Origin of the sequence: Mycobacterium sp. IS-1590 (assembly GCF_001500025.1) — a bacterium.
Lineage (GTDB): Bacteria > Actinomycetota > Actinomycetes > Mycobacteriales > Mycobacteriaceae > Mycobacterium.
Genome location: NZ_LQIW01000008.1, coordinates 57,672 through 100,030, shown reverse-complemented (window position 1 = coordinate 100,030; position 42,359 = coordinate 57,672). Strand labels below are relative to the sequence as shown.

The 42,359-nt window shown below is 67.8% G+C and carries 47 protein-coding genes and 2 pseudogenes (1 of these 49 only partly in view); 18 read left to right on the top strand and 31 right to left on the bottom strand.

What is annotated here, in order from left to right; all coding sequences use genetic code 11:
• Positions 1-243 precede the first annotated feature (243 nt).
• Genes AU197_RS08085 through AU197_RS08065 form a run of 5 tightly spaced genes read right to left on the bottom strand, consistent with a single transcriptional unit; the run spans position 244 to position 4,328 of the window.
• Complete coding sequence (locus AU197_RS08085; protein ID WP_082696557.1) at positions 244-630, bottom strand: hypothetical protein; 387 nt, start codon at positions 628-630, stop codon at positions 244-246.
• Positions 631-662: 32 nt separating this feature from the next.
• A complete protein-coding gene (locus tag AU197_RS08080) occupies positions 663-1,913 on the bottom strand; it encodes a DUF58 domain-containing protein (protein ID WP_064402004.1) in 1,251 nt (416 codons plus the stop codon).
• A complete protein-coding gene (locus tag AU197_RS08075; protein ID WP_064402003.1) occupies positions 1,910-2,875 on the bottom strand; it encodes an AAA family ATPase in 966 nt (321 codons plus the stop codon). The genes AU197_RS08080 and AU197_RS08075 overlap by 4 nt, the downstream gene beginning before the upstream one ends.
• Positions 2,872-3,357, bottom strand: coding sequence for a hypothetical protein (locus AU197_RS08070; RefSeq protein WP_064402002.1), 486 nt, complete (start codon positions 3,355-3,357; stop codon positions 2,872-2,874). The genes AU197_RS08075 and AU197_RS08070 overlap by 4 nt, the downstream gene beginning before the upstream one ends.
• The gene (locus AU197_RS08065) at positions 3,354-4,328 is read right to left on the bottom strand and encodes a DUF4129 domain-containing protein (RefSeq protein WP_064402001.1); all 975 of its coding nucleotides are present in this window, start codon (positions 4,326-4,328) and stop codon (positions 3,354-3,356) included. Before AU197_RS08065 ends, AU197_RS08070 begins: the two co-directional genes overlap by 4 nt.
• 54 nt (positions 4,329-4,382) lie before the next feature.
• Here AU197_RS08065 and AU197_RS08060 point away from each other — a divergent pair, with 54 nt between their 5' ends.
• Complete coding sequence (locus AU197_RS08060) at positions 4,383-5,042, top strand: O-methyltransferase (RefSeq protein ID WP_064402000.1); 660 nt, start codon at positions 4,383-4,385, stop codon at positions 5,040-5,042.
• Here the strand turns inward: AU197_RS08060 and AU197_RS08055 are convergent.
• Positions 5,035-5,865: a hypothetical protein gene (locus tag AU197_RS08055; protein WP_064401999.1), complete on the bottom strand. Its 831-nt coding sequence runs from the start codon at positions 5,863-5,865 to the stop codon at positions 5,035-5,037. The two genes, AU197_RS08060 and AU197_RS08055, sit on opposite strands and share 8 nt — an antisense overlap.
• A 79-nt stretch (positions 5,866-5,944) precedes the next feature.
• Here AU197_RS08055 and AU197_RS08050 point away from each other — a divergent pair, with 79 nt between their 5' ends.
• Entirely contained in the window at positions 5,945-7,855 is a 1,911-nt protein-coding gene (locus AU197_RS08050; RefSeq protein ID WP_064401998.1) for a potassium transporter Kup, read from the top strand.
• 5 nt (positions 7,856-7,860) lie between these two features.
• Here the strand turns inward: AU197_RS08050 and AU197_RS08045 are convergent, their stop codons facing one another.
• Positions 7,861-8,709 (bottom strand): rhomboid family intramembrane serine protease, encoded by an 849-nt coding sequence (locus AU197_RS08045; protein WP_064401997.1) that lies wholly within the window; start codon positions 8,707-8,709, stop codon positions 7,861-7,863.
• Positions 8,710-8,723: 14 nt separating this feature from the next.
• On the bottom strand, positions 8,724-9,131 hold the full coding sequence (locus AU197_RS08040) for a VOC family protein (protein WP_197415484.1): 408 nt from the start codon (positions 9,129-9,131) through the stop codon (positions 8,724-8,726).
• A gap of 305 nt (positions 9,132-9,436) precedes the next feature.
• On the opposite strand from AU197_RS08040, the gene AU197_RS08035 reads away from it, so the two are divergent.
• The 4 genes from AU197_RS08035 (at position 9,437) to lipE (ending at position 12,147) form a co-directional block, all read left to right on the top strand.
• Positions 9,437-9,835, top strand: coding sequence for a heme-binding protein (locus AU197_RS08035; protein ID WP_064401995.1), 399 nt, complete (start codon positions 9,437-9,439; stop codon positions 9,833-9,835).
• A gap of 96 nt (positions 9,836-9,931) precedes the next feature.
• Positions 9,932-10,420, top strand: coding sequence for an Rv1352/Rv1906c domain-containing protein (locus tag AU197_RS08030; protein WP_064401994.1), 489 nt, complete (start codon positions 9,932-9,934; stop codon positions 10,418-10,420).
• 9 nt (positions 10,421-10,429) lie between these two features.
• A complete protein-coding gene (locus tag AU197_RS08025) occupies positions 10,430-10,912 on the top strand; it encodes a peroxynitrite isomerase (RefSeq protein ID WP_064401993.1) in 483 nt (160 codons plus the stop codon).
• Positions 10,909-12,147, top strand: a complete 1,239-nt coding sequence (lipE, locus tag AU197_RS08020; RefSeq protein WP_064401992.1) for a lipase LipE — start codon at positions 10,909-10,911, stop codon at positions 12,145-12,147. Before AU197_RS08025 ends, lipE begins: the two co-directional genes overlap by 4 nt.
• A 39-nt stretch (positions 12,148-12,186) precedes the next feature.
• Here the strand turns inward: lipE and AU197_RS08015 are convergent, their stop codons facing one another.
• The 5 genes from AU197_RS08015 to AU197_RS07995 are packed head-to-tail and all read right to left on the bottom strand — an operon-like array spanning position 12,187 to position 20,061.
• Positions 12,187-13,311, bottom strand: coding sequence for an FAD-dependent oxidoreductase (locus AU197_RS08015; protein ID WP_082696554.1), 1,125 nt, complete (start codon positions 13,309-13,311; stop codon positions 12,187-12,189).
• A 38-nt stretch (positions 13,312-13,349) separates the two neighbouring features.
• Entirely contained in the window at positions 13,350-14,351 is a 1,002-nt protein-coding gene (locus AU197_RS08010; RefSeq protein ID WP_064401990.1) for a tocopherol cyclase family protein, read from the bottom strand.
• A 37-nt stretch (positions 14,352-14,388) separates the two neighbouring features.
• Positions 14,389-15,195 (bottom strand): glutaminyl-peptide cyclotransferase, encoded by an 807-nt coding sequence (locus AU197_RS08005; protein WP_064401989.1) that lies wholly within the window; start codon positions 15,193-15,195, stop codon positions 14,389-14,391.
• Between the two features lie 47 nt (positions 15,196-15,242).
• Entirely contained in the window at positions 15,243-19,157 is a 3,915-nt protein-coding gene (hrpA, locus tag AU197_RS08000; protein WP_064401988.1) for an ATP-dependent RNA helicase HrpA, read from the bottom strand.
• 22 nt (positions 19,158-19,179) lie between these two features.
• A complete protein-coding gene (locus AU197_RS07995) occupies positions 19,180-20,061 on the bottom strand; it encodes a helix-turn-helix transcriptional regulator (protein ID WP_064401987.1) in 882 nt (293 codons plus the stop codon).
• A gap of 177 nt (positions 20,062-20,238) precedes the next feature.
• On the opposite strand from AU197_RS07995, the gene AU197_RS07990 reads away from it, so the two are divergent.
• Positions 20,239-21,030 carry an SDR family oxidoreductase gene (locus AU197_RS07990; protein WP_064401986.1) on the top strand — a complete coding sequence of 264 codons (792 nt, stop codon included), beginning with the start codon at positions 20,239-20,241 and terminating at the stop codon, positions 21,028-21,030.
• A gap of 58 nt (positions 21,031-21,088) precedes the next feature.
• Here AU197_RS07990 and AU197_RS07985 read toward each other — a convergent pair whose 3' ends face one another.
• Positions 21,089-21,982, bottom strand: a complete 894-nt coding sequence (locus tag AU197_RS07985; RefSeq protein ID WP_064402024.1) for a mycobacterial-type methylenetetrahydrofolate reductase — start codon at positions 21,980-21,982, stop codon at positions 21,089-21,091.
• A gap of 199 nt (positions 21,983-22,181) precedes the next feature.
• Between AU197_RS07985 and AU197_RS07980 the strand changes: the two genes are divergently transcribed.
• The 3 genes from AU197_RS07980 to AU197_RS07970 are packed head-to-tail and all read left to right on the top strand — an operon-like array spanning position 22,182 to position 24,220.
• On the top strand, positions 22,182-22,433 hold the full coding sequence (locus AU197_RS07980; protein WP_064402023.1) for an ANTAR domain-containing protein: 252 nt from the start codon (positions 22,182-22,184) through the stop codon (positions 22,431-22,433).
• 49 nt (positions 22,434-22,482) lie between these two features.
• The gene (locus AU197_RS07975) at positions 22,483-23,970 is read left to right on the top strand and encodes a protein adenylyltransferase SelO (protein WP_197415483.1); all 1,488 of its coding nucleotides are present in this window, start codon (positions 22,483-22,485) and stop codon (positions 23,968-23,970) included.
• Between the two features lie 22 nt (positions 23,971-23,992).
• Positions 23,993-24,220, top strand: a complete 228-nt coding sequence (locus AU197_RS07970; protein WP_064401985.1) for a hypothetical protein — start codon at positions 23,993-23,995, stop codon at positions 24,218-24,220.
• 6 nt (positions 24,221-24,226) lie between these two features.
• Here AU197_RS07970 and AU197_RS07965 read toward each other — a convergent pair.
• Positions 24,227-24,340 (bottom strand): annotated as a pseudogene (locus AU197_RS07965) (XRE family transcriptional regulator); the annotation flags it as partial.
• A 129-nt stretch (positions 24,341-24,469) separates the two neighbouring features.
• Between AU197_RS07965 and AU197_RS07960 the strand changes: the two are divergent.
• A complete protein-coding gene (locus AU197_RS07960) occupies positions 24,470-25,540 on the top strand; it encodes a M42 family metallopeptidase (protein WP_064401984.1) in 1,071 nt (356 codons plus the stop codon).
• A 7-nt stretch (positions 25,541-25,547) separates the two neighbouring features.
• On the opposite strand, the gene AU197_RS07955 is transcribed toward AU197_RS07960, so the two are convergent.
• The 4 genes from AU197_RS07955 to AU197_RS07945 all read right to left on the bottom strand — a co-directional run bounded on the left by AU197_RS07955 (position 25,548) and on the right by AU197_RS07945 (position 28,308).
• Positions 25,548-26,204 (bottom strand): hypothetical protein, encoded by a 657-nt coding sequence (locus tag AU197_RS07955; RefSeq protein ID WP_064401983.1) that lies wholly within the window; start codon positions 26,202-26,204, stop codon positions 25,548-25,550.
• A 161-nt stretch (positions 26,205-26,365) separates the two neighbouring features.
• Entirely contained in the window at positions 26,366-27,076 is a 711-nt protein-coding gene (locus AU197_RS07950) for a DUF899 domain-containing protein (RefSeq protein ID WP_064401982.1), read from the bottom strand.
• A 67-nt stretch (positions 27,077-27,143) separates the two neighbouring features.
• Positions 27,144-27,317 (bottom strand): DUF7218 family protein, encoded by a 174-nt coding sequence (locus AU197_RS26445; RefSeq protein ID WP_197415482.1) that lies wholly within the window; start codon positions 27,315-27,317, stop codon positions 27,144-27,146.
• Positions 27,318-27,441: 124 nt separating this feature from the next.
• A complete protein-coding gene (locus tag AU197_RS07945; RefSeq protein ID WP_064401981.1) occupies positions 27,442-28,308 on the bottom strand; it encodes an SDR family NAD(P)-dependent oxidoreductase in 867 nt (288 codons plus the stop codon).
• Between the two features lie 92 nt (positions 28,309-28,400).
• Here AU197_RS07945 and AU197_RS25945 point away from each other — a divergent pair.
• A pseudogene (locus AU197_RS25945) lies at positions 28,401-28,511 on the top strand (lycopene cyclase family protein); the annotation flags it as partial.
• Between the two features lie 62 nt (positions 28,512-28,573).
• Here the strand turns inward: AU197_RS25945 and AU197_RS07940 are convergent.
• A complete protein-coding gene (locus tag AU197_RS07940; protein WP_064401980.1) occupies positions 28,574-29,767 on the bottom strand; it encodes a cytochrome P450 in 1,194 nt (397 codons plus the stop codon).
• 79 nt (positions 29,768-29,846) lie between these two features.
• On the opposite strand from AU197_RS07940, the gene AU197_RS07935 reads away from it, so the two are divergent.
• The 4 genes from AU197_RS07935 (at position 29,847) to AU197_RS07920 (ending at position 33,007) form a co-directional block, all read left to right on the top strand.
• Positions 29,847-30,158, top strand: a complete 312-nt coding sequence (locus AU197_RS07935; RefSeq protein ID WP_064401979.1) for a hypothetical protein — start codon at positions 29,847-29,849, stop codon at positions 30,156-30,158.
• 54 nt (positions 30,159-30,212) lie between these two features.
• The gene (locus tag AU197_RS07930) at positions 30,213-30,845 is read left to right on the top strand and encodes a TetR/AcrR family transcriptional regulator (RefSeq protein ID WP_064402021.1); all 633 of its coding nucleotides are present in this window, start codon (positions 30,213-30,215) and stop codon (positions 30,843-30,845) included.
• A 69-nt stretch (positions 30,846-30,914) separates the two neighbouring features.
• On the top strand, positions 30,915-31,658 hold the full coding sequence (locus AU197_RS07925; RefSeq protein WP_064402020.1) for an SDR family NAD(P)-dependent oxidoreductase: 744 nt from the start codon (positions 30,915-30,917) through the stop codon (positions 31,656-31,658).
• Entirely contained in the window at positions 31,655-33,007 is a 1,353-nt protein-coding gene (locus AU197_RS07920) for a cytochrome P450 (RefSeq protein WP_064401978.1), read from the top strand. The genes AU197_RS07925 and AU197_RS07920 overlap by 4 nt, the downstream gene beginning before the upstream one ends.
• 5 nt (positions 33,008-33,012) lie before the next feature.
• On the opposite strand, the gene AU197_RS07915 is transcribed toward AU197_RS07920, so the two are convergent.
• From AU197_RS07915 to AU197_RS07905, 3 genes are read right to left on the bottom strand one after another with little or no spacing between them, the layout of a single operon-like run.
• Positions 33,013-33,444, bottom strand: a complete 432-nt coding sequence (locus AU197_RS07915) for a VOC family protein (RefSeq protein ID WP_064401977.1) — start codon at positions 33,442-33,444, stop codon at positions 33,013-33,015.
• A gap of 1 nt (position 33,445) precedes the next feature.
• Complete coding sequence (locus AU197_RS07910; RefSeq protein WP_064401976.1) at positions 33,446-34,216, bottom strand: SDR family NAD(P)-dependent oxidoreductase; 771 nt, start codon at positions 34,214-34,216, stop codon at positions 33,446-33,448.
• A 43-nt stretch (positions 34,217-34,259) separates the two neighbouring features.
• Positions 34,260-35,111, bottom strand: coding sequence for a TIGR03619 family F420-dependent LLM class oxidoreductase (locus tag AU197_RS07905; protein ID WP_064402019.1), 852 nt, complete (start codon positions 35,109-35,111; stop codon positions 34,260-34,262).
• 97 nt (positions 35,112-35,208) lie between these two features.
• On the opposite strand from AU197_RS07905, the gene AU197_RS07900 reads away from it, so the two are divergent.
• Entirely contained in the window at positions 35,209-36,408 is a 1,200-nt protein-coding gene (locus tag AU197_RS07900; RefSeq protein ID WP_231744857.1) for a cytochrome P450, read from the top strand.
• Positions 36,409-36,427: 19 nt separating this feature from the next.
• On the opposite strand, the gene AU197_RS07895 is transcribed toward AU197_RS07900, so the two are convergent.
• Positions 36,428-37,216: an SDR family oxidoreductase gene (locus AU197_RS07895; protein ID WP_064401975.1), complete on the bottom strand. Its 789-nt coding sequence runs from the start codon at positions 37,214-37,216 to the stop codon at positions 36,428-36,430.
• Between the two features lie 7 nt (positions 37,217-37,223).
• A complete protein-coding gene (locus tag AU197_RS07890) occupies positions 37,224-37,781 on the bottom strand; it encodes a nuclear transport factor 2 family protein (RefSeq protein ID WP_064401974.1) in 558 nt (185 codons plus the stop codon).
• Positions 37,782-37,909: 128 nt separating this feature from the next.
• On the opposite strand from AU197_RS07890, the gene AU197_RS07885 reads away from it, so the two are divergent.
• Positions 37,910-38,575 carry a nitroreductase family protein gene (locus tag AU197_RS07885; RefSeq protein ID WP_064401973.1) on the top strand — a complete coding sequence of 222 codons (666 nt, stop codon included), beginning with the start codon at positions 37,910-37,912 and terminating at the stop codon, positions 38,573-38,575.
• Between the two features lie 87 nt (positions 38,576-38,662).
• On the opposite strand, the gene AU197_RS07880 is transcribed toward AU197_RS07885, so the two are convergent.
• The 6 genes from AU197_RS07880 to AU197_RS07855 all read right to left on the bottom strand — a co-directional run.
• Positions 38,663-39,529, bottom strand: a complete 867-nt coding sequence (locus tag AU197_RS07880) for a hypothetical protein (protein WP_064401972.1) — start codon at positions 39,527-39,529, stop codon at positions 38,663-38,665.
• A 6-nt stretch (positions 39,530-39,535) separates the two neighbouring features.
• On the bottom strand, positions 39,536-39,961 hold the full coding sequence (locus tag AU197_RS07875; protein ID WP_064401971.1) for a cupin domain-containing protein: 426 nt from the start codon (positions 39,959-39,961) through the stop codon (positions 39,536-39,538).
• A gap of 30 nt (positions 39,962-39,991) precedes the next feature.
• A complete protein-coding gene (locus AU197_RS07870) occupies positions 39,992-40,714 on the bottom strand; it encodes an SDR family NAD(P)-dependent oxidoreductase (protein ID WP_064401970.1) in 723 nt (240 codons plus the stop codon).
• A 13-nt stretch (positions 40,715-40,727) separates the two neighbouring features.
• Positions 40,728-41,336 (bottom strand): sigma-70 family RNA polymerase sigma factor, encoded by a 609-nt coding sequence (locus AU197_RS07865; RefSeq protein WP_064401969.1) that lies wholly within the window; start codon positions 41,334-41,336, stop codon positions 40,728-40,730.
• Positions 41,337-41,441: 105 nt separating this feature from the next.
• Positions 41,442-42,107, bottom strand: coding sequence for a nitroreductase (locus tag AU197_RS07860; RefSeq protein WP_064401968.1), 666 nt, complete (start codon positions 42,105-42,107; stop codon positions 41,442-41,444).
• Between the two features lie 242 nt (positions 42,108-42,349).
• Positions 42,350-42,359: the final stretch of a helix-turn-helix transcriptional regulator gene (locus tag AU197_RS07855; protein WP_064401967.1), read on the bottom strand. 2,789 nt of this gene lie beyond the right edge of the window; only the last 10 of its 2,799 coding nucleotides appear in the window; the start codon falls outside the window, past its right edge — the gene reads right to left on this strand; it ends in the stop codon at positions 42,350-42,352.

Here is a 42,359-nt window from a genome sequence, read left to right as displayed (position 1 = left end):
TCGGGTTCGGTGTAGCGCGCGGTCAACTCCGCCACCGCGGCCAACCGCCGCGCCGCCCACACCGCCTCGGTGCGCGCACACTGCTCGATCGCATCCACCACCGACCGATCGTCAGCACCCGCGAACTCCGAATCGAACATGTGTTCGAGTATGCCACCACGGTCTGACAAGTGGTGTCACCGATGTCTCGATATAGGCGACAGCCCCGCACGCCAGCCCCACACGCCAGCTCCGCAGCTTGCTTCAGCGCCGCGATCCGCCCAACCAGAACGGCTGCGTCGCGAGCACGACAACCGCCAACACCGCGAGCGGCGCCGCCAACGGTACCCACGGCCACTCCGGTGACAGCAGCACCGCCGTTGAGGCGATACCTGTAAACCCCAGTGCCCCCACGACAGTCGGCACGGTGACATCGCTGGTGTGCCGCAACACCAGATACGCCGCACCCGACAAACCGCACAGCGCCGCCAACACCGGACTCGCCGATGCCAACACGATCGCCGCAGCGGTCAACAGCACCGCCAGCGTGGCAGCTACCCGAAACGCATTGCCCAGCAGCACCATAACCAAGGCAACGCCACACACCCCCAGCGCAATATCGTCAGCAGACAACGCGGCGGTCGCCACCATGACGAAGCCGAACGCCGTCGACAGCGCGCGATTCACCGTCGCCGCCGCCCGGGCCGACGGTGCCGGGGCACCAGCTGCATGGCCTGGTCGAGCGTGTCGTCCTCGGGCCAGGCCACGATGTCGACGCCGACGGTGCCCATGTCCCGATACATGAACGATCGCTGCAACGACCACATCCGTGCCAACAACGCGTCGCATCCCTCCTCGAAGGGTGCACCCTGCAGGACGTCCACCGCCACGACTGTGTGGCCGCGCTTGCACAGGTCGATCAACGCCAGCGCGAACTCGGTGTCGAGCATCGTCGAGAACGCGACGACGACGGCGCCCGGCGGGACCGCGGCACGCGGCGCCAGCGTTCCCGAAGTGGTGTCGTAACCACCGCTGACACCGAGCATCGCGTCGAGCACCCGATAGAACTGCCTTCGGCCGATGTCCGCGCTCAGCCATCGCGGATGCCGGTCGCCGAGCGCGACGATGCCCGCCCGGTCACCGCTGCGCAACGCGCTCTGCACCACCTGCACCGCGCCGCGCGCCGTGCGCTCGGTGGCCTCGGTCGCCGGTCCCGCCGGCTGGGCGTAATTGTCGATCAGCACGACGACATCGACGGCGCGGTCCGTCAACCGTTCGGTGACATGCAGGCTGCCTCGTCGCGCACTGACCGCCCAATTCACCGTGCGCAGTTGATCTCCCGGCACATACCGACGAACGTCCGCATACTCGACACCAGGCCCGATGTGGCGGGTCAGGTGGGTGCCGAGACGATCGAGCAGTTCTGTGCGCGGTACGGCCGTCGACTGCGGCGGCGCCATCGGGAACACGAAGACGTCCGCGGCGTCGACCACCCCGACGCCCTCGACCAGACCGCCTCGCGCAGCGACCGTCAGGTGTGCCCGCAGCGGATAGCGACCCCAGCGTTGGGCGGTCGCCACCAGGGTCTGACTGCTGCCGGTCTCCCGCGAATCGACCTGCAGCGTCATCCCTTCGACCGAACCGCTGTGCAGCCGCACCGTCTCGGGCCCGGCGTCGGCCCACATCGATATGCGCGCCGGCTCCCCTTCGAAGCAGCGGTGAATGCCGGGATCGGCGTAAACGCGCACCACGGGAACAGGCCGCTGCCACCCGACCGAACACAGCACCCCGATCAGCGGCGCGGCGAACGCGATGAGCTCCCAGCGCGACCCGAGCACCGCAACCGCCATGGCCAACGCCGCACAGGTCAGCGCCGCCCGCGCCAAAGGTGATGCACGCCAGCGTAACTCGGCCTCGGTGCGGGATTCGGTCACGGGTCGGTCCGCGGCACCGGCAGTCGCCGCAGCAGCTCGTCGACCACATCGCTGCCCCGAACTCGGCGCACCCACATCTCCGGCCGCAGAGTGATCCTGTGCGCAACGGCGGGAACCGCAAGAGATTTCACATCCTCGGGCACGACATAGTCCCGGCCCTGCAACAACGCGCGGGCGCGGGCCAGCTGGACGAGATCGAGTTCGGCACGGGGGCTGGCGCCCACCGCGATCTGCGGGTGGTTCCGGGTCGCGGCGGCCAGCGACACCACGTAGCGCAGCACGTCGTCGTGCACGGTCACCTGCTCCACCGACTCCCGCATCGCGACGAGATCGTGGGCGTCGACGACCTGGGCGACCGTCGGCTCGGCCGAACCGCGATCGAGGCGGCGACGCAACATCGACGCCTCTTCCTGTTCGGAGAGATACCGCAGTTCGAGCCGGATCGTGAAGCGGTCGAGCTGGGCCTCGGGTAGTGGATAGGTGCCCTCGTACTCGATCGGGTTGTCGGTCGCCAGCACGATGAACGGGGCGGGCAACGGGTGCGTCGCGCCGTCGATGCTCACCTGGCTCTCGGCCATCGCTTCCAGAAGCGCCGCCTGCGTTTTCGGTGGTGTGCGGTTGATCTCGTCGGCGAGCAGCAAGTTGGTGAAGATCGGGCCGCGACGGAATTCGAAACGGCCGGACTGCATGTCGTAGACCGTCGACCCGAGAAGATCGGCGGGCAGCAGATCGGGGGTGAATTGAACGCGCTTGAACTCCAGTCCGAGCGCCGCGGCGAAGGATCTCGCAATGAGCGTCTTACCCAGCCCCGGTAGGTCCTCGATCAGCACGTGTCCGCCCGCCAGCACGGTCGTCAAGATCAACGCCAGCGCACCACGTTTGCCGACCACCACCCGCCCGATCTCGTCGAGCACCGCATCGCAGTTCGCCGTGGTGGCCGCCGCAGGCAGTCCTGTGGTCATACCCGCTCCAACCGTTGCAGGATCTCGTCGAGCGTCGCCCGGCCGGGTCCCGGTTCGTTCGTCCCGCGTTTGGCGACGTTCTCGGGGTTCACCCAACCCCATAGTTCCGGGCCGAACAGCATCTCACCGGTGGCGTGGTAGGCGGAGCGGTTGCGGTTGCGGCGTTGGCCGGTCGCCAACTCGAACTGCCGCGCGAGCATGGGCCGTAGGTGCCGGTCCCAGTCCGTGCGGGTGGCCTCCGCGCGGCTGATCAGGGTCTCAGTGCGGGACCGCCAGCGGCGCAACGACTCGGCGGCATCGTCGGAAGGTGTTTGTTCAACACCGGTTTCGGCTTCGCGGGCCAGCTGCCACCGCAAGCCCAGCAACGCCAGTGCCAGCGCGGCCCCGGCGACGATGAGGATGCTCTCACGGTCACGACTGGCGATCGCGATCAGTTCCGCGCCCACCACCAACAGAAATGCCGCTGCCGCAAGCCTTCTCACGATGGCACCCCCGATGTGCGCTGCGGCAGTTCGGTCAGCACCCGGCTGAGCACCTGCACCGCGGCGTCACGGTGCTGTTCGCTCATCACGTGCGGCGAGAAACGCGCCTCCTCGAACAAGTCGACGAGTTCGGTGGCGCTGTCCGAACGCAGCGCCCCGGTGGCGACCGCGCGCGCGAGCACCTCGGTCGGGGTGTCACACGCCTGGGGCACAGCGCCGGGGACCCGCGTCAGTTCGCGTTCCATGGCGGCGTAGCAGGCGATGATCGCCTCCCGGGGTTCGCGGCTCAGATCGCCGATCTCGGCGAGTCCGACCTCGGCCGCCCTGGCGAGCGATGTCGCGGTCGCGGGCGCCGTCGCCGGCTCGTCTGCCACCTCGACGGCGGCGGCCGAAGTCGGGCGGTGCCCCTGTCGCCGCGATGCGATCGCGGTTCCCACGACGATCAGCGCCATCAACAGAAGCATCGGCGGGATCAGGTAGTTCACCACGTTGCCGTCGGCGGGGTCGTCCTCGATGGGACGGGGCTCGCCCGGGTCGTCGGCAACCCCCGCGCCGCTAGCGGGAGCGTCGGGTGCGGCGTCCGGCGGCACGTCTTCGATCGGCACCGGAAGCGACAGCCGCGAGAGCAACGCGACCAGGAGCACCAGCCCGATCAACACTGCCAGCGCTACCACCGTGAACCGCCATGACGGCCGCTCCCCGGGACGTGCGCTCGCAGGCAGGCTGCCGGCCTGCGCCGGGAGCGGCCGCTTGTCCCGCATCCGCACGATGATCGCGAAGCCGATGATCGCCACCGCCGCGCACAGCAACACGATGACCGCGGCCAGCGCCAACGGATTGCTCCGGCGCTGCACCACCTCTTCGGCGGTCCGCTCCACACCGGGGAGGTAGCCGCGTAGTGCCCAGGCGGCAAGCACCATGAGCGTGATCACCGCGATCACGCGTCGCGTCGACGTGCCGGTAGCGCCCATGGCCCTGGGGCCATCCTGACACGGATCGCCGTCGGCCCGATACGTTCGACAGCTATGAGCATCACACTGCACGAGCCCCGCGTTGCCGAGGCCCTCGACCGGATGTATGCCGAGGCGCGCTATCAGATGGAGGCACTGCGGCGCGCCGACTTCGCCCGCCTGAACGAGGCGAGCCCCCAGGAACGCGCCGACGCGCTGCGCGACTTCTATCTGCCGGTGACCCCGGAAGCGGGCCGACTGCTGTATGCGCTCGTGCGGGCGGGTAAGCCCACCACCGTCGTCGAGTTCGGCATGTCCCTCGGCATTTCCGCGATCCATCTGGCCGCCGCGGTGCGCGACAACGGCAGAGGGGGTGTCGTCACCACTGAGCTGAGCGCGGCCAAGGTCGCCGCCGCGACGAAGACGTTCGTCGACATCGGTCTCGACGATGTGATCACCGTGTTGGCCGGAGATGCGCTTCATACCTTGCAAACGCTTTCCGGCACAGTAGATTTCATTCTACTGGACGGGTGGAAGGAGCTGTACCTGCCGGTGCTCGAACTTCTCGAGCCGCGCCTGTCACCCGGCGCCCTGGTGGTCGCCGACAACACGTCGATGGACGAACTCGCGCCGTATCTGGACTACGTCCGTGACCCGGCGAACGGCTACGTCAGCGTCCCGTTCCCGGCACGGGAGAGCGACAGCATGGAGATCAGCTGTCGCGCAGTCACTTAGCCCGGCGCACCCGCGTCTTGGCCTCCTTCACCGCTGCCGCGGCATCGCGGGCGGCCTGCTTGGCCTTGTCGTAGGCGTCCTCGGCTGCGGCAAGGCCGCGTTCGGCTTCCTGTAACCGGCGTCGGGCGTCCTGGTGTCGCAGCCGCGCGGCGGCCAGGTCGGACTGCAGTTCGGACAGTACGTCGTCGGCTTCGGCCTTCGTACGCTCGGCGGCGGCCAGGTCGGCGCGCGCCTGCCGTAGTCGGCTGCGTGCCTCCGCGTCCTCGGTGTCACGTCCTTCGGCGCGTGTCTCGGCGGGTTCGGGCTCCGGCTCGGGCTTGGGTTTCCGTTTGGTGGTCGGGCTGAACACTATTGCGGTGTCACCGAATTCGCCGAATCCGGACCACTCCTCGGCCTTGGTCAACCGGCCGAGCCGATCCGCGACATCGGGGTCGGCGACAGCGGCCTGCAGCGTGCCGGTGACGTCGTCGCGCAACGCTCCTGTCGGGTTGTGCAACCCCGCCTCCTCGAACGCGGTTCGGGTGAGATCGTTGACCAGCCGGCGTTGTTCGGTGGACAGCTCCCGGATCCGCTCACCGTCCATCGCCGCGTGCGCGTCACGCAGCCGTTCACCGAGGCCCTTGAGGCGTTGCTTGACGTCCTCGTCGCCGAGCGCGAGCCGGTTGACCACCCAGGCAGCGGTCGTCGGCTTTCGTGCGGCCGAAATCCGCTTGGCCGCCTCCGCGTCGCCACGCTTTTTGGCCTCGCCGGCGAGCCTGGTGCGCAGCGCGGTGAAGTCCTCGAGCCTGGCGGCATACAGTTCGTCGAGCGCGTCGTCGGCCACGTCCTCATCCTCCCAAAAACGCACCCTCCATCCGTTGCGATGAGCCGCGAACGCGCGCCCGCTCGGCGATGATCATCGGGTGCACACAGCGCCGGGGACCGCCTCGCTGCGCCCGGCCGTGGTGATCGCCGCGCTCGGCGTGGTGTTCGGCGATATCGGCACCAGCCCGATCTACACGATCCAGACGGTGTTCAACCCGCACGATCCGCATCCGGTGCCCGTCGCGCGCAGCCACGTCTACGGAGTCGTCTCGCTGATCTTCTGGTCGGTGATGATCATCGTGACGCTCACCTACGTGACGCTGGTGATGCGGGCCGACAACCACGGCGAGGGCGGGATCATGGCGCTGATCACCCTGTTGCGCCGGTGGACCGGCCGCCGCGGCCGACGGGTGACGGCGACGCTGGCAGCGCTGGGTCTGTTCGGCGCCGCGTTGTTCTTCGGCGACAGCATGATCACGCCCGCGATCTCCGTGCTCTCCGCGGTCGAAGGCCTCAAGGTGATTGACCCGGGTCTGGCGGACTTCGTTGTTCCGATCACCGCGGTGATCATCGTCGCGCTGTTCTCGGTGCAGCGCCGCGGCACCGCGACCATCGGGCGGTTCTTCGGCCCGGTGATGATCGTATGGTTCGCCTCGATCGGGTTGTGCGGGGTGCGCGGCATCGTCGGGCATCCGGAGATTCTCAGGGCGTTGTCGCCGACGTACGCGCTGACATTCGTCACCGAACATTTTCACATCGGGTTCTTCGCGCTGGCCGCGATCGTGCTGGCGGTGACGGGCGCCGAGGCGCTCTACGCCGATATGGGCCACTTCGGCAGGCGGGCAATCACTTTCGGATGGCTCGGGCTGGTCCTGCCCGCGTGCACGTTGAGCTATTTCGGTCAGGGCGCGCTGGTGCTGGGCGACGAGTCGACGGTGGCCGCCCCGTTCTTCCTGCTGGCGCCCGAGTGGGCGCGCATCCCCATGGTGCTGTTGGCCACCGCCGCGACGGTGATCGCCTCGCAAGCCGTCATCACGGGCGCGTTCTCGGTGACCTCGCAGGCCGCCCGCCTCGGTTACCTGCCGCGGCTGCGCATCGAGCACACCTCGGCGTCCACCATCGGGCAGATCTACGTCCCGTGGATCAACGGTGCGCTGCTGCTGGGCGTGCTGATCCTGGTGTTCGCCTTCCGCAGTTCGGCGGCACTGGCCTACGCGTTCGGAATGGCGGTGACGGGCACCATCACGATCACCACGACGCTGTTCTTCTACTACGCGCGCACGCGGTGGCGCTGGCCGTTGTGGGCGGTGCTGCCCGGCGCGGGAGTGCTGCTGGTGGTCGATCTGATGTTCTTCGGCGCAAACCTCACCAAGCTGGTGCACGGCGCGTGGTTGCCGCTGACCATCGCGGTCGCGGCGTTCACGGTGATGACCACCTGGCAGCGCGGTCGCCGGATCGTCACCGCCGCACGAGAACGCGCCGAGGGTCCGCTGCGCGGTGTTGTCGACGGACTGGCGCGGCGCGATCCGCCGCTGATCCGCATACCGGGCACGGCCGTGTTCTTGAACCGCAGCCAGCACACCGCGCCGCTGGCGATGCGGACCAATGTGGACCACAACCACGTCCTCGCCGAGCACGTGCTGATCGTCTCCGTCGAGACCGAGACGGTGCCGCGCGTTCCCGACGACGAGCGGATGACCCACGACGACCTCGGCTACACCGAGGACGGGATCGTCCACGTGATCGCCCGGTTCGGTTACATGGAACGGCCGAACGTGCCGCGCGCCCTGGCCCTGCTCGATCCGGCGGACACCGAGGGCCCGATCGATCTCGACGGCGCGTCCTACTTCCTGTCCAAGCTCGAGCTGTGTCCCGGCGACGCCCCGACCATGGCGCCATGGCGCAAACGGCTGTTCATCGCGACGTCGCACATCACCGCCGACGCAGCGGCACACTTCGGCCTACCCCTGGACCGCACCGTGATCGTCGGCTCGCGCATCCAGCTCTGACAAGGTCAGGCCAAGCCGAGCGACGCCAGCAGGTCGGCCGTGCGCCACCAGATCAGCGCCGCGAAGACCACGAGCGCTGCCGCACTTGCCCCGGCCTGCACCAGGTTGCGTGAACCGCGCGGCGCGTACACGTAGGCCGTGGCGATCGCCGCGCCGGTGACCAGACCCCCGATGTGGCCCTGCCAACTGATGTTCTGCGAGCTCACCAGCGGGATGATGAACGTGAACGCCAGGTTGATCGCGATGATCGCGACCACCCAGCGCACGTCCATACGCAGCCGCCTGCCCACGACGAAGATGGCGCCGAACAACCCGAACACCGCACCCGAAGCCCCGGCGGTCTGTGCGACGGGCGACGACAGCAGATAGACCAGGACGGATCCGCCCAGGGCGCTCAGCAGGTACAGGCCCGAGAACCGCAGCCGGCCCAGGGCCGCTTCCAGCGGCGGTCCGACCACATAGAGCGCCCACATGTTGAACAGGATGTGCGCGGGCCCGTAGTGCAGGAACGCCGACGTCAGTAAGCGGTAGAGCTCGCCGTCGGCGACGGCGTAGGACTGCAGCACCAGTGCGCGCTGCAAACCCGGCACCGCCATCTGTAGCGCGAACATCACCACGTTCGCGGCGATCAACACATAGGTGACCATCGGTTTGGCCGACGGCACCCCGCCGAACTGGGTGCGCACCTGCCGGACCTGCTGCGCACCGGCGTTCACGCATTCCACGCACTGGTGGCCGACCGCGGCGTCGCGCATGCACTCCCCGCAGATGTAGCGGTTGCACCGCGCGCAGCGGACATAGGTCACCCGGTCGGGGTGCCGGTAGCACGTCGGCGTCACCGGAGGGGTCGACATGGGTTGGGAGCCGGTCACAGCGTTCCGAAGAGTTCGATCCAGTTGCCGTCCGGGTCGGCGACGAACATCCAGCCCATACCCGGCACCGGCGCGAACTCGGTCAGCGGTTCGACGACGTCGTACCCGGAGGCGGCGAACGCCTCGGCGACGCCGCGCAGGTCCTTGACTCCCACCGTGAAGTACCTGATCCCGGCCTGGGTCCTGCCGCCTCCGGACGCAACCGGTTGTGGCGGCGGCGTCTCGTAGGTGACGAGTTTGACCACGCTTGCGCCCAGCGAGTACCGCCGCTGCGAACCACCGGGGAACTCGATCTCGCCCTGGGGTTCGAGTTCGAGGAATCCTTCGTAGAAGGCGACCATCTCGTCTCGGTTCGTGGTGACGAGGCCGACTTCGACACCGGGGCTCAGCAGGTCCAGCTTCACACGGACCACCTTATGTTCAGCCGTCTGTTCGGCGCCGGTGCGTCCGCGGTGGATAACAATTCGGTCACCGTGCAGATCACGATCAATTAAAGATCGGTAGCTAATTCTCAGAGTTCTCGGAATTTCTGGTTGCGCGCTTATCGAATTCGGATGAAATTGCGGTACAGATCACGCCGCTGCGGTGTAACGCCTGCGTGTGGTCCGGTTCGGGGTCTCGCGGCGACGTTTGTCGGTGTTTGCCTTGGGTACCTTGGTTTTCGGGGACGGGGAAATCAGCGACAAACGCAATGAAGGAAAGAAGCAATATGAAAATCCGTGGTATCGCCGCGCGCCGACAGATCGCCGGCGCCTGTGCCGCCAGCCTGCTCGGCGGCCTGGCCGCAGCAACCATCGCCGCGCCGTCGGCGATGGCCGCACCGGACTGCAGCGCCAGCGCGGTGTCCGGCACCGTCAGCAATGTGACGGGTGCGGCCCGTTCGTACCTGGACGCCCATCCGGGCGCCAACCAGGCCGTGACCACCGCGTTCGGCCAGCCTCGCAACGAAGCGTCGGCCACCCTGCGCGGGTACTTCAACGCCAACCCGCAGGAGTACTACGACCTGCGCGGCATCCTCGCGCCGATCGGTGACGTGCAGCGCACCTGCAACATCACGGCGCTGCCGCCGGAACTGGCGTCGGCCTACGACGAGTTCATGGCCGGCTGAGTCCGGTCGATGAACAGAGGCCCGTCGTCGCAGCTCCGCTCTGCGACGACGGGCTTTTTTCTTTCCCAGGCCCGCTGTCCGTTTAGACTGGCTCGCATGACTTTGCCGCGACTGGCCGCCGTTGCCGCGACGGCGCTCCTCGCCCTCGGCGGGCTGGGTGTCGCGCAGGCCCAACCGGATCAACCGCACCATCCCGATCCCGGGGGTCCGGGGCCGTCCGCCGCGCCGGGCGCGTCAACCACGCCGGGACCGCCCCCCGCCGGGCCCCTGACCTCAATCGACAAAGACGGCACCTATCAGGTCGGCACACAGATTCTGCCGGGCACGTACTCGTCGGCGGGGCCCGTCGACGGCGGCGCCTGCTACTGGAAGCGGGACAACAACGACCAGGTCCCCGACAACGCGCTCACCAAAAAGCCCCAGGTGGTGCGCATCGAGGCGACCGACACCGCGTTCACCACGCGCGATTGCCAGCCGTGGCAGCAGACGAATGCCGCACCGCCGCCCCAGGCCTCCCCCACCGACCTGCTGGGCCAGCTCGGGTCGTTCATCGGCAAGGGAATCCTGAGCGGCGGCCCCCGCTAGCCTGGCGGTGTGGTCGACCTTCACCCCGACATTGCGGTGCTGCGCCCGCTGCTGGGCGTCTGGTCCGGCCGCGGGGCGGGCGAATATCCGACGATCGAACCGTTCGCGTACACCGAGCAGATCGCGTTCGACCACGTCGGCAAACCGTTCCTGACATACCGTCAGAAGACCACCGCCGACGACGGCCGGCCTCTGCACGCCGAGACGGGTTTTCTGCGGATGCCGTCGCCCGGACGCGCCGAATGGGTGCTCGCCCACCCGAACGGGATCACCGAGATCGAAGAGGGCACCTTCGCGGCCAGCGGCGCCGTCATCGAGCTCGAACTGACCTCGACGTCGATCGGGCTCACCTCCACCGCGAAAGACGTTGCGGCGCTCGGTCGTTCGATCCGGGTCGACGGCGACGAGCTGGTCTACTCGTTGCGGATGGCGGCGATGGGCCAGCCGCTGCAACATCATCTCGGCGCGACCCTGCACAGGGCGGCCGAATGACGGCACCCGAGGGCAGGATACGAGTGCCCGACGATCTCGACGCCGTGACCGCGGTCGGTGAGGAGGACCACTCCGACGTCGACCCCATGGCGATCGAGCGCGTCTGGCAGGCTGCCCGCCACTGGTATGAGGCCGGGATGCATCCCGCCATCCAGGTGTGCCTGCGCCACAACGGCACGGTCGTGTTGAACCGCGCGATCGGACACGGATGGGGCAACGGTCCCTCCGATCCCCCCGAGGCGGAGAAGATCCCCGTCACGACCGAAACACCGTTCTGCGCGTACTCGGCGGCCAAGGCGATCACGTCGACGGTCGTGCACATGCTCGTCGAGCGGGGCGTCTTCTCGCTCGACGACCGCGTCTGCGAATACCTGCCCAGCTACACCAGCCACGGCAAACACCGCACCACGATCCGGCACGTGATGACGCACAGCGCGGGCATTCCGATCCACACCGGCCCGCGACCGGACCTGCGCCGCATGGACGACAGCGAGTACACCCGGGAGAAACTCGGCGAACTCAAACCGTTGTATCGGCCGGGCCTCGTGCACATCTACCACGGACTGACCTGGGGCCCGCTGATCCGCGAGATCGTCGGTGCGGCGGCCGGGCGTAACATCCGCGATGTCCTGGCGACCGAGATCCTCGAGCCGCTGGGTTTCCGATGGACGAATTACGGCGTTGCGGCACAGGATGTTCCGTTGGTCGCACCGAGCCATGCCACCGGCAAGGAGCTGCCCCAGCCCGCCGCCACGGTGTTCCGGTTGGCGGTCGGGGGTTCGCTGTACAAGATCATCCCGTTCTCGAACAGCCCGCAGTACCTCACCAGTGTGCTGCCGTCGTCGAACACGGTGTCCACGGCTTTCGAGCTGTCGCGGTTCGCCGAATTGCTGCGCCGTGGCGGCGAACTCGACGGTGTACGCATCATGGCGCCGGAGACCCTGCGCAAGGCGACAGCGCAATCCCGGAGGCTGCGCCCCGACGTCGCGGTCGGCCTGGCGCCGCTGCGATGGGGTACCGGCTTCATGCTCGGGTCGAAACGGTTCGGTCCGTTCGGGCGCAATGCCCCCGCCGCGTTCGGGCATACGGGTCTGACCAACATCGCCGTGTGGGCGGATCCGCAGCGTCGGCTCGCCGCGGGGGTGATCAGCAGCGGTAAGCCCGGCCCCCACCGCGAGGCCAACCGCTACACGGCGTTGTTGGACACGATCGCGGCGGAACTGCCGCCAGACTGAGCTTGTGCTCGCCGGCCCGCCGGAAAATGATGCATATCTTCAGTTTCGCGGCGCAGACTCCGGCCGCACGCCGCGGTAGAAGCCGCGCCACACGATCCACGGCATCAGCACGCGATCGATCGACCAGCCGGGAAACCGGAACGACTGCCCCTTCGGCGTGAACACCTCGAGCCCGTCGGTCTGCGGTCCGAGCACCGAACCCCACCGCCGGTCCGCGGGACGATAGGCGCGCAGCGGTTTGCCCGCGAAGTGCGCGCGGATGTTGTGGGCGAGCAACCCGTCGGCGCGGTTGCGGGCGGAGCTTCGCAGCGGGTCGGTCGCCGCGACGTCGCCCACCGCGAACACGCCGGGTGCGCCGGGAACGCGGAGTTCGGGGGTGACGCGCACGAAGCCGTGCTCGTCGAGCAACTCACCCGGAAGCCATCCGGTGTTGGGCGTGACTCGGCCGACGGCCCACAGCACCGCGTCGGCCGTCGCCGCCGGTTGCCCGGTGCTCCACTGCACCGGAGCGTCGGTGATCTCGTCGCACGAGAAACCCTCCGGGAGCATCGCGCGATGGCCCGAATACAGGCCGACGCCCAGATCGGTCAGTCGGCGGCTGATCTGCTGCCATACCCGCGCGTGATGGTGCGCGAGGGCACGATCGCCCGGAAAGTAGAGGTCGACGCGTTTGCCGGGCCACGTCCTGGCAAGGTTGGCGGCGCTGCTGACGGCGGCGGCGCCTCCGCCGATGACGATCACCGACCGCGCGGCCGCCAGCCGCTGATGCGCCGCACCGAGTTCGGTGGTGATCTCGTCGGCCGACTGCAGATCCGGCTTACGCCAGAATCCGTTGCTGACGCCGGTCGAGATCACCAGGGCGTCATAGGGTTCCGTGACACAGCCACCGTCGGCGGTCTGAACGTGAACTTTCCGGGACGCCGTGTCGAGCCCGGTCAGTGTGCCGTGCAGGGTACGGACCCGGTCGAGGCCGCGGAACCGGTGGAAAGGAATCCAGTTGTAGCGCGCCCAGTCCTGCGGCCTGCTGATGCGCATGCCGAGTTCCTGACCGCTGAGCAGCCCCGGTTTGGCCGAGACACCGACGACGTCGGCGTGCCGCGCGAGCTTGATCGCGGTCAGCACACCGCTGTCGCCGAGGCCCGCGACGACCACCCGAGGGCGCATCACCGCCCGCCGATCCTGCCGTGTCGCATTCGGTCACCCTAGTCACCGGGCAGGCTGCCGACCTCCAGACCCGCGATCTCGGATTCGCCGTCGAAGATGACCCGGCCGAAGTCCTTGACCACGCAGTGCAACCTGCCGGCAAGGTGTTCGAAATCGGTGCCGACGTTGCGCCGCTCGGCGGGCAGCGGAACCGGAAGCACATGCGGGTCGAGATGCGTTCCGTCGCCGTGCAATTCGATCTGATACCGCAGCGACGTCGCCCGCAAGCTCCAGGTGCCGTCGCCGATGTCCGAGCGCACCCACGCCGTCGGTGGAGTCAAGCGCAGCACCTTGCTTCCGAGCCGGACCACGACCCCGGCGACGTCCTGTTTGAGCGGTCCGAGCGCGAGCAGCCCTCCCGAGAACGCCACCGAGGCGTCGGCGTCACCGAAATCGTGTGCCTGTCCCCACCACCACCGTTGCGGAAACCCAGCGCCCCAGTTGCGTTCGGTGTAGAGCTTGGCGCCGTCGAACTCCCAACGATCACCGTCGAATTCCACGGTGCCGCTGGCGGATCCGCCGAGCCGGTACGGGTGCCAGTACTGGTTCAGGAAGGGGACGACCGAGGCGAGCCCGCCGCCGGCCAGCGCCCTCGGCCACCGGACCGGGTCGTCGAACTTCATGTCTACGCGCACGCCGGGAAGGTCGACCAGCAAGCGGTCGTACGTCGCGTGGAACCGTCCCTCGTCCGCGTCGAGTCGAAAGGGGCCCACCCCGGCGCTGGCCCCATTCAGGGCGGCGCTGTACACCCGCTCGCCCGGATGCAAAGCGACCGCGGTGGTCGCCCAGTCGCCGTCGGGATGTTTGTTGACGCTGAACAACGCCACCACGACGCGCCCCGACGCGGCATCGGTCAGCCGCCAGAACCAGCCCTCCATCTCGGTGCCGTGCGAAGTCAGCGGGTCGCTGAAGGGCAGGTCGGCGCCGGTGCGCCGATAGGCGCCTGCGATGGGCCCCGCGACGAGCCTCGTCGCGTCCCTGATGGTGTCCACAGCGGTCATGACCGCTACGTTGACGGTTCGGGCCAGACGCAAACCCTCAGTTCGGCGGGTCGAGCCGGACCCGGTACATGGTCGGCCAGAACTTGCCGGTCAGCAGGTATTCGTCGCCGCTGACGTGAGCGATGCCGTTGAGCACCTTCTCCCGCTCATCGCCCTGCCCTGGCCACAGACCGGCGGCGTCGACGACGGTGTCGACCCTGCCCGTGGCCGGGTCGATGCGCACGATCTCGTCGGAATGCCAGACGTTGGCCCACACCCGACCGTCGACGCACTCCAGCTCGTTGAGGTCGCGCAGCGGCTGGTCGTCGCGGGTGACGGGCACCGAGCCGGTCTCGGCGAATGTCGCGGGGTCGTGGAATCTCAGCCGGTCGGAGCCATCGCTGCGGACCAGCCGGTCACCGTCGTGGCACAAGCCCCAACCCTCCCCGTCGACCGGCACCTCCCGCACCGGGGTCAGGGTGGCCTTGTCCCATTCGACCGCCACGCCGTCGCGCCACGTCAGCTCCCAGATGCGGTCGCCGATCACCGTGATGCCCTCGCCGTAGTAGTCGTGCGGGGCGGGTGCCACGCGCCGCACCGCGCCGGTCGCCGGGTCGAGCTCGCGTACCTGCGACCTGCCCTTGATACCCGTGCCCTCGTACAGGATGCCCTCGTTGAGCTCGAGTCCTTGCGTCCACGCCGTAGCATCGTGCGGAATCTCCTCGAGCACAACGGGTTTGATGACAGGAGCCGCCCCCGCCGGTGTGGGCGTGTCGCTCTGAGCGGTCGGTGACGGGCCGCCACACGACACCGTTGCGACCGCGAGCAGGACGGCGGCCACGCGCCGCGCCAGCGAAGCATGCATAGGCCCATGCCTACCGGATGGGCGGGCGTCGTGTGCGGCTATAGGGCTCAGCGGGTCAGCGCCGCGTCGATCGCGCGGTAGATCCGCTGTTCGCTGACCGGACGCGGGGTGCCCAGTTGTTGCGCCCACAGGCTGACGCGCAGCTCCTCGATCTGCCGACCGATGTCGCGGATGTCGGCACCGGCGGCGCGCGCGGGCGACAATACGCGAACCAGCTCGTCGTAGGCGTCCTCCACGGCATGTACGCGGTCCATTCGCTCGCGGTCGGCGGCAGGCGCATGCGGCAGCCGCTCCAGACGCCTCCCGATGGCGAGCAGATAGCGGCTCAGATCGGCCAGGTGCGCGGCCTCGGTGGCGGCGACGAAGCCGCGCGGCAGCAACCGGTCCATCTGTGCACGGATATCGGCGATCGCGTCGGATTGCGCGGCGGACGGCGCCGACGGCAGCGCCACCTCGACGTCGTGCGCCGCCGCGAGCACCTTCTCGACGCGGGTGACGATCCCGGCCGTCGTGGTCACCAGGTCGGCGGCGACACGGTTGCGCAGCGCGGTGAACTCCTCGCGGGTCCACGCCGGGGTGGGCGCGAGCACATCGGTCGCGGCGTCGGCGCAGTCCTCGAGCAGCGCCTGCAGCGACCCGTCTGGATTGGCGCCGAGGACCAGCTTGGTGCGCGGTTGCAGTCCCCGCTCGACGGCTTTCACGGGTGAGGGCACCGCGATACGCAACAGCCTGCGGGTGCCGGGCCGCATCGACGCCTGCTGTTCGGCCGCGGTCGGGAACACATGTAGGTCGACGGCGTCTCCCACGTCGACCAGCGCCGGATATCCGCGCACGGTGTGGCCGCCGACGGTGCGTTCGACCGTCCGCGGCACCTCCTCGAGATCGTCCGGCCACGTCCGCAACCCGCTGCGATCTAAACCCTCGGCCACCGCGTCGGCGACCGCGCGCCGGACCGGTGTGGCGAGTTCATGCTGCAGCGCGTCGAGGTCCTTACCGCGCGCCAACTCGGTGCCGTCGGCGCCTTCGACGGCGAAGGTGACGCGTAGATGCGACGGCAGCTTGTCGAGGTCGAACGCGTCGATCGGCACCAGTACGCCGCTGCGGCGGTGCAGTTCGCGTTGTACGGCCTCGAGCAGCGGTTCGACACCGGGTGTGATCGCCGCAAGCACCGCTTGTGCCGTGTCCGGTGCGGGAACGAAGTTGCGCCGCAACGCTTTCGGCAGCGAGCGGATCAGCGCGGTGATCAGCTCCTCACGCAGCGCCGGTACCTGCCATGCGAACTCGTCGCCGCCGAGCCGGGCCAGCACCTCGACCGGTACGTGCACCGTCACACCGTCGTCCTCGGCGCCCGGTTCGAAGCGGTAGCTCAGTGGGAGCGCCAGGTCATCTGCCCGCCACACGTCCGGCTGGCCGTCGGCGGCGTCCTCGGTGCGAAGCAGATCGTCGCGGGTGAACGTGAGCAGCTCCGGGGTGATGTGGCGCTGCTTCTTCCACCACGCGTCGAAGTGACGCGCAGACACCACCTCCGCCGGGATGCGGGCGTCGTAGAACGCGAAGATCTCCTCGTCGCCGACCAGCAGATCACGTCGGCGGGCCTTCTCCTCCAGTTCCTCGAGTTCCTCACGCAGGCGGGCGTTGTCGCGAAAGAAGTGGTGCCGCGTCTGCCAGTCGCCCTCGACCAACGCGTGGCGGATGAACAACTCGCGCGCCAGGTCCGGCTCGATCTGTGAGTAGCCGACCCGACGACGGGCAGCAAGCGGCAGCCCATAGAGCGTCACCCGCTCGAAGGCCATCACCGCCCCGCGCTGCGCGTCCCAGTGCGGTTCGCTGTAGGTCCGCTGCACGAGGTCGCCCGCGATGCGCTCGACCGCTTCGGGTTGGATGCGGGCAGCGACCCGGCCGAAGAGCCTGCTGGTTTCGACCAGGTCGGCGACGACGATCCATCGCGGCGGACGCTTCGTCAGGGCCGAACCGGGTGCCAGGACGAACTTGGAGTTGCGCGCGCCCTGATATTCGCGTCCGTCGCCGTCGCGCAGCCCGACGTGCGAGAGCAGGCCGGCCAGAAGCGCGGCATGCACAGCTGCCGGGTCGGCCGGTTCGTCGGACTCCGTTATCCCGAGGTCGCGCGCGATGCTGCGCAACTGTCCGGTGAGGTCCTGCCACTCCCGGATCCGCAGATAGTGCAGGAACTCGTCACGACATATGCGGCGAAACGCATTACCCGACAGGCCTTTACGCTGCTCAGCCAGGTACCGCCACAGGTTGAGGTACGAGATGAAATCCGAATGCTCGTCGGCGAACCTGGCGTGCTTCTGCCGCGCGGCGTCCTCGCGGTCGGCGGGCCGCTCCCGAGGGTCGGGGATCGACAGCGCCGCGGCCAGCACCAGGATCTCCCGCACGCAACCCTCGGAGTCGGCCTGCAGGATCATGCGCCCGAGGCGCGGGTCGACGGGAAGCTGCGCAAGCCTGCGGCCGACATCGGTGATCGCACCGTCGGCATCGAACGCGCCGAGTTCCTGCAACAGCTGCACACCGTCGCGGATGCTGCGCCGGTCCGGCGGGTCCAGGAAAGGGAAGGTCTCGATCTCACCCAACCCGAGCGCGGCCATCTGCAGAATCACCGCGGCCAGATTGGTGCGCAGGATCTCCGGCTCGGTGTAGCGCGGCCGCGCTTCGAAATCCTGCTCGGAGTACAGGCGGATGCACACCCCTGGCGCGGTTCGCCCGGACCGCCCGGCCCGCTGCGCCGCCGATGCTTGGGAGATCGGCTCGATCGGCAGCCGCTGCACCTTGGTTCGGCGGCTGTAGCGGGAGATGCGGGCGGTGCCCGGGTCGACGACGTAGCGGATGCCGGGCACCGTGAGCGACGTCTCGGCGACGTTGGTCGCGAGCACGATGCGGCGCCCGGTGTGGCGAGGCGAGAACACCCGCTGCTGGTCGGCCGTCGGCAACCGCGCGTAGAGCGGTAGCACCTCGGTACCCTTATCGAGAGTGCCGCTCAATACCTCACGGAGATCACGGATTTCGCGCTCACCCGACAGAAACACCAACACGTCGCCGGGCGGCTCGGCCGCCAACTCGGCGATGGCGTCGACGATCGCCTCGGTCTGGTCGCGCGTCTGGGTGCGAACCACCTCGTGGTCGGGATCGTCGGGATCGTCGCTCTCGTCGGCGGGGACAGCGACTTCCAATGGGCGGTAACGAATTTCCACCGGATAGGTGCGCCCGGAGACCTCGACGATGGGTGCTGGGCCGCCGGCAGTGCCGAAATGCTCAGCGAACCGCTCCGGTTCGATCGTCGCCGACGTGACGATCACCTTGAGATCCGGTCGGCGGGGCAGTAACTCGCGCAGGTATCCGAGGAGGAAGTCGATGTTGAGGCTGCGCTCGTGCGCCTCGTCGAGGATCAAGGTGTCGTAGCGCAACAGGCGGCGATCGCGCTGGATCTCGGCAAGCAGGATTCCGTCGGTCATCAGCTTGACCAGGGTGCGGTCGCTGGCCTGGTCGGTGAAGCGCACCGTGTAGCCGATCGTGTCGCCGAGTGGGCTGCCCACCTCGTCGGCGATGCGCTGGGCGACGGTGCGGGCGGCCAGGCGTCGCGGTTGGGTGTGCCCGATCGTGCCGCGCACACCACGGCCGATGTCGAGGCAGATCTTGGGCAGCTGGGTCGTCTTCCCCGAACCGGTTTCACCGGCGACGATCACCACCTGGTGCTCGTTGATCGCCTTGGCGATCTCGTCACGGCGCTCACTGACCGGCAGATCGGGATAAGTGATCGTCGGCACCGCGGCGGCGCGAGCCGCGACGACCGCTTCCGCCGCGCCGAGCTGCTCGGCGAGTTTGGCGAGCTTCTCTAGCGGGGCGCCACGCATGTGGCGAAGTCGCCTGCCGAACCTCGCCGCGTCGCGAATCGTCAGCCCGTCGAGGCGATTGCGCAGCTCAGCGACAGAGGGGCCGGACACTCCGGCCAGGATAGGCGTCCGGTCAGGAGGCCGGGAGGTCGGCGTCGCGGTCTGCCGTCGACGGGGCGCCCGTCCAGTTGGCCAACAGGCGAAGCGCGTTTTCCGACGGCGACCCGGGCTCGGCGGTGTAGATGCACAGCGTCTGGTCCGGGTCGCCGAGCACGGCAACACTCTCGTAGTTGATCGTCAGGTCGCCGACCAACGGGTGGTGGTAGCGCTTGATCCCGTGCGTGCGTTCGCGGACGTTGTGGTCGGCCCACCACCGGCGGAACTCGTCGCTTTTGACGGCCAGCTCGCCGACCAGTTCGGTCAGCAGCGGGTCGTCGGGATGCCTTCCGGCGTCCAGGCGCAGGATCGCGACGTTGTCGCGTGCCACCTCCTCCCAGTCGGAGTAGAGCTCGCGGGCGGATTCGTCGAGGAAGGTGAACCGCAACAGGTTTCGCTCGCGCGGGGGCAGGGCCTCGAAATCGCCGATCAGCGCCCGCGCCAACCGGTTCGCCGCCAGCATGTCCATCCGACGGCCGAACACGAACGCCGGTGTCACATCGTCGAGCGTCTCGAGTACCCGGCGGATGCCCGGCCGGACCCGCTGCACGGGCGCGGGGCGCCGCCGAGCGCGGCGAGTGTTCACCCGCGCGATCTGGAACAGGTAGGCCCGCTCCACGTCATCGAGACGCAACGCCCGTGCGACGGCGTCGAGCACCTCGTCGGAGACGTTGAGGTGGCGGCCTTGCTCGAGCCGGCTGTAGTAGTCCACGCTCACGCCGGCCAACTGCGCGACCTCCTCGCGGCGCAGACCGGGTACCCGTCGCACCCTGCTGGTCCCACCGACCTCTACATCCTCGACGCGCAGGCGCGCGCGCCGCGTCCGCAGGAACTCCTTGAGCTCAGCGTTGTGGTCCATGCACCCAGTGTGGCGGCAGCGATGGCTCCGGGCCGCGCCAAACGTAGGTCTGTCAGACCCAGGTACGCCGAACCGAGGTAGAGCGAGGCTCGTTTTGGCCGCTCACGGGGCCACCGGCGGTTGTTGTCTCGAGTGTGCGGCACTACCGCCGCCACTGAACCCGAGAAAGGTCCGCAGATGACAAGCGCAATTCAGAGCCCAACCACGAACACCGCCCCGCTGTCCGGGCGCGTTGCTGTCGTCACCGGCGCATCGAGCGGCATCGGTGAGGCCACCGCGAGGCGACTGGCCGCCTCCGGCGCGAAAGTCGCCATCCTGGCCCGCCGGGCCGAACGGCTGGAGAAGATCGCCGCCGACATCGCCGAGGCGGGTGGCACCGCGCTGGCGCTGGCCACCGACGTCACCGACGCCGCCGCGGTGCGGTCGGCCGCCGAGCGGGTGGCCGACGAACTCGGCACGGTCGATGTGTTGTTCAACAACGCCGGGGTCATGCTGCCGGCGCCGATCGACGAACAGCGATTCGACCAGTGGCAGCAGCAGATCGACCTCAATGTCGCCGGGCTGATGAACACGATCGGCGCGTTCGTTCCCCAGCTCGTGAAGTCGGCTGCGGACAAGGGTGTCGCCGACCTGATCAACACGTCGTCGATCGGCGCGCAGAACATCTTCCCGAACTTCGCGGTGTACTCGGGCACCAAGGCGTTTGTGACGCACATGTCGCGCACGCTGCGGGCCGAACTCGGCGCCAGGAACGTACGGGTCTCGGCCATCGAGCCCGGCATCGTCGAAACCGAGCTGCAGGGCCACGTCACCGATGCCGGTGCCACGGAGTGGTTGGACGGCACCCGGGACCACATCGAGTGGCTGGACCCCGCCGACGTCGCCGCCGCGATCGACTTCCTGGTCGCCCAACCGGCGCGGGTCAACGTGCAACAGCTGACGATCATGCCGACACGTCAGACGTCGTGACGACGTGGCGCGGTGCGGTCCCAGGCGGGCCGCACCGTGCCGCAACGCGTCGAAACCGTCAGGGCTTGTCGGGCGCCCAGTAGTCGAGCATCTCGGCGAACGTCTCGAACGCCGGAGTCGACACGCCGTAGGTGGCTTCGAGGTGGATGCTCAGCGGGAAGCCGAGGTCGCCGACTCCATCGATGACGCGTTTGTACAGGTCGAGCATCAGTTTGCGCTTTTCCGCCGGCTCGGTGGCGGCGAGCTTTTTGACGAAGTCCTGCTCCGCTGCGACGGCTTCGTTGCCCGGATCTTGGATCAGCCAGTGGATCAGGCCGACCTTGCTCTCCAGCTTCGGCACGAAACCGAACGACAGCAGGATCTCGGGCCGGTGATCGCTCTGCTCGGCGAAGTCGCGCAGGAATCCGACTATCGCATCGGAATACAGCAACTGGGTCATTCCGTAGGTGGCACCCTGATCGCACTTGAACCGGAACCGGCCCTGCTCGCCGTCGCGGGTGGGGATGAGGATCGCGCCGCGGTTGGGCACCACGTCGGAGAAGAGCGACAGTGCGTCGGTCGGGGCGACCCCGGTGCCCTCGCCGTCGCTCATCGTGCGCGGCACCCCGACGAACGCGATGCCATCGAACCCGGCGCCGGACAGGTCTGTGAGCCGCCGCCGCAACGTCGGTTCGTCCATGAACGCGGTGACCTGGGTGCACAACCCGTTCATCCCGGCCAACTCGGGGGTGATGATCGCCCAGAAGTCGAGCACGTCCATCTTGGGCTTCATCTCGATGGGACGGTCGTCGTCCTCCTCGATCATGCCGGGGATCATCACGTGCCTGATGCGGCCGTCGAGCCCGGTTTCGGCGGAGCATCGCAGCACTTTCTGCGCATCCTCCAACGCCTGCTCGTGCCCACGCTCGACATTCGGCGGCACCAGCTCGAGCGCGATGGTGTTCAGCGTCACCGGGCTGCTCCTCATCACAACGGCCACTTCCACGCGCGGCAGGTCCTCGCTGACCACTATCCACGCCTACGGGTGCCTCACCATACAGACAGCGCGGTGGGGAACCCCTGTCGACGTCGAAGCGCCCGCTCGAGAGCTCCCAGTCGATTCCCAGCGTCTGATCACGTGCGTGCCGACTGCGGTTGGTACCAACGAAGCCATGACTCCCGGACGGCAATGCCTGGACACCGCCGAAGGTGTTCTCATCGCACTTCACCACTGCACGGTCGACGAGGCGTTCCGCGAGATGATCCGCGTGGCGCAACAGCACCGGGTGCCGCTGTTCACACTCGCCGACGCGCTGGTCACCGTCGCAAGCGGCCAGCCAGACTGCCCGAACGCGGCGGCGCGAGCCGCGGTGCTCACCGAGTGGGGCGCCCTGTTGAGCGTCTCGGCGGCGGCTCGGGTGTGAATCTGGCGACGAAGTAGAGCCCACGCCGTCGCCGGTTGCACGAACGAGGATGCGCCGAGCCGCTCGTACTGTGGAAAGCGTGAGCATCGCACCGACCGCCGTCACCTTCGCCGACCGCTACGCCAGCGACCTACCCGAGCTGGCGGTCCGTTGGCAGGCCGAATCGGCTCCCGACCCGCGGCTGCTCGTCCTCAACGAACCGCTGGCGGTCGAACTCGGCATCGACCCGGCCTGGTTGCGCGAGCCCGAGGGACTCCGTCTGCTGGTCGGCATGCAGGTTCCCGACGGCGCGAACCCTGTGGCGCAGGCCTATGCCGGGCACCAGTTCGGCGGATACGTCCCCCGGTTGGGCGACGGGCGAGCGCTCCTGCTCGGCGAGCTCACGACGACTTCCGGTGAGCTTCGCGATCTGCATCTGAAGGGGTCCGGCGCGACGCCGTTCGCACGCGGCGGCGACGGGTTGGCCGCCGTCGGCCCGATGCTGCGCGAATACATCGTCAGCGAGGCGATGCACGCGCTGGGGATCCCGACCACCCGGTCGCTGGCCGTGGTCGCGACCGGACGACAGGTGCAGCGCGAGACGCCGCTACCGGGTGCGGTGTTGTCCCGGGTGGCCAGCAGCCATCTACGCGTCGGCACGTTCCAGTACGCCGCGAACACCGGCGACGTGGACGTGCTGCGGCGCCTGGCCGACCACGCGATCCGACGGCACCATCCCGAAGCCGCCGACGCGGGCAATCCCTACGTCGCGCTGTTCGAGTCGGTGGTCGCGGTGCAGGCGACGTTGATCGCCAAGTGGATGCTGGTCGGCTTCGTCCACGGCGTGATGAACACCGACAACATGACGATCTCCGGGGAGACGATCGACTACGGGCCGTGCGCGTTCATGGAGGCCTACGACCCCGAGACGGTGTTCAGTTCGATCGACTCGTGGGGCCGCTACGCCTACGGCAACCAGCCGGCGATCGCGGTGTGGAACCTGGCCCGCTTGGCCGAGGCGCTGCTGCCGCTGTTCGCCGACGATCAACAGCAGGCGATCGCCATCGCCGAGGGCAGCCTGGGTGGATTTGCGCCCAAGTTCCAGAACGCGCTGTCCGCGGGCATGTGCGCCAAGCTCGGTTTGCCGGACACGCCGGACGAGATCGCGGTGCCGTTGATGAACGACCTGATCGCACAGTTGCACCAGAGCCACGTCGACTTCACGTCGTTCTTCCGCCACCTCGGGCACGCGGCCCGCGGCGACGACGAACCCGCACGCGGGCTTTTCATCGACCTCGCCGCGTTCGACGAGTGGCTGACGCGATGGCACGCGTTGCGGCCCGACGCGACGGTGATGGACCGTGCCAACCCGATCTACATTCCTCGCAACCATCTGGTCGAGGAGGCGCTGACCGCCGCGACGGAGGGGGATCTCGACCCGCTCTACCGGCTGCTCGATGCCGTGACCGCGCCCTATGACGAGCGGCCGGATCTGGTGCGGTACGCCGAGCCCGCGCCCGAGGACTTCGGGAAGTACCGAACCTTCTGTGGGACCTAGCTCACGCCCCTAGACTGCCCTCATGACGTTGCGACGGTCACTGATCGCGGGGCTCTTCGCGGCCGCACTGGCCGTGCCGGTATCTCCCGTCATCGCGTCGGCTCAGCCCGGCAACTGCTGCTGTCCGCCGGGCCAGACGGGGGTCATCTACGGTTGCGCGTCGTTCTGCGTCGACGGTAAGGCGCTGGACACCAGCACGGGCTTGTGCGTGCCGGTCCCGCCGCCGTATCCGCATCCGCCGGTGAGCTGAGGCGCGTCAGCCGGTCTGCTGAAGGTCGTCGCGGGACGAGCTGATATCGGCGAGCTCGTCGAGTGACAGGGGCAGCACCCGCGCGAGCGCGGCGATGGTGGTGAAGGACGGGGTCGCCATCACCGATGGTCCCCCGCTCGTGCTCACCCGCCGCGAGCGCGTCACCCCCGTTGCACCGTAGGCCGGCACCGCCGACACCCAAGGGCCGCAGAAGGTTGAACCGATGTCGGCGCGGGCACTTCAAGATCTATGGCTGACGTACCGCTGCGCCGAGACCTGCTGCAGGAGTTGCTCCATGCGTACGGGCCGGCCGGTCAGGAGGATGCCGTACGGGAGGTCTGCCGCCGTGAGTTGGAGCCGCACGCCGACGAGACGTGGGTGGACGAGGCGGGCAACCTGATCGGCCTGTTCCGCGGCGGCGATCGCGAGGCGCAGGCGGTCCGGGTGATGGCGCACATGGACGAGCTGTCGATGCTCGTCAAGCGGATCGAGCCCGACGGCACCCTGCACATGACTCCGCTGGGCACGATGTATCCGGGCAACTTCGGCCTCGGGCCGGTTGAGTTGCTCGGCGACCAGCGCGCGGTGTGCGGCGTCCTCACGCTCGGCTCCGAGCACACCACCAAGGAGAGCCAGCAGATCTGGGAGACCAAACCGGACCAGGGTGACCAGGCGCTCGACTGGCTTCACGTCTACGTCTTCACCGGCCACAGTCCCGAGGAACTGGCCGAAGCCGGGATCCGAGCGGGTACCCGCGCGTGCGTCCACAAGAGCAAGCGCACGCTCATCGACGTCGGCCCCGGCTACCTCGGGTGCTATTTCATGGACGACCGCGCCGCGGTCACCGCACTGCTCGATGTGGCGAGGCGGCTGGCTTCCGGTGACGGACGCCCGGCGCACGACACCTACCTGGTGTTCACGACGGCCGAGGAAGTCGGCGGTGTCGGGGGGTCGTACGCCAGCCGCACGTTGCCCGGTGACCTCACCCTGGCGTTGGAGGTCGGGCCGGCCGAGGCGGAGTACGGGACCTCGTGCAGCGGTGGCCCGATCGTGGCGTACAGCGACGCCGAGACCATCTACGACAAGGTGGTCGCCGATGCGCTTCTCGACGTCACCACCGACCTCGGCCTCTCGCCTCAGCCCGCGGTGCTCGGTGCGTTCGAATCCGACGCGTCACACGCCAAGGCCAGCGGACTCACTGCGCGGGCCGGTCTGCTGTGTCTGCCCACGCTCAGCACGCACGGTTACGAAGTCATTGCGCAGCAGGCGATTCCGGATATGACAGCCGTGCTCGTCGAATTCCTGCGGCGCGGCGTGTGACCTGTCGTCAGCCGTCGAGTTCGCCGGCGATACCGCGCTCGATGGCGACGCGGGCCCGCTCGGGTAGCACGACCAGCCCCTCGAGTTCACGGCGGGCGAGCTCGTAGCCGCGCTCGCGCTCCTGCGGGGTGGCCGCGGTGTCGGTGGCCACGCGCAACATGGCCTGGGCGCGGACGATGCGCTGTTGATCCTGTGCGGAGAAGTCGCTGCGCCGACGACGGACCGCCTCGGTCTCGGCGGCCTCGAACGCGGTGACGTAGTCGGTGACGGCGTCGACGTACTCGCGCGCCGCTTCGGCGTCGTCGACCAGATCCTCGGCCTTACCCGGCCGCAACAGGTCGGCGCGCAACTTGGTCCGGTGGAACCGCTCGGTCAGCGGGTCGCGCATGTCGGTCATCAGCGGATAGTCGAGCAGCTTTGCGACGTCCAGCTCGTACTCGAGCCATCGGGTGTCGATGTGGTCGTGCGCCTTCACCGCCCGCGCGATCGCTTGCCACTTCATTGCCGTTGCGCTCGTGCTCTGCGGTGCCGTATCGACGAGTTCTGCGCGGCCGGCGTCCTGCCGTGCGCGCGCTGCCGTCAGCGCCCGCCACCCGCCATAGAGCACGCCGGCGAGCGGAACGAGCACGATGAGCAGCTCGAGCAGGCGGATGATCAGGCCCATACCAATCCCATGAAGCCAGGATGCCACCGATGCGCCAACCTGGACGTGGGCCGATGCGCCAACCTGGACGTGGGCCGCCGCGAAAGCAGAACCGGGATCCGGACGGTGATGCCAGTGCCCACTCCGCGACGTTCAGTGCGGGGCGCTATCGAAGCTGACGATCAGTGCGGGCTGTCAGCGCCCGGGCCGTACGCCCGCGCGATGTCGGGCGAGTCCAGCCAGCCCGAGTAGGTCGGCCGCTGCGGCCATCCTGCGGGCGAATCCTGCCACTCCTCTTGGCGTCCCCACGGCAGGATGTCGATCAGCGCGAACGAGTGGCTGAGTTGTTCGGTGCCGCGTCCGTTGGTGTGCCAGGTCCGGTAAACGGTGTCACCGTCTCGCAGGAACACGTTCACCGCGAAACCTTCACCGGGCGCGGCGTCGACGTCGGCCCCGAACGCACTCTCCGACGACGAGTACCAGTCCATGCGGTTGCCGACCTTGGCGCGGTAGGCCAGCGCCTCTTCGATCGGGCCGTTGGTGACGATGACGAAGCGGGCGTCGTAGTTGTCGAGGAACTCCAGGCGGGTGAACTGTGAGGTGAACCCGGTGCAGCCGCCGCACTGCCACTCCGCGCCGTCGGTCCACATGTGGTTGTAGACGATCAGCTGGGACCGCCCCTCGAACACGTCGGCGAGCCGAACCGGCCCGTGCTCCCCGATCAGCGTGTAGTCGGGCATGCGGACCATGGGCAGACGTCTGCGCTGGGCGGCTATGGCGTCCAGCTCTCGTGTCGCCGCCTTCTCGCGGCGGCGGAGATCGTCGAGGGCGGCGCGCCAGGTCGTCTGGTCGACGACGGGCGGTAGGGCGGCCGGTTGAGTCGGCACGGACATCGGGCGTTCCTCCTGCGGTGGTGGTGCTGTCGCAGGTTATGACCGATTCAGCGGCCGAAAGTCATCGTCAGCTCTTCTTCGATCCGCCAGATTTCTTCCCGCCGCCGGAATTCTTGCCGCCCTTCTTCGACGCGTCGGGAGTGTTCGCGATGGCCGCCGCGCGGGACTTGCTCATGCCCTTCTTGCGCAGACCCTCGTACTGCTTGTCGTTCTTGACGCTGGACCCGTGATCCTTCGCCATGGTGGCCTCCTCGCTGGTGGGTGCACGTGCCCTCCGAATACCCGCGAGCGTGCATGTCTGCACACGACGCGCCGCGAAATTTCGGCGGTTCGCGCACGCTCACACCCCCGCCAGCGTGCGCAGATCACCGTATGACGTGCGGATACTGCTTGGCCGGGTGAACGTCGAACATGTCGCGGTACGACGGTGGCTGACGATCGCCGTCGTCTTTGATGCCGTACTTGACCGCCAACTCCGCCCCGATGAGCGTTTGGCCGCTCACCTCCAACAGATCCGGATCCCGATACAGCGCCCAGATGACATGCCCGGTCAGCTCGGGTGTTTCGGCCGTCTCCAGGATGTGCCCGAACTTTTCGGGGTTGCTGGCGATGATCCCGCGGACCCGCTCGGTCAACAGCGAACCCATCCAGATGGACACCGCGGCGATGCCGAACTCGCGGAAGTCGAACGCCATGTCGGCGGCCATCTTGTCGGTGCCGGCCTTCGGCACCCCATACGCCGGGCCGAATGCGTAATGCGCGGCGCCCGACGACGACGTGAACGCGACCAGGCCGCTGCGTTGGGGGAGCATCAGCGGCGCGGCGTAGACGGTTGCGACATAGCTGCTGCGCAACCCGACGTCGAGGGTGTCGATGACGTTCAGCGGTTCTTCCCAGAACTTCGTGCGGCCCATCATCTCGTCGCGGATCAGCGCCGCATTGTTCACCAGGATGTCGACGCGGCCCTGCTCGCGCCGTATTCGATCGAACAGCGCCTTGACCTGATCGTCGTCACTGTGGTCGACGCGCACGGCGATGCCGTTGCCTCCCGCGTCGGTGACTGCCTGTGCGGTCTCATCGATCGTGCCCGAAAGTCTCGAACCCTCTGCGCTGTGGCCTTTCTCGGTTCGCCCCGTGACGTAGACGGTGCACCCGTGGCTGCCCAGCGCGCGTGCGATACCCGCCCCGGCACCGCGGCTGGCCCCTGTCACCACCGCGACGGTCCCGCTCACCTGATCACTCTCCTCGAACGTCGGATCGACTTCGAGGCTGTACTGTACGCTCGTACAGCGGATCAGTTCGACCCGGGCTCGGAAGGACCAGGATGACCACGTACGACTACATCGTCGCCGGGGCCGGATCGGCCGGATGTGTTCTCGCCAACCGATTGTCAGCCGATCCCCGAGTCTCGGTTCTGGTGGTCGAGGCCGGCGGTCCGGGACCGGCGTAGTGAACCGTGGCCGATCATGACGATGGCCTGGCGGGCCGCCGACCGGATCAGCGACGGCTGACGACCGCCGGCATGGTGTCCCACCCGCGCACGGTGGACGACCTTGAGCGGCGGGCGTTCTCAAGGTCGATGTGCCACTCGGGCCAGCGTTTGAGAACCTCCTCCAACGCGATGCGGCCTTCCAACCGGGCCAGCGGTGCACCGACGCAGAAGTGCGCACCACGGCCGAAGGTCAAATGCCCGCCGGGCTTGCGGTGGATGTCGAAGCGGTCGGGGTCGGCGAAGTGGCGCTCGTCGCGATTGGCCGACGCCAGCATCATCAACAGCGCGCTGCCCGCAGGCACGGTTTGTCCCTGGAACTGCACGTCCTCGGTGGCGACGTAGCGCGCGACGTGCGGACCCGGCGGCTCGTAGCGCAACAGTTCTTCGATGGCGCCCGGCACCAGGGACAGGTCGGCGGCCAGCTCCTTGCGCTGATCCGGATGTTCGTTGAGCACCTTGCCCATCCAGCCGAACAGCCGGCCGGTTGTCTCGACACCCGCACCGGCCACGACAGCCAGAAAAACGACGATCTCCTCTTTGGTGAGCCCGCGGACGGCGCCCGTCTCATCTGTGAACTCCACGTTGAGCAGTTCGGTGATCAGGTCGTCGGACGGGTTGTCCTCGCGCCACGCAACGTAATCGGCGAACATGTCTCCGTCGAAGTAGTGGTCCTTGTCCACCGGCAACGGCTTGCCCGGCTCGTTGCGCAGCGTCTCGTGGGCGTGGGCCCGGACCGCAGGTTGTTCGGCGTCGGGGATACCGACCAGCATGCCGATGGTCTTCATGGGCAGTTCGGCGCCGAGGTCGACCACGAAGTCGAAACGGTCCCCATCGGTCAACGGGTCCAGACACGCGACGCAGAAGGCCCGGACCTTCTCCTCGACCGCCCTGATCCGCTTGGGTGTGAAGGCCCGGGACACGATCGCGCGGTGGATGGTGTGCAGCGGCGGGTCCTCGTTGATGAACACTCCCGGCGGCATCACCGGGTCGACCATGACGACCTCGAGAATGTCGCCCTTGGCCGAGCTGAGCCGCGCCGTGTCCCGCAACGCGGCGTCTACGTCGTCATAGCGGCTGACGGCCCAGAAGCCGTGGCGCTCATTGTGATACAGCGGAGCCTCGTCACGCAGTCTGCGGTACGTCGGATAGGGGTCGAGATCGATTGCGACGTCCCAGGGGTCGTAGTAAAGGTCGCTCACACCGTTTCTCCTCGGAAAGTTTGTACGAGCATATAGCATCGGCTGTACGACCGTATAGGGACGAATGAGGAGCGAGTCGATGGCCAAGCGCATGATCTTCACCCTGCTCGTGATGAACTCGGTCGGTCACAACTTCGACGGCGGCTGTCGGTATCCGCGCGCCCGCAACCGGGATTTCAAGACTTTCGACCTGTGGCCGGACCTGGCGCGCAAGGCCGAGGCCGCCAAGATCGACGAGTTCTTCTTCACCGACACGCTCGGGGTGCAGGGCGAGTGCAACGGGTCCGCCGAGTACCGTCCCGGCACGCTGCGGGAGAAGATCTTCGGCGCCGACGATCCCCACATCAGCCGACGACATCCGGCGTTCGGATATCGAGGCATGTTCAGCTGAGGGCCGCGGCGCGACGGGTGCGAGAATGTTCGTCAGCCAATCTGAGAGGTGACGATGGCAGCAGCGCCCCGCCGTGTCGGCGCGGAGACGTCCAAGACGCGTGACACCCTGCTCGACTCCGTCGAGAAGATGATGCTCGAAGAGGGATACGCCAGCGTGAGCTACCGCGCGCTGGCGGCCCGAGCGGGCGTCACCGCGAGCCTGGTGCAGTACTACTTCCCCTCGCTCGACGACATCTTCCTCGCCGCGATCCGCCGTTACTCCGAGCGCAATCTCGCGGTGTTGAGCAAGGCGCTCGAGACGCGGTCCGAGGACCCCTTGCACGCCCTGTGGGAGTACAGCTGGGACGAGGCGACCGGCGCACTGATCACCGAGTTCATGGCCCTGGGCAACCATCGGAAGTCCATCGCCTCGGAGATCGCCGAGGTCACCAACCGGGTCCGCAAGATCCAGGTCGACGCGCTGGCGCAGCGGTACGGCGCTCGCACCCGGTTCGAGGGAAACCTGTCGCTGGGCGCCGCCGTCCTGCTGATCACCGGAATCCCCAAGTTCCTCAACCTCGAGGAGGGTGTCGGCGTCGACGCGGCCCACGCCGAGGTCGTCAAGGCGGTCGAGAAGTACCTCGACGCGATCGAACCGCGGCCCGCACGTCGCAAGCCGAAAAAGGGGCCGAGCGCTCGCCGCTGACCTTGCTATACGATTGCATAGGTTGTACGTTCGTACAGCAGGCAGCGCTCTGGCGAGGGGATGGACGACGTGAACCGCGTGGCAGTGGTCACCGGCGGCGGCTCGGGACTGGGCCGCTCGATTGCCGAACATCTCGCCCGCGACGGACATTCCGTCGCGGTGCTGGATGTCAACGGCGCCGCCGCACTCCAGGCCGCCGACGAGCTGCAGGCAACGGGAATCCAGGCGGTCGGTATCTGTGCCGACGTATCCGATCAGGCAGCCGTGCATCGGGCTTTCGAGACGGCACGGAAGTCGTTGGGCCCGACCGAAATTCTCGTGACCAGTGCCGCGCTGGCCGGGTTCACGAAGTTCGACGAGATCACCCTCGACGAGTGGAACCGCTACCTCGCGGTCAACCTGACGGGCACCTTCCTGTGTATACAGGCCGCGCTGCCCGACATGGTCGCATCGCAGTGGGGGCGGATCGTGACGATCTCTTCGGCCGCGGGTCAGAACGGCGCCGTCCGCCAGGGTCACTACTCGGCGACCAAGGGTGGGGTCATCGCGATGACCAAGACGGTCGCCGCGGAGTATGCGTCGAGGGGAATCACCGCCAACACCGTCCCGCCGTTCGTCATAGACACCCCGATGTTGCGCGAACAACAGCGCGCCAAGAAGCTGCCGCCGGCCGAGATGCTGGTGCGCGCCATTCCCGCCGGACGCCTTGGCACCGCCGACGACGTCGCGGCCACCTGTGCGTTCTTGTGCTCGGAGGGTGCGGGTTACGTCACCGGTCAGGTCATCGGAGTGAATGGAGGAGCGGTGTTGTGAGTGCAACCGACGAGATTGCACGGCACGAATACCACTTCGACCGCCACCGGCCGGAGTACCGCAACCAGTTCCTGAACATCACCCACGAGATGCATCGCACGTGCCCGCTCGCGTGGACCGGTACCTACGGCGGGCACTGGGTCGCCGCGGGTGGTCACGAGGTCTTCGAACTCGCCCGGTGCCCGCACGTGTCCAACGACCACGATGTACACAACGAGCGGCGCGGGTACAAGGGCATCTCGATTCCGACCATGCTCGATGCGGGCAATTTTCGCGGCGGGATGCTGGAGATGGACGACCCCGAGCACCGTTACTACCGCGACGCGTTGAACCCCTACCTGTCTCCGGCGGCGGTCAAGCGGTGGCAGCCGTTCGTCGACGAGGTGGTACGCGCCTGCCTGGACGACCACATCGAGTCGGGCCGAATCGATTTCGTCGACGACCTCGCCAATGTCGTGCCCGCCGTGTTGACGCTGGCCATGCTGGGCGTCCCGCTGGCCAAGTGGCGGATGTACAACGAACCGGCACACGCGTCGGTCTACACCCCGCCGGACTCACCCAATGCAGAACGTGTTCGGGAGCTGTACATGGCGATGGGCGTCGACCTGTTCACCAATCTCGCCGAGATCCGCGACAACCCGCGTCCGGGCATCATCGACGCGCTGGCCCGGTTACGGATCGACGGTGAGGCGCCACCCGATATCGAGCTCATCGGCATGCTCAACCTGCTCATCGGTGGAGGCTTCGATACCACGACGGCTCTGACCGCACACGCGCTCGAATGGCTCGGTGAGCACACCGACGAACGCGAGCGACTCACCACGCACCGTGCGGCGTTGCTCAACCCGGCCACCGAGGAGTTCTTGCGCTACTTCACCCCCGCGCCGGGTGATGCCCGGACGATCTCGGCGGACATGGATCTCGACGGCGTCGTGCTCAAAGAAGGCGAGCGCCTGTGGCTGTCGTGGGCGATGGCGAATCGCGACCCATCGCTGTTCGACGATCCCGATGACCTCGTGCTCGACCGGAAGGCGAACCGCCACTTCAGTTTCGGGCTCGGAGTTCACCGATGCATCGGTTCCAACGTCGCGCGGACGGTGTTCAAATCCATGCTGTGCGCGGTGCTCGACCGTATGCCCGACTACCGATGTGATCCGGACGGCACCGTTCACTACGACACCATCGGCGTCATCCAGGGCATGCGTCACCTGCCCGCGACGTTCACGCCCGGTCGGGCACTCGGACCGGGACTGGACGAAACGGTGGACCGGTTGCAGCGGATCTGCGACGAGCAAGGCCTGGCCCGCCCGATCACCGAGCGCAAAGAGGCTGCGGTGATCGATTTCTAGCGGGTTCAGGCGGGGGGCACCGGTCGCACCTTGTTGTGCACCAACTCGATCAGCTGGCCCTCGGGATCGCGCGCCATGCAAGCGAATCCGCCGCCCGGGTCGGCGACGATCGTGCCGCCTGCGGAGGTGAGCGCCGCCTGTGCCGCGGCAATGTCGTCGACGGCGATCGACAGGTGGGTGAGGCCGGCACCGACCATGCCGCGTTCGGGCTCATCGGGCGCGGGGTGCCCCGAGAACGTCAGCAGTTGCAGGACGAAGCCGTCATCCTGCTGCAGATAGGCGGCTTCGAACCCGATCGGCGTTGAGAGCGGAAGAAGCCCGGCGGCCATCTCGTCGGGGATGGTCATCCTCTTCACTTCGGTGAAGCCGAGCGCCTCGTAGAACCGCTTGGACGCGTCGAGGTCGCGAACGCGCAGACCGACATGACTGACGCCCATGTCACACCCCCGCCGGGCCGGGGCCGCCGTGCATATAGAGCGTCTGGCCCGAGCAGAAGCTGGAGGCGTCGGAGGCGAAGAACAGTACGCCGTGGCCGATCTCGTCGGGTTCGCCGACACGCCCGGCGCCGTTTGTCTGGCCGATCATGTCGATGTCGAAACCTTGGCGCTGCGCGTCGGATTCGAGGCCCGGCGTACGAATGGCTCCGCAGGCGATCGCGTTGACCCGCACGCCTTTGCGGGTCCAGGCGGCCGCCATCGATCCGGTCAGGTTGTTCAGGCCGGCCTTGGCCGCGGCGTAGGCGACCGCCTGGGGCATGGCGAGCAGGCTGGCACCCGACGAGATGTTGACGATTGCCCCCTTGCCCTGCTTGATCATCGGCTCGACCGCGGCGCGGGACAGGTACCAGGCACTGGACAGGTTCAGGTCGAGGACGTGCTGCCATTCATCGTCGGTCCACTTCATGATCGACTTCGTCTCACCGCCGCCGGCGTTGTTCACCAGTACGTCGAGGCGACCGAACTCGGCCAGTGTCGTGGCGACCAGCTCGCGGCATGCGTCGGCCTGGGTCACGTCCGTCGGCACGGCGAGCGCGCGGCGCCCGAGCGCCTCGATCTCGGTGACGGTGGATTTCAGCGGTTCGGTCCGGCGGCCGGCGAGCACGATGTCGGCGCCGCGCTCGGCCAGCGTCAGTGCCGAACCGCGGCCGATGCCGGTCCCGCCGCCGGTGATGACCGCGACCCGTTCCTCCATCGAGAATTTGTCGTTCACATGCACGTCCTTTCCGTTCTGGTGCGGTCTATCAGGTTGCCGGTCAACGGAGTTCGTTGACGACACTCGCGTAGCGATCCAGGTAGTCCAGGGTCGTCGACGGGTCGTTACCGTCGCGGCGGCCGCCGCCCAGCACGACACGGTTGAAGCCGAGGTCCCGGTACCGGGTGAGTCGCTCGGGTTTCGGGTCACCCCAGGCCATGACCGTCAGGTCCAGCGTCGCCGGGTCGCGGCCCGCGTCCTCGGCCGCATGCCGGTAGTCGGCCAGTGCCGCGGCAAGATCGCGGAACGCGGCATCCCCGGGCAGCCAGCCGTCGGCCCAGGCCAAGCACTCGCGTGTCGCCTTCGGCCCGGTGGTGGCGGCCAACAGCGGTGGGTTCGGTCGCTGGAACGGCTTGGGCTGGGACCAGACCGGCTCGAATTCGTAGAACTCTCCGTGGTGTTCGGGTTCGTCGTGGGTCCACAGCTTCTTCAGCGCAGCGACCATGTCGGCCAGCGCCCGGTACCGGTCCTTCCACGCGATCGGGCTGCTCGTCTCCAGTTCCGCGCGCATTCCGACCCCCACGCCGAGCACGAGGCGCCCCTGGCTCAGTTGATCCAGAGTCGCGACTTGTTTTGCGAACGTGAACAATTCGTGCTCCAGGGGCAATACCACCGAGGTGCCGGCCCGTAACGTCGTCGTCGCCCGGACAGCGACCAGCAGCGACAGGAATGGATCCCACATCTGTTTCTGCGCGTCGAGCAGGCCGGCGGGGAGCTGGCCGCGGGCGGCCACGGGAATCTGCGGGTGTTCGCCGACCCACAGCGACTCGAATCCACGGGCTTCGAGCTCGACGGCAAGAACGTCGGATGGGAGGTCGCGCGGTGTGTTGAGCGAGACGAAACCGAGGTCCACGCTCACGCTCCTTTACGCCGCCGCCGGTTGTGCCATACGATCGTACAATGCCATACGTTCGTACAACAAGCGCAGGTACGGCCCGAAGGCTCGCATCGTGACCGCGCCCATCACCGACGAGCTGTACTACGACCCGTACGACGTGGCGATCGATGTCGACCCGTATCCGGTGTACCGGCGGCTGCGCGACGAGGCGCCGGTGTACTACAACGACAAGTTCGGGTTCTGGGGCCTGAGCCGGTTCGCCGATGTGGAGGCGGCGCTGCGCGACGTCGAGAACCTCAGCTCGGCCAAGGGTGACATCCTCGAGGTGGTCAAGGCCGAACCGGTCATGCCACTGGGCGTCTTCATCAACGAGGACCCGCCCCTGCACACCGTGCACCGCCTGTTGGTTTCCCGCGCATTCACCCCGCGCAAGATGGCGGCCATCGAGGACCAGGTGCGCGCCTTCTGCGCGGCCTGCCTGGATCCGTTACGCGACGGCGATCGCTTCGACTTCACCACGGACCTCGGCGCCGAGATGCCGATGCGCGTCATCGGGATGCTGGTCGGCATGCCGGACTCGCTGCAGCGATCGGTGCGCCGTGTCGCCGGTCGTCGGCTCCGTAACAAGCCGGGTGAGCCATTACCCGTCAGCAAGGACAACTACTTCAACGGCAACATGTTTGCCGACTACGTCGCCTGGCGTGAGCAGAACCCGTCGGACGATCTGGTCACCGAACTGCTCAACGTCGAGTTCACCGACATCGACGGCACGGTGCGGCGGTTGAACACCGAGGAGCTTCTGGTCTTCCTCGGCGTGATCGCCAACGCCGGGACCGAGACCGTGGGCCGGCTGTTCGGGTGGCTGGGCAAGCTGCTCGGCGAACACCCCGACCAGCGGCGGGAGTTGAGCAGGGACCCGCGCCTGATCGCGAACGCCGTCGAGGAGGTGCTGCGTTACGAGCCGCCGGTACACCACATCGCGCGTTACGTCGCGAATGACGTCGTGTACCACGGGCAGACGATTCCAGTCGGCAGCGCGCTGCTGTTGATGGGCGGATCGGCGAACCGCGACGAGGCCAAGTTCGACAATCCGGACACCTTCGACATCCACCGCGTCGCCAACAACCACCTGTCGTTCGGGCGGGGCACACATTTCTGCCTCGGCGCATCGCTGGCCCGGGTCGAAGGCAGGGTGGCCCTGGAGGAGATTCTCAAGCGCTGGCCCGACTGGACCATCGACACGGACAACGCCGTGCGGGCGCCGACGGCGGCGGTACGTGGTTGGGATTCGATGCCCGCGGTGCTCGGCTGAGGCCCTCGGCGCGCGGTGATCAGCGTCGGGAGCGCCTCGCCGGCACGTTGAGCCGGCTGTCGGGGGTGTCGAGGTCGGCGAATTGCATTGGCCACGGGTCGGTTCCATACTGGACGACCCAGCATGACCCGGAGGTGTCAAGTGGCGCCGTCACCGCCGCGACGACGGCGTCCGCGCTGGCTTCCGGCTCCATCACCGGCACTCCGATGCCCTCGACCAGCGCCCGCCGGTTCCCGAGGGCACCGGTTTCGGTGATGCCCGGGCAGATGGTGTGCACCGCGATGTGCTCGGCGGCCAGGCTCGGAGCGACCGAGCGCATCAACCCGACGACGGCGTGCTTGCCGAGCGAGTACACCGGGTCCGGATGCCACGGCATGAGGCCGGCGAGCGATGCGGTCGCCAGGATGGCACGGTCGGCCTCGTCCAGGGTCCGCATCGTGCGCACCGCGTTGACCAATCCATACACGACACCGTCGAGGTTCACGCCCAACGATTTTCGGTAGTCGGCGAGGTCAAGCGCACCGATGTCGCCCGACCATCGGATGGTGATCCCGGCGTTCAGCAATGCGAGATCGAGCCCGCCGAGTTCTTCGACGCACTGCGCGAACGCCGTCTCCACCTGGTCGGCGTCGGCGACGTCGCACGCCAGTGCCAGCCCACCGAGCGGCTCGGCCACCGCACGCGCGGCGTCGCCGTCGATGTCGAGCACGCAAAGGCGCATACCTTCGGCTGAAAGGCGTTGCGCTGCAGCACGTCCAATGCCCGACCCGCCGCCGGTGATCAGCGCGACCCGCCCGGCCAGGTGCATCAAGGCCTCACCACCGGTCGACGGGCGCGCTGTTTATCTCCAGCGGCCGGGCGTAGGACAAGTCGGTGCGGTCCCACTTGCCCTTGATGAAGCCCTTCACCGCGCCGGAGGCCAGCACCGAGGAGTCGCCCTGCATCATCCATTCGATCGTGCAGCGCCGCAGCGCGATCTTCCACTCCCCCTCGCGACGTTCGAGGCGGTCGAGGTAGCGCCCGCCCATCAGCGCGACCACCTTGCCGCCCTTGGCCCGCATCGAGCCCATCACGTAGCTCTCGGCATGCGCTACGTCGCCGTCGATTTCACAGGTGTGGGTGGTGATGTTGTGCAGGTGATCCTCGAACACCGCGCTGTGGGCGTCGTTGGCGTACTCGGCGTACTCGGCGCCGACCTTCACCACCGGACCGTGTTCGTCGACGCCGTCGGAGAAATAGACGCTCGACATCAGATCGGCATCGTGACGGTCATGGCCGCGGGCCTGATTCATCACACAGTCCAGGATCGCGATCCGGTCCTCGACGTACTGCAGCCGGCTCCGCAGCTGGTCGAGATCGTCGGCGGTGGTCATGTGGGCCCCTTCCCAAGGCGTCTTATACGGTCGTACAGCACGTTATACGATCGTATAGCATTCCCTCAACGCGCCGGTCCTTCCCGCTAAGGTCGACGGGCAGGAGCAGGACCGCCGAACGGAGCAGCATGCCGCAGCCCACCAACGATGTCTGGGAGACGCTGGCCACCGCGCGGGCGATCCGCCGGTTCGCCGACGAACCCGTCGACGCGGAGACACTCGACCGGTGCCTCGAGGCCGCGACCTGGGCTCCCAACGGCGCCAACGCGCAGCTGTGGCGGTTCGTCGTACTCGACTCCCCCGAGCAGCGGGCCGTCGTCGCCCAAGCCGCTCAGGCGGCGTTGCGGTCCATCGAGTCGATCTACGGCATGAGCAGGCCCGCAGATGACGACCACAGCCGGGCCGCCCGCAACAACCGCGCGACCTACGAACTCCACGACCGCGCCGGTGAACTCACCTCGGTGCTCTTCACCGCGTTCCGCAACGAGTTCTCTTCGGAGTTCCTGCAGGGCGGCTCGATCTTCCCAGCGATGCAGAACTTCTACCTGGCCGCCCGCGCGCAGGGCCTCGGAGCGTGCTTCACCAGCTGGGCCTCGTACGACGGGGAGGCGCTGATCCGTGCGGCGGTCGGCGTGCCCGACGAGTGGGCGCTGGCCGGGCATATCGTCGTGGGCTGGCCCCGCGGCAGGCACGGCCCGGTGCGCCGACGCCCCATCGCCGACGTCGTCTTCCGCAACCATTGGGACGCCGGCCGCAGCGACATCATTTACGGCGCCGGCGCCCGCAAGCGCTGACCCCCCCTTCCGCGAGCGGCCGTGTTTGCGCACCGACACGCCGCGCACTGGCGACATTCGGCGGTCGCTCGCGGCGCATGAGAGACCTCAGACCGCCACCGCCAACCGGGCTGCTGGGTGCAGCCACTCCGCGACGTTGCGGACATAGTCCTTGAACGCACCCAGCCGAGCAGGATCCTGCTTGATCTGCGAGCCGGGCCGCTCGGTCACGAACGACGGTGCCCCACAGTCGATATCCCAGTTGTAGTCGGCGAAGTGATGAAATGTCGACTCGGCGACGGCCCGGCCCATCGGCCCGCCATCCGGCGCACACTCACCGTCGAGCAGAACCGCGAGGTTGAACACCCTACCGGTCGTCGCACTCCGGCCTTGCGCCAGCACAGCGGCGTTCGGCACGCCGTCCGCCGAGACCAGCCCCTCGTGCGGATGCGCGGGAAACCATTCGATCCGCCCGCTGGCGGTGCGACCGGTGCGCAGCAGCTCATGCGCCGGCTCGGACGTCAACACCCGCTGGTAGTCCCCGTTGGCCCCGGAATGGTAGTTCGGCCACGAGATGGCCGGGGTGTCGCGATCGTCGCACATCGTCTCCGGATCGATTGTGACATCGTGAAACTCGTTGACGAGGCCGAGTGAGCCGAGCCGGTTGAGACAACATCCGAGATCCTGATGGTCCCGCGCGGTGAGCACACCACCACCGGCGTGGCGAAACCGCATGATCGCCGCGGCCTCGACTTCGGTTAACCCGCTTCCGACGTCGACGGCCATGAGCCACAGCTGGTCATAGCCGAGCTCGTCGAGATGGCCGAGGACGGGGTCGTCGTCTCCGTCGACCCGGTTGCGCGCGACCACCTCGTGGCCTGCGGTGCGCAGTTCGTCGGCCAGCAGCGAGAACCTGGAGACGTCCCAGTCCTCCGGATGAGCACAGATCGTCGTCTGCAACAGGATTTTCGACATCGGAATTCACTCCTGCACAGCGGAGTCGGCGGACACGCGTAGGTGCCTGCGCGCGGCGAGTTCTGCCGCGTCGACCAACACCAACATCGGCTGATCCGGAACGCACAGCATCGTCACGGTGAAACGACAGCGCATGTCGTCGCGGTTGTTGGCGTCGGAGTAGTGAATGACGTCGCCGCCGGGTTCCCAGAACGCCTCACCGGCCCGGATCACCCGCGGCGGTTGGCCTTCCAGTTCGAACAACATCTCGCCTTCGAGCATGTAGCCGAATGCGGGCCCTCCGGGGTGCCGGTGTGGTGGGGCGCCGGGACTTCCCGGCGGGTAGTCGATGACGACGGTCATCGCATGTGCGTCTGCAGGGATGAATGGCGGTTGCGCCTCCTGCACGACGGTCAGGGCGTTCTCCCACGAGATGTCCTGGGTGTCGGTCATTGTCGTCCTCCTCCGGTCTTTTTGGATGGGTCAGGTGGCCGAGCCGCCACCGTCGACGTGCAACACCGAGCCGGTGATGAAGCTCGCGCGCGGTGAGGCCAGAAACAGCACCGCCTCGGCGATCTCCCGGGGCTTCGCCGTCCGCCCCAGGGGCAGCGCGCGGCCGAGCTCTTCATTGGTCTCGCCCCATTCAGCCTCGACCCCTTCGGTTTTCGTCGGACCGGGGGCGACGCTGTTGACACGGACGCCCCCCGGACCGAACTCGGCGGCCCACGTCCGGGTCAGCGACTCGACGGCCGCCTTGGATGCGCTGTACACGCCGGCTCCCGGCACGCCTTTGGACGCGACCATCGTGGTGACGTTGACGATCGAACCGTGTCCTCGCTGCAGCATTCCCGGGACCAGACCCGCCGCCAGAAAGTACGATCCACGCACGTTGGTGTCGAAGGTCAGCTCGAACGCGCCGACCTGCTGATCGACGGTGGTCGCCGCTGGAAAAGCGGCGGCGTTGTTGACCAGGATGTCGACGTCGCCGGCCTGCTCGAGCAGCGATGCGACCGAATCCATGTCCGAGAGGTCGGTACGGACGAAGCGCACGTTGCCGTCGATACCGGATGCGGCCCGCTCCCCTCGTTTGCCGTCTCGACCGGTGATGATCACCGCGGCTCCCTCGCGCGCGAACAGCCGCGCACAGGCGAGCCCGATCCCGGCTGTGCCACCGGTGATCAATGCGTTCTTGTAGGCCAACTCCATTGGTGTTCTCCAGTCAGGCGATGCAGTGTTCGAGGGTTTCTGCGGGTTCGTGGGCGAGGTGGGCCAGCGCGACGCGCAGTCGCTGCCTGGCACGCGAGATCCGCGACATCACGGTGCCCATCGGGATATCGAGGATCTTCGCCGTCTCGGCGTAGGTGTATCCCTCGACGTCGGCGTAGTAGAGAACCTCGCGGAAACCCTCCGGCATCGCGGCCATCGCCGCTTTGACGTCACCGTGGGGCAGGGCGTCGAGCACCTCGATCTCGGCCGATCGCAGCCCGCCGGGTTGGTGTGCGGCACAACCGAACAATTCGGCTTCGGTCATGTCGTCCGCCGGGACCTCGGTCACGCGGCGCTGTTTGCAGCGGTGCGCGCTGACCCAGCGGTTGTGGAGGATGCGGAACAGCCACGCCTTGAGGTTGCTGCCCTCCCGGAAGGACTCGAACCCGCTGTAGGCGTGCAGGAGCGCATCCTGGAGCAGGTCCTCGGCATCCGCGTCATTGCGGGCCAACCGGCGCGCTCCCCGCGCCAGTACCTCGAACAGGGGTTGAACGTCGCGCGTGAACCGTGCGGCGAGTTCTGGGTCCGAGGTGGTCCTGGTGGGAAGGGACGTGATGGTCATGATCCGGTCTCCTCGAGTCGCGGGTGTCACACCTCACGCTCGTCGGCGCTCAGGCAAAAGGAACCCTTGAGAACCCGTAGTCCACGGTCCGTAGTCCGTAGTGGGTCAGTCGTCGACGAAGCTGACGGTCTCCTCGAGCGGGGCCCGCCCTGTGCGGATGTAGACCTCGTCGGGGTCCCGGTAGCCGATCGACATGCCGCAGAACAGCATGAGCTCGTCGGGCGGTTCGACGATGTCCGCGACGGTTTCGCGGACCTGCGACCAGGCCATCTGCGGGCAGCTGTCCAGTCCCTCGGCCCGCAGGAGCACCATGACCGTCTGCAGGTACATGCCGACGTCGGCCCATTGCGGCCGGCCGAGATCCCGGTCGATGTAGCAGAACAGCGCCGCGGGGGCGCCGAAGCAGTCCCAGTTGGCGATCGCGGCCCGCTGCCGGGCTTCCCAGTCCTCGCGCTCGATGCCGAGCGCGCTGTAGCGCTCCCGGCCGAACGCCGATCGGCGCTCGCCGTACGGCGACTTCAGCTCGGACGGATACAGCTGGTACTCCCGCTCGTCCCACCGGTCGCCGGCGGCCACCCGCTCGGTGGCGAGCTTCTTGAGCCGCTCCAGGGGTTCACCGGTCACGATGTAGATGCGCCACGGCTGCAGGTTGGATCCCGACGGCGACCACCTGGCGGCGTCGAGCACACGCTCGAGCACCTCCAAGGGGACGGGTTCGTCGGTGAAGCCCCGCACCGCCCGTCTGCTCTTGACTGCGTCGTAGACGTCCATAACTCCTCCGCTTTTCGAAGATCACGCCTTTCGGCTGTGCTTCCAGCCTCGTCCGATCCGCGATCTGCCGAACCCTCGAACACCCGTGGTCACCGGGTCCTACGAACTCCGCGGATGATTCGGTCGCCGGCCATCCGTTCGACCGATCCACTGACGGAAAGCCCTCTCCCGCTACACCATTCCCTCAGAGGTTGCGAGCAGGATGTGCGCGGTGTCTGCGGACGGCAAGCTGGTCGAGCGATCTAACTCGCC

Coding starts and splice junctions, on each gene's coding strand:
- AU197_RS08085 (WP_082696557.1), bottom strand. CDS start 630: ATGGTGGCGACCGCCGCGTTGTCTGCTGACGATATTGCGCTGGGGGTG.
- AU197_RS08075 (WP_064402003.1), bottom strand. CDS start 2,875: ATGACCACAGGACTGCCTGCGGCGGCCACCACGGCGAACTGCGATGCG.
- AU197_RS08065 (WP_064402001.1), bottom strand. CDS start 4,328: ATGGGCGCTACCGGCACGTCGACGCGACGCGTGATCGCGGTGATCACG.
- AU197_RS08060 (WP_064402000.1), top strand. CDS start 4,383: ATGAGCATCACACTGCACGAGCCCCGCGTTGCCGAGGCCCTCGACCGG.
- AU197_RS08045 (WP_064401997.1), bottom strand. CDS start 8,709: ATGTCGACCCCTCCGGTGACGCCGACGTGCTACCGGCACCCCGACCGG.
- AU197_RS08035 (WP_064401995.1), top strand. CDS start 9,437: ATGAAAATCCGTGGTATCGCCGCGCGCCGACAGATCGCCGGCGCCTGT.
- AU197_RS08030 (WP_064401994.1), top strand. CDS start 9,932: ATGACTTTGCCGCGACTGGCCGCCGTTGCCGCGACGGCGCTCCTCGCC.
- lipE (WP_064401992.1), top strand. CDS start 10,909: ATGACGGCACCCGAGGGCAGGATACGAGTGCCCGACGATCTCGACGCC.
- AU197_RS08015 (WP_082696554.1), bottom strand. CDS start 13,311: ATGCGCCCTCGGGTGGTCGTCGCGGGCCTCGGCGACAGCGGTGTGCTG.
- AU197_RS08010 (WP_064401990.1), bottom strand. CDS start 14,351: ATGACCGCTGTGGACACCATCAGGGACGCGACGAGGCTCGTCGCGGGG.
- AU197_RS08005 (WP_064401989.1), bottom strand. CDS start 15,195: ATGCATGCTTCGCTGGCGCGGCGCGTGGCCGCCGTCCTGCTCGCGGTC.
- AU197_RS07995 (WP_064401987.1), bottom strand. CDS start 20,061: ATGGACCACAACGCTGAGCTCAAGGAGTTCCTGCGGACGCGGCGCGCG.
- AU197_RS07990 (WP_064401986.1), top strand. CDS start 20,239: ATGACAAGCGCAATTCAGAGCCCAACCACGAACACCGCCCCGCTGTCC.
- AU197_RS07980 (WP_064402023.1), top strand. CDS start 22,182: ATGACTCCCGGACGGCAATGCCTGGACACCGCCGAAGGTGTTCTCATC.
- AU197_RS07975 (WP_197415483.1), top strand. CDS start 22,483: ATGCGCCGAGCCGCTCGTACTGTGGAAAGCGTGAGCATCGCACCGACC.
- AU197_RS07970 (WP_064401985.1), top strand. CDS start 23,993: ATGACGTTGCGACGGTCACTGATCGCGGGGCTCTTCGCGGCCGCACTG.
- AU197_RS07960 (WP_064401984.1), top strand. CDS start 24,470: ATGGCTGACGTACCGCTGCGCCGAGACCTGCTGCAGGAGTTGCTCCAT.
- AU197_RS07955 (WP_064401983.1), bottom strand. CDS start 26,204: ATGGGCCTGATCATCCGCCTGCTCGAGCTGCTCATCGTGCTCGTTCCG.
- AU197_RS07950 (WP_064401982.1), bottom strand. CDS start 27,076: ATGTCCGTGCCGACTCAACCGGCCGCCCTACCGCCCGTCGTCGACCAG.
- AU197_RS26445 (WP_197415482.1), bottom strand. CDS start 27,317: ATGGCGAAGGATCACGGGTCCAGCGTCAAGAACGACAAGCAGTACGAG.
- AU197_RS07935 (WP_064401979.1), top strand. CDS start 29,847: ATGGCCAAGCGCATGATCTTCACCCTGCTCGTGATGAACTCGGTCGGT.
- AU197_RS07930 (WP_064402021.1), top strand. CDS start 30,213: ATGGCAGCAGCGCCCCGCCGTGTCGGCGCGGAGACGTCCAAGACGCGT.
- AU197_RS07915 (WP_064401977.1), bottom strand. CDS start 33,444: ATGGGCGTCAGTCATGTCGGTCTGCGCGTTCGCGACCTCGACGCGTCC.
- AU197_RS07895 (WP_064401975.1), bottom strand. CDS start 37,216: ATGCACCTGGCCGGGCGGGTCGCGCTGATCACCGGCGGCGGGTCGGGC.
- AU197_RS07890 (WP_064401974.1), bottom strand. CDS start 37,781: ATGACCACCGCCGACGATCTCGACCAGCTGCGGAGCCGGCTGCAGTAC.
- AU197_RS07885 (WP_064401973.1), top strand. CDS start 37,910: ATGCCGCAGCCCACCAACGATGTCTGGGAGACGCTGGCCACCGCGCGG.
- AU197_RS07880 (WP_064401972.1), bottom strand. CDS start 39,529: ATGTCGAAAATCCTGTTGCAGACGACGATCTGTGCTCATCCGGAGGAC.
- AU197_RS07875 (WP_064401971.1), bottom strand. CDS start 39,961: ATGACCGACACCCAGGACATCTCGTGGGAGAACGCCCTGACCGTCGTG.
- AU197_RS07870 (WP_064401970.1), bottom strand. CDS start 40,714: ATGGAGTTGGCCTACAAGAACGCATTGATCACCGGTGGCACAGCCGGG.
- AU197_RS07865 (WP_064401969.1), bottom strand. CDS start 41,336: ATGACCATCACGTCCCTTCCCACCAGGACCACCTCGGACCCAGAACTC.
- AU197_RS07860 (WP_064401968.1), bottom strand. CDS start 42,107: ATGGACGTCTACGACGCAGTCAAGAGCAGACGGGCGGTGCGGGGCTTC.